Source organism: Arthrobacter sp. GQ119, assembly GCF_059759125.1.
Genome location: NZ_JCAXEA010000009.1, coordinates 57,672 through 115,342, shown reverse-complemented (window position 1 = coordinate 115,342; position 57,671 = coordinate 57,672). Strand labels below are relative to the sequence as shown.

The 57,671-nt window shown below is 65.9% G+C and carries 45 protein-coding genes (2 of these 45 cut by a window edge); 14 read left to right on the top strand and 31 right to left on the bottom strand.

Annotation, left to right across the window (positions count from 1 at the left end; genetic code table 11):
- On the bottom strand, positions 1 to 274 hold the 5' portion of the coding sequence (locus tag AC6CH3_RS10370) for a helix-turn-helix transcriptional regulator (RefSeq protein ID WP_498132359.1). It extends 584 nt beyond the left edge of the window; the window shows 274 of its 858 coding nt (coding positions 1-274); the start codon lies at positions 272 to 274; the stop codon falls past the left edge of the window.
- Between the two features lie 129 nt (positions 275 to 403).
- On the opposite strand from AC6CH3_RS10370, the gene AC6CH3_RS10365 reads away from it, so the two are divergent.
- Genes AC6CH3_RS10365 through AC6CH3_RS10355 form a run of 3 tightly spaced genes read left to right on the top strand, consistent with a single transcriptional unit; the run spans position 404 to position 3,080 of the window.
- Complete coding sequence (locus AC6CH3_RS10365) at positions 404 to 1,372, top strand: ABC transporter ATP-binding protein (RefSeq protein ID WP_498132358.1); 969 nt, start codon at positions 404 to 406, stop codon at positions 1,370 to 1,372.
- Positions 1,369 to 2,127, top strand: a complete 759-nt coding sequence (locus AC6CH3_RS10360) for an ABC transporter permease (protein WP_498132357.1) — start codon at positions 1,369 to 1,371, stop codon at positions 2,125 to 2,127. Before AC6CH3_RS10365 ends, AC6CH3_RS10360 begins: the two co-directional genes overlap by 4 nt.
- A gap of 8 nt (positions 2,128 to 2,135) precedes the next feature.
- Positions 2,136 to 3,080, top strand: coding sequence for a COX15/CtaA family protein (locus AC6CH3_RS10355; protein WP_498132356.1), 945 nt, complete (start codon positions 2,136 to 2,138; stop codon positions 3,078 to 3,080).
- Positions 3,081 to 3,233: 153 nt separating this feature from the next.
- Here AC6CH3_RS10355 and AC6CH3_RS10350 read toward each other — a convergent pair whose 3' ends face one another.
- Positions 3,234 to 4,196, bottom strand: a complete 963-nt coding sequence (locus AC6CH3_RS10350) for a heme o synthase (RefSeq protein WP_494036488.1) — start codon at positions 4,194 to 4,196, stop codon at positions 3,234 to 3,236.
- Positions 4,197 to 4,702: 506 nt separating this feature from the next.
- On the opposite strand from AC6CH3_RS10350, the gene tkt reads away from it, so the two are divergent.
- From tkt to pgl, 6 genes are read left to right on the top strand one after another with little or no spacing between them, the layout of a single operon-like run.
- Positions 4,703 to 6,820 carry a transketolase gene (gene tkt / locus AC6CH3_RS10345; RefSeq protein ID WP_498132419.1) on the top strand — a complete coding sequence of 706 codons (2,118 nt, stop codon included), beginning with the start codon at positions 4,703 to 4,705 and terminating at the stop codon, positions 6,818 to 6,820.
- 29 nt (positions 6,821 to 6,849) lie between these two features.
- Positions 6,850 to 7,968, top strand: coding sequence for a transaldolase (tal, locus tag AC6CH3_RS10340; protein WP_498132355.1), 1,119 nt, complete (start codon positions 6,850 to 6,852; stop codon positions 7,966 to 7,968).
- Between the two features lie 6 nt (positions 7,969 to 7,974).
- Positions 7,975 to 9,609, top strand: coding sequence for a phosphoglucose isomerase-related protein (locus tag AC6CH3_RS10335; protein ID WP_498132354.1), 1,635 nt, complete (start codon positions 7,975 to 7,977; stop codon positions 9,607 to 9,609).
- Between the two features lie 15 nt (positions 9,610 to 9,624).
- Complete coding sequence (gene zwf, locus AC6CH3_RS10330) at positions 9,625 to 11,184, top strand: glucose-6-phosphate dehydrogenase (protein ID WP_498132353.1); 1,560 nt, start codon at positions 9,625 to 9,627, stop codon at positions 11,182 to 11,184.
- Positions 11,181 to 12,122: a glucose-6-phosphate dehydrogenase assembly protein OpcA gene (locus AC6CH3_RS10325; protein WP_498132352.1), complete on the top strand. Its 942-nt coding sequence runs from the start codon at positions 11,181 to 11,183 to the stop codon at positions 12,120 to 12,122. Before zwf ends, AC6CH3_RS10325 begins: the two co-directional genes overlap by 4 nt.
- On the top strand, positions 12,112 to 12,930 hold the full coding sequence (gene pgl / locus AC6CH3_RS10320) for a 6-phosphogluconolactonase (RefSeq protein ID WP_498132351.1): 819 nt from the start codon (positions 12,112 to 12,114) through the stop codon (positions 12,928 to 12,930). The genes AC6CH3_RS10325 and pgl overlap by 11 nt, the downstream gene beginning before the upstream one ends.
- Here pgl and AC6CH3_RS10315 read toward each other — a convergent pair.
- The 17 genes from AC6CH3_RS10315 to AC6CH3_RS10235 form a co-directional block, all read right to left on the bottom strand.
- Positions 12,901 to 13,311 carry an RNA polymerase-binding protein RbpA gene (locus AC6CH3_RS10315; RefSeq protein WP_498132350.1) on the bottom strand — a complete coding sequence of 137 codons (411 nt, stop codon included), beginning with the start codon at positions 13,309 to 13,311 and terminating at the stop codon, positions 12,901 to 12,903. The two genes, pgl and AC6CH3_RS10315, sit on opposite strands and share 30 nt — an antisense overlap.
- Positions 13,312 to 13,410: 99 nt before the next feature.
- A complete protein-coding gene (gene secG / locus AC6CH3_RS10310; protein ID WP_498132349.1) occupies positions 13,411 to 13,668 on the bottom strand; it encodes a preprotein translocase subunit SecG in 258 nt (85 codons plus the stop codon).
- 48 nt (positions 13,669 to 13,716) lie between these two features.
- Positions 13,717 to 14,532, bottom strand: a complete 816-nt coding sequence (gene tpiA / locus AC6CH3_RS10305; RefSeq protein ID WP_494036680.1) for a triose-phosphate isomerase — start codon at positions 14,530 to 14,532, stop codon at positions 13,717 to 13,719.
- A gap of 97 nt (positions 14,533 to 14,629) precedes the next feature.
- Positions 14,630 to 15,856 carry a phosphoglycerate kinase gene (locus AC6CH3_RS10300; RefSeq protein ID WP_498132348.1) on the bottom strand — a complete coding sequence of 409 codons (1,227 nt, stop codon included), beginning with the start codon at positions 15,854 to 15,856 and terminating at the stop codon, positions 14,630 to 14,632.
- A 10-nt stretch (positions 15,857 to 15,866) separates the two neighbouring features.
- Positions 15,867 to 16,877 (bottom strand): type I glyceraldehyde-3-phosphate dehydrogenase, encoded by a 1,011-nt coding sequence (gene gap / locus AC6CH3_RS10295; RefSeq protein WP_494036678.1) that lies wholly within the window; start codon positions 16,875 to 16,877, stop codon positions 15,867 to 15,869.
- Between the two features lie 267 nt (positions 16,878 to 17,144).
- Entirely contained in the window at positions 17,145 to 17,768 is a 624-nt protein-coding gene (locus tag AC6CH3_RS10290; RefSeq protein ID WP_400576524.1) for a superoxide dismutase, read from the bottom strand.
- A gap of 168 nt (positions 17,769 to 17,936) precedes the next feature.
- Positions 17,937 to 18,917 (bottom strand): DNA-binding protein WhiA, encoded by a 981-nt coding sequence (whiA, locus tag AC6CH3_RS10285; RefSeq protein WP_230117204.1) that lies wholly within the window; start codon positions 18,915 to 18,917, stop codon positions 17,937 to 17,939.
- Between the two features lie 9 nt (positions 18,918 to 18,926).
- Complete coding sequence (locus AC6CH3_RS10280) at positions 18,927 to 19,940, bottom strand: gluconeogenesis factor YvcK family protein (RefSeq protein ID WP_498132347.1); 1,014 nt, start codon at positions 19,938 to 19,940, stop codon at positions 18,927 to 18,929.
- Positions 19,940 to 20,863 (bottom strand): RNase adapter RapZ, encoded by a 924-nt coding sequence (gene rapZ / locus AC6CH3_RS10275; protein WP_400576779.1) that lies wholly within the window; start codon positions 20,861 to 20,863, stop codon positions 19,940 to 19,942. The genes AC6CH3_RS10280 and rapZ overlap by 1 nt, the downstream gene beginning before the upstream one ends.
- A 103-nt stretch (positions 20,864 to 20,966) precedes the next feature.
- Positions 20,967 to 22,982 (bottom strand): excinuclease ABC subunit UvrC, encoded by a 2,016-nt coding sequence (uvrC, locus tag AC6CH3_RS10270; protein ID WP_498132346.1) that lies wholly within the window; start codon positions 22,980 to 22,982, stop codon positions 20,967 to 20,969.
- A gap of 40 nt (positions 22,983 to 23,022) precedes the next feature.
- Positions 23,023 to 23,691 (bottom strand): lysophospholipid acyltransferase family protein, encoded by a 669-nt coding sequence (locus AC6CH3_RS10265; RefSeq protein ID WP_498132345.1) that lies wholly within the window; start codon positions 23,689 to 23,691, stop codon positions 23,023 to 23,025.
- Positions 23,678 to 24,394 carry an HAD hydrolase-like protein gene (locus AC6CH3_RS10260; RefSeq protein ID WP_498132344.1) on the bottom strand — a complete coding sequence of 239 codons (717 nt, stop codon included), beginning with the start codon at positions 24,392 to 24,394 and terminating at the stop codon, positions 23,678 to 23,680. Before AC6CH3_RS10260 ends, AC6CH3_RS10265 begins: the two co-directional genes overlap by 14 nt.
- A 142-nt stretch (positions 24,395 to 24,536) precedes the next feature.
- On the bottom strand, positions 24,537 to 27,464 hold the full coding sequence (uvrA, locus tag AC6CH3_RS10255) for an excinuclease ABC subunit UvrA (protein WP_498132343.1): 2,928 nt from the start codon (positions 27,462 to 27,464) through the stop codon (positions 24,537 to 24,539).
- Positions 27,465 to 27,511: 47 nt separating this feature from the next.
- Entirely contained in the window at positions 27,512 to 27,892 is a 381-nt protein-coding gene (locus AC6CH3_RS10250) for a GntR family transcriptional regulator (protein WP_498132342.1), read from the bottom strand.
- On the bottom strand, positions 27,889 to 29,802 hold the full coding sequence (locus AC6CH3_RS10245) for an ABC transporter ATP-binding protein (protein WP_498132341.1): 1,914 nt from the start codon (positions 29,800 to 29,802) through the stop codon (positions 27,889 to 27,891). Before AC6CH3_RS10245 ends, AC6CH3_RS10250 begins: the two co-directional genes overlap by 4 nt.
- Positions 29,803 to 29,815: 13 nt before the next feature.
- On the bottom strand, positions 29,816 to 31,585 hold the full coding sequence (locus AC6CH3_RS10240; RefSeq protein WP_498132340.1) for an ABC transporter ATP-binding protein: 1,770 nt from the start codon (positions 31,583 to 31,585) through the stop codon (positions 29,816 to 29,818).
- 131 nt (positions 31,586 to 31,716) lie between these two features.
- Complete coding sequence (locus AC6CH3_RS10235) at positions 31,717 to 32,493, bottom strand: trans-aconitate 2-methyltransferase (protein WP_498132339.1); 777 nt, start codon at positions 32,491 to 32,493, stop codon at positions 31,717 to 31,719.
- 137 nt (positions 32,494 to 32,630) lie between these two features.
- On the opposite strand from AC6CH3_RS10235, the gene AC6CH3_RS10230 reads away from it, so the two are divergent.
- A complete protein-coding gene (locus AC6CH3_RS10230; protein ID WP_498132338.1) occupies positions 32,631 to 35,174 on the top strand; it encodes a DEAD/DEAH box helicase in 2,544 nt (847 codons plus the stop codon).
- Between the two features lie 72 nt (positions 35,175 to 35,246).
- Here the strand turns inward: AC6CH3_RS10230 and AC6CH3_RS10225 are convergent, their stop codons facing one another.
- The 7 genes from AC6CH3_RS10225 to sbnA form a co-directional block, all read right to left on the bottom strand.
- Positions 35,247 to 36,644 carry an aminotransferase class III-fold pyridoxal phosphate-dependent enzyme gene (locus AC6CH3_RS10225; RefSeq protein WP_498132337.1) on the bottom strand — a complete coding sequence of 466 codons (1,398 nt, stop codon included), beginning with the start codon at positions 36,642 to 36,644 and terminating at the stop codon, positions 35,247 to 35,249.
- A gap of 71 nt (positions 36,645 to 36,715) precedes the next feature.
- Positions 36,716 to 37,855, bottom strand: coding sequence for a LuxE/PaaK family acyltransferase (locus tag AC6CH3_RS10220; RefSeq protein WP_498132336.1), 1,140 nt, complete (start codon positions 37,853 to 37,855; stop codon positions 36,716 to 36,718).
- A 51-nt stretch (positions 37,856 to 37,906) separates the two neighbouring features.
- The gene (gene sbnB, locus AC6CH3_RS10215) at positions 37,907 to 38,974 is read right to left on the bottom strand and encodes a 2,3-diaminopropionate biosynthesis protein SbnB (RefSeq protein WP_498132335.1); all 1,068 of its coding nucleotides are present in this window, start codon (positions 38,972 to 38,974) and stop codon (positions 37,907 to 37,909) included.
- Positions 38,971 to 39,978: a TauD/TfdA family dioxygenase gene (locus AC6CH3_RS10210; RefSeq protein WP_498132334.1), complete on the bottom strand. Its 1,008-nt coding sequence runs from the start codon at positions 39,976 to 39,978 to the stop codon at positions 38,971 to 38,973. Before AC6CH3_RS10210 ends, sbnB begins: the two co-directional genes overlap by 4 nt.
- Positions 39,978 to 42,593 carry a non-ribosomal peptide synthetase gene (locus AC6CH3_RS10205; protein WP_498132333.1) on the bottom strand — a complete coding sequence of 872 codons (2,616 nt, stop codon included), beginning with the start codon at positions 42,591 to 42,593 and terminating at the stop codon, positions 39,978 to 39,980. Before AC6CH3_RS10205 ends, AC6CH3_RS10210 begins: the two co-directional genes overlap by 1 nt.
- Positions 42,590 to 45,715, bottom strand: coding sequence for a Pls/PosA family non-ribosomal peptide synthetase (locus AC6CH3_RS10200; RefSeq protein ID WP_498132418.1), 3,126 nt, complete (start codon positions 45,713 to 45,715; stop codon positions 42,590 to 42,592). The genes AC6CH3_RS10205 and AC6CH3_RS10200 overlap by 4 nt, the downstream gene beginning before the upstream one ends.
- Before the next feature lie 5 nt (positions 45,716 to 45,720).
- Positions 45,721 to 46,791: a 2,3-diaminopropionate biosynthesis protein SbnA gene (gene sbnA, locus AC6CH3_RS10195; RefSeq protein ID WP_498132332.1), complete on the bottom strand. Its 1,071-nt coding sequence runs from the start codon at positions 46,789 to 46,791 to the stop codon at positions 45,721 to 45,723.
- Positions 46,792 to 47,185: 394 nt separating this feature from the next.
- Here sbnA and AC6CH3_RS10190 point away from each other — a divergent pair, with 394 nt between their 5' ends.
- A complete protein-coding gene (locus AC6CH3_RS10190; RefSeq protein ID WP_498132331.1) occupies positions 47,186 to 48,274 on the top strand; it encodes a M20/M25/M40 family metallo-hydrolase in 1,089 nt (362 codons plus the stop codon).
- A gap of 23 nt (positions 48,275 to 48,297) precedes the next feature.
- Here AC6CH3_RS10190 and AC6CH3_RS10185 read toward each other — a convergent pair whose 3' ends face one another.
- Positions 48,298 to 49,110, bottom strand: coding sequence for a 4'-phosphopantetheinyl transferase family protein (locus AC6CH3_RS10185; protein ID WP_498132330.1), 813 nt, complete (start codon positions 49,108 to 49,110; stop codon positions 48,298 to 48,300).
- A gap of 74 nt (positions 49,111 to 49,184) precedes the next feature.
- On the opposite strand from AC6CH3_RS10185, the gene AC6CH3_RS10180 reads away from it, so the two are divergent.
- A complete protein-coding gene (locus tag AC6CH3_RS10180) occupies positions 49,185 to 49,685 on the top strand; it encodes a GNAT family N-acetyltransferase (protein ID WP_498132329.1) in 501 nt (166 codons plus the stop codon).
- A gap of 55 nt (positions 49,686 to 49,740) precedes the next feature.
- Positions 49,741 to 51,024 carry an alpha/beta fold hydrolase gene (locus AC6CH3_RS10175; protein ID WP_498132417.1) on the top strand — a complete coding sequence of 428 codons (1,284 nt, stop codon included), beginning with the start codon at positions 49,741 to 49,743 and terminating at the stop codon, positions 51,022 to 51,024.
- Here AC6CH3_RS10175 and AC6CH3_RS10170 read toward each other — a convergent pair.
- The 4 genes from AC6CH3_RS10170 to coaE all read right to left on the bottom strand — a co-directional run bounded on the left by AC6CH3_RS10170 (position 51,010) and on the right by coaE (position 57,177).
- On the bottom strand, positions 51,010 to 52,359 hold the full coding sequence (locus AC6CH3_RS10170; protein ID WP_498132328.1) for an MFS transporter: 1,350 nt from the start codon (positions 52,357 to 52,359) through the stop codon (positions 51,010 to 51,012). The genes AC6CH3_RS10175 and AC6CH3_RS10170 overlap by 15 nt on opposite strands.
- A gap of 141 nt (positions 52,360 to 52,500) precedes the next feature.
- A complete protein-coding gene (locus AC6CH3_RS10165) occupies positions 52,501 to 53,538 on the bottom strand; it encodes a TerC family protein (RefSeq protein WP_498132327.1) in 1,038 nt (345 codons plus the stop codon).
- 304 nt (positions 53,539 to 53,842) lie between these two features.
- Entirely contained in the window at positions 53,843 to 55,942 is a 2,100-nt protein-coding gene (gene uvrB, locus AC6CH3_RS10160; protein WP_498132326.1) for an excinuclease ABC subunit UvrB, read from the bottom strand.
- The gene (coaE, locus tag AC6CH3_RS10155; protein ID WP_498132325.1) at positions 55,939 to 57,177 is read right to left on the bottom strand and encodes a dephospho-CoA kinase; all 1,239 of its coding nucleotides are present in this window, start codon (positions 57,175 to 57,177) and stop codon (positions 55,939 to 55,941) included. Before coaE ends, uvrB begins: the two co-directional genes overlap by 4 nt.
- Positions 57,178 to 57,363: 186 nt before the next feature.
- Here coaE and AC6CH3_RS10150 point away from each other — a divergent pair, with 186 nt between their 5' ends.
- Positions 57,364 to 57,671: the 5' end (the start) of an IMPACT family protein gene (locus tag AC6CH3_RS10150; protein ID WP_498132324.1), read on the top strand. It continues 385 nt past the right edge of the window; only the first 308 of its 693 coding nucleotides appear in the window; the start codon lies at positions 57,364 to 57,366; the stop codon falls past the right edge of the window.

The following is a 57,671-nucleotide window of genomic DNA, read 5'->3' as shown; positions in this document are numbered from 1 at the left end:
CGACGCGCTTGACTTCGATGACGCCGGCGCGGGACAAATGGTCCAGGTGGCGGCGAACGGCGGCGGGGGTAAAGCCGAGCAGATCGCCGAGTTCCGCCGCGCTGACGGGGCCGTGTTCCAGCACCGCACTGAGGACGCGATCGCGCGTGCGCTCGTCGGTGTCGGCCACCGGCGCTGTTGCACCTTGGGCAGCCGGTTTTCCACCGTGGAGCACGCTGACTCGCGCGCCAGGCCCCGCCTGAGGCAGGGAAGTGGACTTTCTCATGGAATACACAACACAATCATGTCGTAATTTACTCCACCCATCCAGTAAGGCAAGGCTGGCCTGCCCCGGGGATGGTGGGGGTGACCTGCGGCGACGCAGGCACGGGAAAGACAGTACTACTTCACGTAGAATGCTTGGGTGCGATCCCCCAAATCCCCCGTTCTTGCCATCAACGGGCTCATTAAGGACGTAGGTCCGCTGCCCACCCTCGATGGCAGGATGCTGAGGGTGGTGAGCGACGTCTCACTGGTCGCAGGACGCGGCGAGGTCACCGCGCTGCTCGGAGCCAACGGCGCCGGCAAGACCACCACGATTGAATGCGCCCAGGGCCTGCAGAAGCGCTCCGGGGGAACGATTTCCCTGCTCGGCCAGGATCCCGGCAACGCCGGCGCTGACCTGCGGTCCCGCGTAGGTGTCATGCTTCAGGAAGGCGGCCTCCCGCCGTCGGCCCGTCCCCTCCCCCTCCTCCGCCACATCGCCGGAATGTACCGGAATCCGAAGCCGGTGAACGAACTCGTAGAGCGGCTCGGCATTGACATGTTCAGCCGGACCAGCGTCCGGCGGCTCTCCGGCGGCCAGAAGCAGCGGCTTGCCCTCGCGGCCGCCCTCATCGGCAACCCGGAAGTGCTGTTCCTGGACGAGCCCAGCGCGGGCCTGGATCCCCAGTCACGCAAACTAGTGTTCGGGCTGATCTCCGAGCTCCGCGACAGCGGGATGGGAATCATCCTGACCACGCACCTGATGGACGACGCCCAGCGGCTGGCCGACTACGTCTACATCATCGACGCCGGCAGGAACGTGGCGGAGGGCACCGTCGCCCAGCTGCTGCAGCACCAGACGCCCGAGATGACCCACAAGGGACACGTCCGCACCCTGCACTTCGAGGCGTTGCCCGGCCTCGACTTCGCCGGCGTGCTACCTGCCGAGGTGGAAATCCGGGAAACGCGGGCGGGCAGCTACTCGGCGACGGGAGCGCTCACCCCCGACGATCTTGCCGCCCTCACCGCATGGTGGGCGCAACACGGTGTGATGCCCGGATCGATGAGCATGGAGGCGCGCAGCCTCGAAGACGTTTTCCTCGACATATCCGGAAGGGACGTCCGATGACACCCACGCTTGGCAGTCCCGCCGCTCCCCTCCTCCGCCGCATCGTCCTGCAGGGCAAATACGAAGCAGTCACCATGCTCCGAAACGGCGAACAGCTGATTCTGGCCGTCGTGCTGCCGCTCCTGGCCCTGGTCGGCCTCACCGTCACACCGCTGCTGGATGGCATGGGCGACAGCAGGATCAACGCGGCCGTGCCGGGCATCCTCGCACTCTGCGCGATGTCGACCGCGTTCACAGGCCAGGGCATTTCGACCGGCTTTGACCGCCGCTACGGTGTGCTGCGCTTCCTGTCCACCACTCCGCTGGGCCGCGCCGGGCTCATCGCCGGCAAGATCCTCGCCGTCCTGGCCGTGCTCGCATTGCAGATCCTCGTCGTTTCCGCCGTTGCGTTCTCTTTGGGCTGGCGGCCGGATGCATCCGGCTGGGCACCGGGCCTGAGTCTGCTGGTGCTCGGCGCCGCGGCCTTCACGGCGCTGGGGCTGCTGGTTGCCGGCACGGTGCGGCCCGAGGCCACGCTCGCCATCACGAACCTGCTGTGGATCCTCCTGGGAGCCCTCGGCGGCATCGTGATCCCGGCAGAGCGGCTGCCGGGCATGGCCCAGGACGTCGTGCACCTGCTGCCCTCCGGGGCGCTCGGCGAAGGGCTGCGCGATGCGTTCCTGCACGGCGCTGTCAACGGCGATGCCGTCCTTATCCTGCTGCTGTGGCTGGTTCTTGCCGGTGCGGCAGCCATCCGTTGGTTCAAGTGGAATTGAGAAAAACCGTGAGCACGGCTTCGCGCCTCCCCCAGATGGTCAGCCGCATTACGTCCAGGCTGCCTGTAACCGTAGATGCGACGGTCCGCCGGCTCGCGGTGCTTTCCCTGATCGGCCAGACGATCCTGGTGGTCACCGGTGGCGCCGTCCGGCTCACCGCCTCCGGCCTGGGATGCCCCACCTGGCCCCGCTGCACCGAAGCCTCCCTCGTGAACACCCCGGAAATGGGTATCCACGGCTTCATCGAGTTCGGCAACCGGCTCCTAACCTTCGCCCTCGCGGCCGTGGCGGCGCTGATGCTCGTCTACCTGTGGAACCTGCGGAAGGAGCGGAAGGACCTGTTCCTCCTGGCCCTGGGTCTCCTGGCCAGCATCCCGGCCCAGGCGGTCATCGGCGGGATCACGGTCCTCACCAAACTGAACCCCTGGGTGGTGGGACTGCACTTCCTCGTCTCCATGGCCCTCGTGGTTTTTGCCACGCTCCTCGTCAACCGCGCCTACGGACGAACCGGCCGCTACATGAACCACGTGTTGCCTGCACTGCCCGGAGTCGCGCGTCCGGTGATGACCGCCGTCGCCCTGTTCTCCGCCGTGGCCGTCATGCTGGGAGTCGTGGTCACCGGCGCCGGCCCGCACGCCGGAGACGCCGAAGCGCCCCGCAATGGCCTCGACTGGGATCTCTTTTCGCACGTCCATGCCGTCCCCGCGTACCTGATCAGCGCCGGAACGCTGTTCGCCTGCTACCTGGTCTTCCAGCGCGGCATCCGGGGGCCGTTCCGCTCGGCCGTCCTGATGCTGCTGGGCGTCACCCTGCTGCAGGCCGTCATCGGCTTCACGCAGTACTACAACGGCATACCGGCGCTCCTTGTGGGTGCACACATGCTCGGTGCCGCAATGCTCATGAGTGCCGCCACGAATGCATGGGACGTCGCGCGTTACAGCCCGGCGCACTAGCCCCCATCCATCCCAGCGCTCCCTCACCTGCTGACGCTTAAAAGCGAACGCTCCCTCACACTTGGTGTGACGGAGCGTTCGCTGTATCAGCACCAAAAGTGAGGGAGCGTTCCCCGTACCGGAACCAAAAGTGAGGAAGCGTACGGGTTGGGGCTAGCCGGCCATGATGGCCGAGCCCACGAACGGGTCGACGGCCAGGGCGATGAACAACAGCGTCAGGTAGCTGATGGAGCCGTGGAAGACCTTCATGGCGCCCTTGTCCGAGAGGTCCCCGCCCTGCGCCCGGTTGTACAGCGCGTGCGATTCGTACAGGAACCATGCACCGGCCACGACGGCCGTGACCGTGTAGACCCAGCCGGCCCCGCCGGTCGGAACCATCAGCAGGGAACACGCAACCATGGCCCACGCATAGAGGACCACCTGCACGGACACCACCCTGGCGCCCGCGATGGCACCCAGCATGGGCACGTTGGCGTTCCGGTAGTCCTCGCCGTACCGCATGGACAGCGGCCAGTAATGCGGCGGCGTCCACAGGAAAATCACCATGAACAGCACGACGGCGGGCCACTCGACCGTGTTGGTGACAGCGGACCAGGCGATCAGCACCGGGAAGCAGCCGGCTGCGCCGCCCCAGACGATATTCTGCGCCGTGCGACGCTTGAGGATCATGGTGTAGATCACGACGTAGAACAGGATGGCGCCGAGGCCCAGCCAGGCCGACAGCGGGTTGGCGCCGAACCAGAGAATGGCGATGGCGGCCGCGCCCAGGAGCCAGGCAAACACCAGCGCTTCGCGCGGGGTGACTTCGCCGGTGACCAGGGGCCGCTTTTCCGTGCGGTGCATCAGCTTGTCGATGTCACGGTCGATGTAGCAGTTGAAGGCACCCGCGCTGCCGGCCGCGAAGGCCCCTCCCACAAGCGTGGCAAGGATCAGGCCCAGGGACGGAAATCCGCGCTGGGCGTAGATCATGGTGGGCAGCGTGCTCACGAGCAGAAGTTCAATGACCCGCGGTTTGGTGAGAGCAAGGTACGCCTTGGCCTTGCGGGCTAGTCCGGCTCTTCCGTGGACCCTGGCTGAGGTCAGCGGCGTATCTGTTGTGCTCACGTTGGCAGTCACTCTGTTCTGTCTGGCTGTGTGGTCTGACTGATCTGCCCGAATCCTGGGTCCGGAATGATCCCTCAACGGCGGTTGACGGGCTGGAAAGTCCGCTGCGCGGTCCCTGCCTGTACGCCGGTGGCCTTCCGATATCATACCGCGGTCCGGCATGCGTCCGCGGCACCCGCCCGACGCGGCAATTCACTGAAAATGATTCCTCCGAGCCTGCTTCGATCACATTAACGCAGCGGCCAAAAAAAGACGGTTCACAAAACAAAAATTGCGTCCATCTACTGAGATTTCCGCTGCCCGAACTGTGGAATAGAGCTAAGCTGTCAGCAGATCAGCGCGCAGTGGGAGACGGTGAAAAACCGCATTCCCACTCCGTCCAGCGACTGAATGAAGATCAACGTTTCAATGGTGAACGGCTGGTAGACAAAATGCAGCGGGCACCAGACTGTGCCCTCCCGCGACCTGTCCCTACCGCCTGCCATCAGCACAGAGAGGGGCCCGGATTCGTGCCACATTTGGAAGAGCAAGAACTGTCATGGACCGATCTGGACCAGCGCGCCGTTGACACCGTACGTGTCCTGGCCGCCGACGCCGTCGAAAAGGTGGGCAACGGCCACCCCGGCACCGCAATGAGCCTGGCTCCGGCCGCATACCTTCTCTTTCAGAAGATGATGCGCCACGACCCGCAGAACCCTGACTGGATCGGCCGTGACCGCTTCATCCTGTCCCCCGGTCACACCTCCCTGACCCTGTACATCCAGCTGTTCCTCTCCGGGTATGGCCTGGAACTGAAGGACCTGCAGGCCCTTCGCACCTGGGGCTCGCTGACGCCGGGCCACCCCGAGTACAAGCACACGGCCGGCGTGGAAATCACCACCGGTCCGCTGGGCCAGGGCCTGGCGTCCTCTGTGGGCTTCGCCTACTCCCAGCGCCGCCAGCGCGGCCTGTTCGACGCCGACGCCGCCCCCGGCACGTCCCCGTTCGACCACACCATCTGGGTCATCGCTTCCGACGGCGACCTCCAGGAAGGTGTCACTTCCGAGGCCTCGTCCCTCGCCGGCCACCAGGAACTCGGCAACCTCGTCGTTATTTATGATGAGAACCACATCTCGATCGAGGACGACACCGACATCTCCTTCACCGAGGATGTCCTGAAGCGCTACGAAGCCTACGGCTGGCATGTCCAGCGGGTGGACTGGACCAAGACCGGCGAATACAAGGAAGACGTCCAGGAGCTGTACTCGGCGCTGCTGGCCGCCAAGGCCGAGACGTCCAAGCCCTCCATCGTTTCGCTGCGGACCATCATCGGCTACCCGGCCCCCAAGAAGCAGAACACCGGCAAGATCCACGGCTCCGCCCTGGGCTCGGAAGAAGTTGCAGCACTGAAGGAAGTTCTCGGCTTCGACCCCGAGAAGTCCTTCGAGGTGGACGAGGACGTGCTGGCCCACGCCCGCGCCGTCGTGGACCGCGGCGCCCACGCCCGCAAGGAATGGGAAGAGTCCTTCACCGCATGGCAGTCCGCCAACCCGGACGCCGCCGCCCTGCTGGAGCGCGTCGAAGCCCGCAAGCTTCCGTCCGAACTGGACGCGGCCCTGCCGGTCTTCCCGGCCGGCAAGGACGTGTCCACCCGTGCCGCCTCGGGCAAGGTCCTGAACGCCATCGGCCCGGTCATGCCGGAACTGTGGGGCGGCTCGGCCGACCTCGCAGAGTCGAACAACACCACGATCGAGGGTTCGCCGTCGTTCGTTCCGGCCTCCAAGCAGACCGATGCCTGGTCCGGCAACCCCTACGGACGTGTGCTGCACTTCGGCATCCGCGAACACGCCGCGGCCTCGATCGTGAACGGCATCGCCCTGCACGGCAAGACCCGCGCGTTCTCCGGCACGTTCCTGATCTTCAGCGACTACCAGCGCCCGGCCATCCGCCTCGGCGCCCTCATGGGAGTGCCGTCCCTATACGTCTGGACGCACGACTCGATCGGCCTGGGCGAGGACGGCCCCACCCACCAGCCCGTTGAGCAGCTCTCCTCCCTCCGTGCCATCCCGGGCCTGGACGTGGTCCGTCCCGGCGACGCCAACGAAGTCTCGGCAGCGTGGAAGGCCATGCTGGAGAACCACGAGAACCCGGCCGGCATCGTCCTGACCCGCCAGAACATCCCCACCTACGCCCGGGGCGAAGGCGAAGCCCAGGGTGACACCTTCGGTTCCACCGCCGGCGTGGCCAAGGGCGGATATGTCCTGGCCGAAGCCTCCAAGGACGGTCAGAGCGTGGACGCCCAGGTCATCCTGATCGGCACCGGTTCCGAAGTCCAGCTCGCCGTCCAGGCCCGCGAAGCGCTCCAGGCCGAAGGCATCGCCACCCGCGTGGTGTCCATGCCGTGCGTTGAGTGGTTCAACAAGCAGGATGCCGCGTACCGCGAGGCAGTCCTGCCCGCAGCGGTCAAGGCCCGCGTTTCCGTCGAAGCCGGCCTGTCCCTCGGCTGGAAGGAGTTCGTCGGCGACGCCGGACGCTCCATCAGCCTCGAACACTACGGCGCCTCGGCAGACTACAAGCGCCTCTTCCAGGAATTCGGCATCACGGCAGAAGCTGTCGCCGCTGCCGCCAAGGATTCCCTCGCCGGGCTCCAGTCCTGACACCCCCACAGTTTCAAGGAGAAAAGATCATGACTACCACTCCCACCCAGCAGCTTTCCGACGCCGGTGTTTCCATCTGGCTCGATGACCTCTCCCGGGGCCGCCTCAAGACCGGCACCCTGCAGAAGCTGATCGAAGAAAAGAACGTCGTGGGCGTCACCACGAACCCGTCGATCTTCCACGCCGCCATCACCACCGGCCACGACTACGACGCCGTCATCGCCAGGGAAGCCGCGGCGGGCGCGTCCATCGAGGACACCATCTTCGAGATCACGACGACGGACGTCGCCGACGCCTGCGACCTGTTCGCACCGGTCGCCGCGGCAACCAACGGTGTTGACGGCCGCGTGTCCATCGAAGTTGACCCCCGTCTCGCCTGGGACACCGCCGGAACGGTCGCCGAGGCCAAGCACCTCTACAAGAAGGTCAACAAGGACAACGTCCTCATCAAGATCCCCGCCACCCTCGAGGGCCTGGAAGCCATCACGGCCACCCTGGCCGAGGGCATCAGCGTCAACGTGACCCTGATCTTCTCCCTGGAGCGCTACCGCGCCGTCATCAACGCCTTCCAGTCGGGCCTGGAGCAGGCCAAGGACAACGGGCACGACCTCTCCAAGATCCACTCGGTCGCCTCGTTCTTCGTCTCCCGCGTGGACAGCGAAATCGACAAGCGCCTCAACGCCATCGGCACCGAGGAAGCCAAGGCCCTCAAAGGCAAGGCCGGCCTGGCCAACGCCCGCCTGGCCTACCAGGTCTACGAAGAGCAGTTCTCCACGGAGCGCTGGGCCGTACTCGCCGAAGCAGGCGCCCTGCCGCAGCGCCCGCTATGGGCCTCCACCGGCGTGAAGGACCCGGCCTACCCGGACACCCTCTACGTCACGGAACTCGTCGCCCCCGGCGTCGTGAACACCATGCCGGAAAAGACCCTGGACGCCACCTTCGACCACGGCGTGGTCACCGGCGACACCGTCACCGGCACCTACGAAGAAGCAAACAACACGCTCAACGCCCTGGAGGCCCTCGGCGTCTCCTACAACGACGTCGTGGCCCTGCTGGAATCCGAAGGCCTCGACAAGTTCGTTGCCAGCTGGAAGGAACTGCTGGCCGACATCGAGGGCGCCCTCGCCAACGCACGGAAGGCTTCCTAGTCCACGATGAGCACACTCAGCTACGACGCCACCGGCGCCGCCCGGAAGGCCCTTGAGCAGCACCTGCCCGCCCTGGTGGAGGACCGTATTGCCACCCGGATCTTCGCCAAGGACCACACCCTGTGGGGTCCCGACGCCGAATCAGAGTCGTCAATCCGCCTGGGCTGGGTCGAGGCGGCCACCGTCTCACAGCCCCTCGTGGACGGCATCCTGGAGCTTCGCGATGCCCTGAAGGCCGAAGGAGTCACCCGCATTGTCCTTTGCGGCATGGGCGGCTCTTCCCTTGCTCCTGAGGTCATCGCCGGCACCGCCGGCGTCGAGCTGACCGTGCTGGACAGCACCGACCCTGATCAGGTCGGAGCTGCCCTCGCGGACCGGCTCTCCGAGACCGCGATCGTGGTTTCCTCAAAGTCGGGGTCGACCCTCGAAACGGATTCGCAGCGGCGGATCTTCGAGCACGCTTTCAGCGAGGCCGGCATCGATGCCAAGAGCCGGATCATCATCGTCACCGATCCGGGCTCACCGCTGGACAAGGCCTCCCGGGAGGCCGGATACCGGGCCATCTTCAACGCTGACCCCAACGTGGGCGGCCGCTACTCTGCGCTGACCGCCTTCGGGCTGGTTCCGTCCGGCCTGGCGGGCGTGGACATCCGGTCCTTCCTTGAGGAAGCCGAGGAAGCCGCGGAAATCCTCAACGAGGATGCCCCGGAAAACATCGGCCTGGCACTGGGAACAGCCCTTGGAGGCACCAACCCCCTGCGGGACAAGATCGTCATCGCCGAGGACGGCTCCGGCATCGTCGGTTTCGCGGACTGGGCTGAACAGCTCATCGCCGAATCCACCGGCAAACTCGGCACCGGTGTCCTGCCGGTCGTGGCCGGCCCGAACGCCCCGGAGGTCACCTCCGGCGCCGAAGACCTCCTGGTGATCCGCCTCGTGAGCCCGGACGCCGACGTCGAACTCGGTGAAAACGAAGTTGCCATTGCCGGCGGGCTCGCCACCCAGATGATGGTGTGGGAGTTCGCCACCGCCGTGGCCGGGCGCCTCCTGGGCATCAACCCCTTCGACCAGCCCGACGTGGAAGCCGCCAAGGTTGCTGCCCGCGGCCTGCTGGACGCACAGCCCGAGCCGACGCCCGCAGCCTTCACCGACGGTGCCATCGAGGTCCGCGGCGGTGAATGGCTGGGGAACGCCGGCACGGCAGCCGAGGCAGTCTCGGCCCTGCTCTCGCAGCTGGATGCCCACGGGTACCTCAGCGTGCAGGCCTACTTTGACCGTCTGGCGTACTCGCAGCTAGAGGGAATTCGCGACGATCTCGCCCGGGTGAGCCGCCGGCCGGTCACCTTCGGGTGGGGACCCCGCTTCCTCCACTCCACCGGCCAGTTCCACAAGGGCGGCCCCGCGATCGGCGTGTTCCTGCAGGTCACGGCTGCTGCCAGCGATGACCTCGCCATTCCGGAACGCCCGTTCACCTTCGGGGAGCTGATCGCCGCACAGGCCGCCGGCGACGCCCAGGTGCTGAGCGAACATGGCCGCCCGGTCCTCCGCCTCCACCTCACGGAGCGCGCAGCGGGCGTGGCCCAGCTCCAGGAGATTGTTTCGTCGTTTGCCGGCCAGGCAGCGTCCGCCACTGAAAGCTAAGGCACTTAACTAACCATGCCAGATACTTTGAACGGCAGAAGGACTGCGTCCCGGGGCGGGAACCCGTTGCGGGATCCGCGGGACCGCCGTCTGAACCGTATTGCCGGTCCGTCCTCGCTCGTGCTTTTCGGAGTCACGGGCGACCTTGCCCGCAAGAAGCTCATGCCCGCCGTGTATGACCTCGCCAATCGTGGTTTGTTGCCGCCGAGTTTTGCCCTGGTGGGCTTTGGCCGGCGGGAGTGGGACAACGCGGAGTTCGCCGCGGAGGTCAGGGATGCCGTGACCTCGTATTCCCGGACGCCGTTTGATGAGGCGGTGTGGAACCAGTTGGCGGAGGGCATCCGTTTCGTGCAGGGCGAGTTCGACGACGACGCCGCCTTTGAGCGGCTCGGTGAGACGATCGTTGAGCTGGATGAGCAGCGCGGCACGCGCGGCAACCATGCGTTCTACCTCTCGATCCCGCCGAAGGCGTTCGAGCAGGTCTGCCGGCAGCTCTCCAAGCACGGCCTGGCGCAGGCCGAGGGTGAGAAATGGCGCCGCGTGGTGATCGAGAAACCGTTCGGGCATGACCTGGAATCGGCGCGGCAGCTGAACGACATTGTGGAGTCGGTGTTCCCGGCCGATGCGGTGTTCCGGATCGATCATTACCTGGGCAAGGAGACGGTGCAGAACATCCTGGCGCTGCGGTTCGCGAACCAGTTGTTCGAGCCGTTGTGGAACGCCAATTACGTGGACCATGTCCAGATCACGATGGCCGAGGACATCGGTACCGGTGGCCGGGCGGGGTATTACGACGGTGTGGGCGCGGCGCGGGACGTGATCCAGAACCACCTGCTGCAGCTGCTGGCTTTGACCGCCATGGAAGAGCCGATTTCCTTTAACGCCGATGACCTGCGCACGGAGAAGGAAAAGGTCCTCGCCGCCGTGCGGTTGCCGGAGGACCTGTCCACGCATTCGGCCCGGGGGCAGTTCGCCGGCGGCTGGCAGGGCGGGGAGCAGGTCCAGGGCTACCTGGAGGAGGAGGGCATCCCGGCGGATTCGATGACCGAGACGTATGCGGCGATCCGGGTGGATATCAACACCAGGCGCTGGTCCGGGGTGCCGTTTTACCTGCGTGCGGGCAAGCGGCTGGGCCGGCGTGTGACGGAGATCGCGGTGGTCTTCAAGCGGGCACCGAACCTGCTCTTCCGTGACCACAGTGATGATGACTTCGGGCAGAACGCGGTGGTGATCCGGGTCCAGCCCGATGAGGGCGCGACGATCCGGTTCGGGTCCAAGGTCCCGGGCACGCAGATGGAGGTCCGGGACGTGACGATGGACTTCGGGTACGGGCACTCGTTTACCGAGTCCAGCCCGGAGGCGTATGAGCGGCTGATCCTGGACGTGCTGCTGGGCGAGCCGCCTTTGTTCCCGCGGCACGAGGAAGTGGAGCTGTCCTGGAAGATCCTGGACCCCTTCGAAGAGTACTGGGCCGGGCTGGGCGAACAGCCCGAGCCCTACGCCCCGGGCAGCTGGGGCCCGGCCTCGGCTGATGAGCTGCTAGCCCGCGACGGACGCACCTGGAGAAGGCCATGATTGTAGATCTTCCGAACACCACCACCTCCAAGATCTCCAAGAAGATCATGTCCCTGCGCGAGCAGGGCGGGGTGATCGCGCTGGGCCGGGTGCTCACCCTCGTGGTCGTCACCAAGTCCGGGCTGGAAGAGGAAGCGATCGAGGCCGCGAACGAGGCCAGCCGGGAACACCCCTGCCGGATCATCGTGCTCGCCGACGCCGGCTCGGCCGCCCCGAACCGGCTCGACGCCCAGATCCGGGTCGGCGGGGACGCCGGGGCCTCGGAGGTGATCGTGCTGCGCGGCTTCGGGGAACTCGCCGAGGAAAGCGAGTCCCTGGTCGCGGCGCTGCTGCTGCCCGACGCCCCGATCGTGGCCTGGTGGCCGCACGGCGCGCCGAAGAACGCCTCCGAAACCTCCATCGGACGGATCGCGCACCGGCGCATCACCGACTCCGCCAACGAGGCCGAACCCCAGGTCGCGCTGGAAAACATCCGCAACACCTACAAGGCCGGCGACACCGACCTGGCCTGGACCCGCCTGACGAACTGGCGCATCCAGCTCGCCGCCGTGCTGGACCAGGTCGACTCCTCCCCGGTCACCGCCGTCGCCGTCGAAGGCGCCTCGGACTCCCCGTCCACGATCCTCCTCGCGGCCTGGCTCACCCTGTCCCTGGACGCGCCCGTCACCATCGTCGCGGACCCCGCAGGCACCGGCATCCGCCGCGTCCGCCTCACCCGCGCCACCGGCGACATCCAGCTCTTCCGCCCCGGACTTTCCGTCGCCGAACTCACCCAACCCGGCCAGCCCGTCCAACGGATCTCCCTGCCCCGGCGCAGCCTCCGCGACTGCCTCGCCGAAGAACTCCGCCGCCTCGACCCCGACGAAGTCTTCGGTGAAGTGATTACTATTGGACTGCCACGTACCAATCTAAGGAGTGTCCGTCCCAGTGAGCGCTGACCCTAGAGTAAGCATCCATCCAGACTCTTCCGTCCTCATGGCCGCGATCGCGGCTCGCCTGATCACCAAGCTCGTTGATGTCCAGGACAGATTTGGTGAAGCAACGGTGGTGCTTACCGGAGGCACGGTGGGTATCGGAACCCTCAAGGCGGTGGCGGATTCACCGGCAGCGCCTGCGGTCGACTGGACCAAAGTGAACTTCTGGTGGGGCGACGAGCGCTTCGTCGGCGCCCAGGATCCGGACCGCAACACAATCCAGGCCCACCAGGCGCTGCTGCAGCACATCGACGTTGACCCGTCGCGTGTCCACGAGCCGGGCTCCAGGGACGACTTCGACACGCCGGAACTGGCTGCAGAGGATTACGCCCGCCGCCTCGGCGAGGCGGCTGCGGCCGAACACGCCGCCGACATGTCGGATAACAGGCCCGAGAACCCTGGAACGCTTCCCCGCTTCGACGTCGTCCTGCTGGGTGTGGGGCCTGATGCCCACATCGCGTCCCTCTTTCCCGAACAGGCGGGCATCCGCGAGAAGCAGCTCACGGTTGTGGGAGTGCGCAACTCCCCCAAGCCGCCTCCGGAACGGATCTCCCTGACCCTTCCTGCGATCAATACAGCATCAGAAGTGTGGATGGTGGTGGCTGGCGAGGACAAGGCAGGCGCGGTGGGCCTGGCCCTTGCGGGCGCCAACCCTGTCCAGGTCCCGGCGTCTGGCCCTGCCGGCCGTTCCCGCACGCTGTGGCTGATTGACGAGAACGCGGCCTCCCGGGTGCCATCGCAGCTAGTCCGCAAGGCCCCTGCCGGCTCGTAGCCTTCGCAGCGCTCCAGCCAGGACGTCTTCCGCGTCCTGGCTGGAGCGTCTTTCTTTAACGTAGTCCAGATGGCTCTTGTAGCCGTCTGCGTCATCAGCAGGCACCGGATCCAAGGCCGCGCCGGGATTCCGGGAGGCGGGCTTCCCGCACCTGCGGCAGTCCCACGCTTCGGGGATCTGGTCCTCGGGCAGCTTAACAAAAACAGGCCGCGTCTCGTGTCCCTGGATGCACCAGTAGGAAACACAAATACGCGGCAGTTGCTCACCGGGCGGACCATCGCCCTGATTCTTCAGGCCCGTTCCCTGGGTGACACCCACACGGGTGCCCCGGAAATTGGAAGACGAATGCGCCACCGGGAACTCCTCACTACTAAGGACCATGGCTGTTAAGGGTCAACAGCCACAGTTTAGTGCGGAGTCCCCGGTGGCGTCAGTGGTGCCAGGGGCGTGACCGGAACTACCGGCCAGGCAAGGGGCGGGCTAGGAGTCGGCGACGCCCGTGAACCGCATCAGCAGGCCGAGCGCTATGATCACGGCGCCCCAGGTGATGCCCAGGATGACGGTGAACCTGTTCAGGTTCTTTTCCGCGACACCCGATGAGCTCAGCCCGGAACTCATTCCGCCGCCGAACATGTCCGACAGACCGCCGCCACGTCCCTTATGGAGCAGGATGAGGAAAGTCAGCAGGAGGCTGGTGACGCCCAGGAGGATCTGCAGAATGACATGAAGAACGTCCACGACGGCCTTTCAGAAGATTGGAAATGCGGGAGTTGACCGGTGTCCGGACTAGTCCGTCACCAGGTGACTCTCGAACCTGACAATATTAGCAAACTCGGCCGGGTCGAGGCTGGCGCCGCCGACCAACACGCCATCAACGTCGCGCTCGTTGAGGATGGCCGCGGCGTTGTTGGCCTTCACGGAGCCGCCGTACAGCAGCCGCACCTTGGCCGCGACGTCGGCGCCGAACAGCTGGGTCAGCTCGGCCCGGATGGCTGCACACATTTCCTGGGCGTCTTCGGGTCCGGCAACTTCTCCCGTGCCGATGGCCCAGACAGGCTCGTAGGCGACCACGAGCTCGGCCGCCTGTTCTGCCGCGAGCCCCGCAACGTCAGCACGGAGCTGGTCCAGCGTGTGCTGGACGTGGGTGCCGGCCTGGCGGATTTCCAGGCCTTCGCCGACGCACAGCACGGGAGTGACGCCGTGGCGGTAGGCGGCCTTGACCTTGGCGTTCAGCACGTCATCAGACTCATTGTGGATGGTGCGGCGTTCGCTGTGCCCCACCAGTACATACTTGCACCCGAGCTTGTTCAGGAACTGTCCCGAGATGTCGCCGGTGTAGGCGCCGGAGTCGAACTGGGACAGGTCCTGCGCGCCGTAGGCGACGTCGAGTTCGTCACCCTGGACGAGCGTCTGGACGCCGCGAAGGTCAGTAAAAGGCGGGAAGACGGCTACTTCCACCCGGCTGTAGTCATGCTTGGCGTCGGACAGGGTCCAGGCCAGCTTCTGCAGGAGTGTGATGCCCTGGACGTGGTCCATGTTCATCTTCCAGTTGCCCGCAATCAGGGGGGTGCGGTCAAAGCTGCCGTTAGTTGACGTTGTCACGTGTTCTCCAAAAGTGCGGCTCAAATGTGCTGATCAGGGAAGCAGCCGGCAGGGCGCCCGAAACCTGCGGCTCGGGCGCCCTGCCGGCTGGGAGTGCTTAGCGGTCCAGAACGCTCAGGCCGGGGAGTTCCTTGCCTTCAAGGTATTCCAGGCTGGCGCCGCCTCCAGTGGAAATATGACCGAACTGGTCGTCGGCGAAGCCGAGGGTCCGGACTGCAGCGGCGGAGTCGCCGCCGCCCACCACGGTGAAGGCCTCCGTCTCCGTCAACGCCTGCGCAATGGCGCGCGTGCCACCGGAGAACGCTTCAAATTCGAAGACGCCCATGGGGCCGTTCCAGAACACCGTCTTGGCAGCCTGGATCCGCTCCGCGAATGCCTTCGCGGAATCCGGCCCGATGTCGAGGCCGATGCCCTGGGCGCCGAAGCTGCTGCTTTCGATGGCGTCGGCACTGACCGTCTCATGGTCTGCGTCCGCGGCGAATTTCGCGGCAACCACGACGTCGGTGGGCACCACAAACTCCGTGCCGGCATCGGCAGCGCGCTTGAGGTAGTCCTGCACAACGGGAATCTGGTCCTCTTCCAGGAGGCTTCCGGCCACCTTGTGGCCTTCTGCTGCGAGGAAGGTGAACAGCATGCCGCCGCCGACGAGGATCGTGTCAGCCTTGCCGATCAGGTTGTCGATGACAGCGAGCTTGTCGGAAACCTTCGAGCCGCCGAGTACCACCACGTAGGGGCGCTGGGTGTCTGCCGTGAGCTTGCGCAGCACTTCCACTTCCGTGTGGACCAGGTCGCCCTGGTACGACGGAAGCCGCGTGGCGACGTCGTACACGCTGGCGTGCTTGCGGTGCACCGCACCGAAAGCGTCATCCACGAAGGCGCCGTTCCCGCCGGTCAGTGCTACCAGCTCATCCGCAAAGGCGCCCCGCTCGGAGTCGTCCTTGCTGGTTTCGCGGGCGTCGAAGCGGACGTTCTCGAGGACCAGGACCTGGCCGTCTTCCAGCGAGGAGGCGAGCTCCTTCGCCGAACGTCCAACCGTGTCCTCGGCAAGCGAGACGGGGAACGACGCAAGCTCGGCCAGCCGCGCCGCGGCGGGCTTGAGCGAGTACTTGTCATCCGGGGCGCCCTTGGGGCGGCCCAGGTGGGCTGTTACCAGCACGCGGGCACCGGCGTCCGTCAGCTTTCCCAGCACTGGCAGTGAGGCCTTAATGCGGCCGTCGTCAGTCACTGTAGAGCCGTCGAGCGGCACATTCAGGTCACTTCTGACGAGAATGTACCGCCCGCGGACACCTTCAGCGATCAGTTCGTTGAGGGTGTGAAATGTCATGTAGCTAACCCTAGCCCAGCTTTGCGGCAACAAGCTCCGTGAGGTCCACCAGGCGGTTCGAGTAGCCCCATTCGTTGTCATACCACGAAACAACCTTGACCTGGTTGCCGATGACCTTGGTCAGTCCGGAGTCGAAGATCGACGACGCGGGGTCGCCCACGATGTCGGAGGAGACGATGGGGGCATCGGTGTAGGTCAGGATTCCCTGGAGTTCGTCCGACTCCGCTGCCTTCCGCAGGGCGGCGTTGACTTCTTCGACCGTGGTTTCGCGGGCGACGGTGACGGTGAGGTCCGTGGCGGAGCCGGTGGGGACCGGAACGCGGATGGCGTAGCCGTCCAGCTTGCCCTTGAGTTCCGGCAGGACCAGGCCGATGGCCTTGGCAGCACCGGTGGAGGTCGGAACCATGTTAATGGCGGCGGCGCGGGCGCGGCGGAGATCGTTGTGCGGACCGTCCTGCAGGTTCTGGTCAGCCGTGTAGGCGTGGACCGTGGTCATCAGGCCGCGCTCGATGCCGAAGGCGTCGTTGATGACCTTGGCCAGCGGGCCGAGGCAGTTGGTGGTGCAGGAGGCGTTGGAAATGATGTGGTGTGCTGCGGGGTCGTACAGTTCATGGTTGACGCCCATGACGATCGTGATGTCTTCGTCGGAAGCCGGTGCGGAGATCAGGACCTTCTTGGCACCTGCGTCAATGTGCTTCTTGGCGGCTGCTGCCTTGGTGAAGAAGCCCGTGGATTCGATGACGATGTCGACACCGAGCTCGCCCCAGGGCAGGTTGGCCGGATCACGCTCGGCCAGGACCTTGATGGCGTTGCCGTTCACGACCAGGTTGCCCTCTTTGACCTCAACGGTTTCGGTCAGGCGGCCGCCGACGGAGTCGTACTTCAGCAGGTGGGCCAGTGCCTCGGGGCTGGTGAGGTCATTGACGGCGACGATCTCGAGGTCGGCACCCTGTGCAAGTGCTGCGCGGAAGTAGTTGCGGCCGATGCGGCCAAAGCCGTTGATACCAATACGGGTGGTCACTTTTTCAGTCTCCTTGGTGCTCTGTGAAGCACAACTAGTTGAGCGGGCGTTCAAGCCAACTAACAGATCCCGCACGCCATTGGGCAGAGATGATTACCAGATCGGAGGGCGACCAGCCACATTGCTGAAGGCTAACCGCCTTCCGTGATCCATCTTACGTTTAAGAAGGTCCGCCCCCGCAAGTGCGGGGGCGGACCGTCCACATTTCGGCCCTAAACGGACTGAATGTGAAGTTTGTTACCAGTGCTTGTTGCGCTGGTCACATGGCTAGAGGGTGATCAGGCCCGTGGCGTTGGCACGTGCTGCGGCGAAGCGCTGCGCGACGTCGGCCCAGTTCACGATGTTCCAGAATGCCTTGACGTAGTCAGCCTTGACGTTGACGTAGTCGAGGTAGAAGGCGTGCTCCCACATGTCCAGCATGAGCAGCGGCGTGGTGCCGAGTGCCACGTTGCCCTGCTGGTCATACAGCTGCTCGATGACCAGGTTGCCGCCGATGGGTTCGTAGGCAAGGAAGCCCCAGCCGGAGCCCTGCAGGCCGAGTGCCGCAGCGGAGAACTGGGCGCGGAAAGCGTCGAACGAGCCGAAGGCGTCATCGATGGCTGCCGCCAGCTCGCCTTCCGGCTTGTCGCCGCCGTCCGGGGAAAGGTTGTTCCAGAACACGGAGTGGTTGACGTGGCCGCCCGTGTGGAAGGCCAGGTCCTTCGAGAGCCGGTTGATGTTGGCGAAGTCGCCCTTGTCGCGGGCCTCGGCGAGCTGGGCCAGCGCGTTGTTGGCGCCCGTGACGTAGGCTGCGTGGTGCTTGCTGTGGTGCAGCTCCATGATCTTCGCGGAGATGTGGGGCTCCAGCGCTGCGTAGTCGTACTTGAGTTCGGGCAGAACGTACTCGGTCACAAAATCCTCCAATGTCGTGGACAGTTTGTCCGGTTTGGTAACTCTCGGATTGTGCATCCGGACGACGGGTCATCCGGAAATCTCAATGGCGGGAACTGGCTGACTTGGGCCCGGAAGTCGCGGCCCGTCAGGTTAGTCCACCATCTGGTCTTGATTCTAGGGGCGCCGTTACTCGTCCAGCATTTCCGGCGTCACATTGGCATCCGTCCCCGGAATGCCAAGATCGGAGGCGCGTTTGTCCGCCATCGCTAGCAGGCGCCGGATCCGGCCGGCGATTGCGTCCTTGGTCATGGGCGGGTCCGCAAGCCGGCCAAGCTCGTCGAGGCTGGCCTGCTTGTGCGCCACGCGGAGCTCCCCCGCGTACTTCAGGTGTTCAGGGACGTCGTCGCCCAGGATCTCCAGGGCGCGGTCAACCCGTGCGCCTGCAGCCACGGCGGCCTGCGCCGAGCGGCGGAGGTTGGCGTCGTCGAAGTTGGCCAGACGGTTGGCGGTAGCGCGCACTTCCTTTCGCATCCGCCGTTCTTCCCAGACCATGAGCGCGTCGTGCGCGCCCATCCTGGTGAGCAGGGCGGCGATGGTATCGCCGTCGCGGATCACCACGCGGTCCACTCCCCTGACTTCGCGCGCCTTGGCCTGGATTCCCAGCCGGCGGGCTGCTCCGACGAGGGCCAGGGCGGACTCGGGGCCGGGGCAGGTGACTTCCATGGAGGACGACCGGCCCGGCTCGGTGAGGGAGCCGTGGGCCAGGAAGGCGCCGCGCCACACGGCCTCGGCATCCGCGGCGGACCCGTTGACCACCACCGACGGAAGACCCCGCACCGGGCGTCCCCGGGTGTCCAGGAGGCCGGTCTGGCGTGCCAGTGCCTCGCCGTCACGGACTACACGCACCACGTAGCGGCTGCCTCGCCGCAGGCCGCTGCCGGAAACCACGATGATTTCACTCTGGTGCCCGTACACTTCCGCGATGGCCGCCCGCAGGCGCCGGGCGGTCGAAGCCAGGTCCACCTCGGCTTCGATGACGATCCGGCCGGAGATGATGTGGAGCCCTCCGGCGAAGCGGAGCATGGCCGACACTTCGGCCTTGCGTACCGATGACTTCTTAATGTCCAGGCGGGACAGTTCTTCCTTGACTGATGCTGTCAGTGCCATGGCACCTTCCTAACTGTTCCCGAAAATATCCTGGTAGGCCGTTGCCAGCCGCAGGGGGTCGTGGACGGGACGCTGACCCGAAGCCCCTACTTTACCCAAGACAACCTCGGCTCCGATCATCCCCGCGGCCCGCTCAAATTCCTTCACATCCGATACGGATGCGGGGTCGGCCAGCACGACGTCGGCCGTGAAGTCCGGTGCATAACTGCGCAGGACGCGCAGGTGGTCGGCGGCGGACATCCCTGAGGTTTCCTTCGTGTCCATGGCCAGGTTCATGGTGAGGCAGCGCTTGGCCGGCGTGTCGCACAGCGCCTGCCGCATCTCAGGCAACAGCAGGTGCGGAAGGACCGAGGTGTACCAGGACCCCGGGCCAAGGATCACCCAGTCGGCAAGTTCAATCGCGGAAAGGGCTTCAACGCATGCCGGCGCCTCCTCCGGCATGAGCCGAACGCTTTCCAGCGAACCGGCGACGGCGCAGCGCGCCTGGCCCCGGATGGTGGTCAGCGTGCTGCTGCCGTCCGGTGCGGTAACCCGCACGTCGCCCTCGATGGTGAGTGGCACCGTGGACATCGGCAGGACCTGGCCACGGGCCCCAAGCAGCGCTCCGGCCCATTTCAGCCCGGCCACGGCGTCGCCGAGCAGCTCCCAGAGGGTGACGATCAGCAGATTGCCCATGGCGTGGTCGTCCAGGGAACCGCCGCCGGGCCCGGACCGGAAGCGGTGCTGCATGACGTCGCGCCACGTGCGGCCCCAGTCGGTGTCATCACACAGCGCCGACAGGGCCATGCGCAAATCGCCGGGCGGCAGGACGCCGTACTCTTGGCGGAGGCGGCCGGAGGATCCGCCGTCGTCCGCCACGGTGACGATCGCCGTCAGTTCGGAGGTCAGCAGCCGCAGCGCCGAGAGGGATGCCGCGAGGCCGTGGCCTCCGCCAAGGGCAACGACAGATGGGCCCTTGGCCTGCTGCGAGCCCGCCAGCCCTGACGGCGGAACGAGGGGCAGCGGGCCGGTCAGCACGCCCATTATTCGCGGCCCAGGTCCCGGTGGGTGGTGGTCACCGTGACGCGCGGATATTGCGCCAGTTTCTTGGAAAGCTCGACGGCGACCGCCACCGATCGGTGTTTCCCGCCGGTGCAGCCCACTGCGATGGTGGCGTAGTGCTTGTTTTCCCGGCGGTATCCGTCGAGGACCGGTTCCAACGCCATGACGTAGCGTTCCACGAAAGTCGGGACGCCCTCGGCTTCGAGGACGTAGTCGCTGACGTCCTGGTCAAGGCCGGTGTGCGGCCTCAGCTTGGGTACCCAGTGCGGATTGGGTATGAACCGGACGTCGGCCACGTAGTTTGCGTCAACGGGCAGGCCGTATTTGAAGCCGAAGCTCATGATGTTCAGGCGCAGGGCCACCGGGCCGGTCTCCGAGAAGAGTTCGGTGATGGCGGTGGCCAGGCCGTGGACGTTGAACGTGGATGTGTCCAGGACGAGGTCGGAGGAATCCCGCAGCTCTTTCAGGAGCTCGCGTTCCGCGGCGATGCCGTCCAGGATCCTGCCGCCGCCCTGCAGCGGGTGCGGGCGCCTGCCCTGCTCGAACCGGCGGACCAGGACGTCGTCGCTTGCGTCCAAAAACAGCACCCGGAAGGTGACCCCGCTGGCCGCCAGGGCATGGAGGGCCGCGCGGATGTCGGCGAACAGCGCCTTGCTCCGGACATCCACCACGACCGCCAGCCTGGGGATCGTCTGGGGGGCGTGCGACACGAGCTCTGCCAAGGTACCCAGCATCTGCGGCGGCAGGTTTTCGACGACGTACCAGCCGTGGTCCTCCAGCGCATCGGATGCCGTGCTGCGGCCGGCTCCGGACATGCCCGTCACCACGAGCAGTTCGGCCTCGACCGGCTTCACGGGCGTGAGGCCGTCCTCATCCACGCCGGTTCCTGCCGTCGGCTCTGCCATCAATTCCAGCCCCATTTCTGCTCTTGCCTGCCGTGTGCGTGCGCACACTACTTGCGCGCCGCAAGATGTCCGTACTTACCCTAGCTAAGAATCAGGACGCGGGCTAAGTTTCCAGCACTTCGCCGGTGGTCATGTTGATGGCCGGAACGGTGTCCAAGGACTCGGCTCCCGCACCGTTGGCACTGAAGTGGGTGACAATGGCAGCCGCGAGGGCAGGCCCAATGCCTTTGGCAGCCGTAAGCTCCTCTGCGGTGGCCGCCTTTATTTTCTTCACGGACCCGAAGTGGGCCAGCAGAGCCCTGCGCTTGGAATCGCCGAGACCCGGGACACCGTCAAGGGCAGAAACCGTCATCGCCTTGCCGCGCTTCTGCCGGTGGAATGAGATGGCGAAACGGTGCGCCTCGTCGCGGATGCGCTGCAGCATGTACAGCCCCTGGGATGAGCGGGGCAGGATCACCGGGAAGTCACTGTCCGGCAGCCACACTTCCTCCAGCCGCTTGGCCAGCCCCACCACGTAGACGTCGTCCACGCCGAGACCGGCCAGGGCACGGGCGGCCGCGTTGACCTGCGGTTTTCCGCCGTCGACCACCACCAGATTGGGTGGGTAGGCAAACTTGGCCTTTGGCGCGGGGGTGGTGGTGTCCGCCACAGCAATTCCCGAGCCGCCGGCGGTCTCCGGCGGTGCCATCCCGGCGTCGGACGCCTCCACCTGCGCCGTCTTGTCCACGAGGTAGTGCCGGAAGCGCCGGGTCAGGACGTCGTGCATGGCGGCTGTGTCATCGGTTGCCGCCGCCCCGGTGATGGAGAACTTGCGGTAATCGGACTTCTTGGGCAGCCCGTCCTCCACCACCACCATGGAGGCCACCACGTTGGTTCCCTGGACATGCGAGACGTCGTAGCACTCGATCCTCAGCAGCGGTACGGGCAGCTCGAGGGCCTCCTGGAGTTCCTGCAGTGCCTGCGACCGCACGGTGAGATCACCCGCGCGCCGGGTCTTGTGCAGGCGGAGGGCGTGTTCCGCATTATCCCTGACGGTGGACATCAGGGCAGCCTTGTCGCCGCGCTGCGGCACCCGGACGTCCACCTTTGCGCCCCGAAGGCCGCCCAGCCATACCGCCAGCTCGGCGGCATTGCTCGGCTCCACGGGAACCAGCACTTCGCGGGGCAGCCTGCCCTGGACTTCCGCGTCCTCGCCGTAGACCTGCTGCAGCAGGTGTTCGACGAGGTCCGGCGTGGTGAAGTCTTCCACCTTCTCGACCACCCAGCCGCGCTGGCCCCGGACCCTGCCGCCGCGGACGTGGAATACCTGGACTGCGGCTTCGAGTTCGTCCTCATGCAGTGCGAAAATGTCGGCGTCCGTGTCCTCCGCCAGCACCACGGCGTTCCGCTCAAAGACTTTGCGGAGGGCCGCGATATCGTCGCGGATCCGGGCGGCCCGCTCGTAGTCGAGCTCAGCGACGGCGGCAGCCATGTCCTTTTCCAGCCGCGCGATGAAGCGCTTGGCCTCGCCGCCCATGAAGGCGCAGAAGTCCTCGGCCAGGGCCCGGTGTTCCTCGGGGGTAACACGGCCGACGCAGGGCGCCGAGCACTTGTCGATGTAGCCGAGCAGGCAGGGCCGGCCACTGGCCTGGGCGCGCTTGAGGACACCGGCGCTGCAGCTGCGCACCGGGAACACACGCAGCAGGGTGTCCATGGTTTCCCTGATTGCGCCGGCAGTGTACGGACCGAAGTAGCGGGTGCCCTTTCTCCGCTCCCCGCGCATCACCTGCACGCGTGGCAGTTTCTCCCCCATCGTGACGGCGAGGTACGGGTAGGTCTTGTCGTCCCGGAATACCACGTTGAACCGCGGCTTGAATTCCTTGATCCAAGTGTATTCGAGCTGCAGGGATTCCAGTTCGCTTCCGACGACAGTCCACTCGACGCTGCTGGCGGCGTGGACCATCGCGTGCGTCTTCGGCAGGAGGCCCGCGGGGTTGGCGAAGTACGAGTTCAGGCGAGAGCGGAGGTTCTTGGCCTTGCCGACGTAGATGACCCTGCCGTGGGGATCCCGGAACCTGTATACGCCCGGATTGGTAGGAATTTCACCCGTCTGGGGTCGGTAACTTGCTGGATCTGCCACGCTTCCAGTCTACTGAGCCGGCGAGGCCCGCTGTCCGTCCCTACTCGATGACCTTGCTCTGGTTATAGCCTGTGGAGCGCTCCTGCCCGCTGAGCTCTGCGATGGCGTCCATGATGCGGTCGGTGACCTGCCGGCGCGCCGGCAGGGAGTGGTCCGGCCCGGTCTTCTCGAAATACAGCGGCTCGCCGACCTTCATGGTGAAGTGCTGGGGCTTCACGGCGTTGCGCCCCGCGGGCTGCAGCTTCTCCGTGCCTATGAGGCCCACAGGGATGACGGGGGCTCCTGTGGTGAGGGCAAGCCAGCCCACCCCGGTCCGGCCGCGGTAGAGGATCCCGTCGCGTGAACGGGTGCCCTCGGGATAGATGCCGATCCCCCTTCCGTCTTCCAGGATGTCCAGGAGCGTCTTGAGCGCCTGCACGCTCGCGGCCTGTTCACCGCGCTCCACGGGAATGGAACCGACCGCCTCGAAGAAGGACTTCATGAGGCGCCCCTTGACGCCCTTCGTCGTGAAGTACTCAGCCTTGGCGAAAAAGGCCACAGGACGCGGCATCAGCGCCTGCACGATCACGCTGTCCAGGAAGGAGAGATGGTTGGGAGCCACAATGAACGGGCCGTCCTTCGGCACGTTCTCCAGGCCAATCACCGTTGGCCGGCACGTGCCCGAAATCAGCCCGCGGGTGGTCCACCTGATGCCGTCAAAGAGCTCCATCGTTGCGCACCTCACTCAAAGCCACGGCCCGGACCGATTCCAGTTCTTCGATCGCATTGCGCAGGCCCGGCGCGTCGTGGACCACAGCCACGGCACCCGCGTCCTCAAGTTCGCCGTCGGGGGCGAAGCCCCAGCTGACACCGATGCAGTCAATACCGTTGGCAATTGCACCCGCCACGTCCTGCGCACGGTCACCGACCATGATGGCGTGCTGGGTGCGGAGGTCTGCCATGGCGGCGGCAATGATGCCGGTCTTGCCGACGGGTCCTGCGGCTGCGGCGGATTCGTCCACAGAGGAGCCCCTGATCGCCGCGAAGCGGCGCGCTATCTTGTGATGTTCCAGGACGATATGTGCGAGGTGCTCCGGCTTTTGTGTCGCCACTGCCACAGGCCGTCCTGCTGCGGCGTAGCTGTCCAGGAGTTCTGCGGTGCCCGGGTAGAGACGGCTTTGCGAGATGCCTGTGTCCAGGTAGCGCATCCGGTAGCTGCGGATGACGTTCTTAAGCATGGCCGGCGGAACGCCTGCGACGGTCAGCAGTGAGTCGCTCAGCTTTGGCCCCACCATCGCGTCCAGGAGATCCTGGCTTGGGACGGGAATACCGAATTCCGCGAGAGCCGCGGCAATTCCGTCTGTTATTCCGCCGGCCGGATCGACAAGAGTGCCGTCCAGGTCGAAGATCACGGGCACTATTGTTGAAGTCACCGGCTTAGTTTCTCACGAGAGCACCTCTGCACAAATTCACATGCCGTACGGGGAATACTTCCCCGTACGGCATGGGCGGATTCGGTGGTGCGGTTCGCCGCCGTGCGCGGCGGCGCCGGTCTCCCGCCGCCGGAGTGGGTTCCTAGCCGAGAATCTCGGCCAGGAACGTCGCGGTGTGGCTATCCTTCGATTTGGCCAGCTGCTCGGGCGTCCCCGATGCCACGATCCGGCCGCCGCCCGAGCCGCCGTCCGGTCCGAGGTCAACGATCCAGTCCGCACTCTTGATGACGTCGAGGTTGTGCTCGATGGTGATAACGGTGTTGCCCTTGTCCACCAGACTCTGGAGCACGAGCAGCAGCTTGCGGATGTCCTCGAAGTGCAGGCCCGTGGTGGGCTCGTCCAGAACGTAAATGCTGCGGCCGTTTGAACGCTTCTGGAGTTCGGCGGCCAGCTTGACGCGCTGGGCCTCGCCGCCGGAGAGCGTGGTGGCGGGCTGGCCCAGGCGCACGTAGCCGAGTCCGACGTCCACCAGGGTGTTGAGGTGGCGGGCGATCGGTGAGAAGGCCGCGAAGAACTCGGCGCCCTCCTCGATGGGCATGTTCAGCACGTCAGCGATGGTCTTGCCCTTGTAGTGCACTTCGAGCGTCTCGCGGTTGTACCGGGCACCGTGGCAGACCTCGCACGGCACGTATACGTCCGGCAGGAAGTTCATCTCGATCTTCAGGGTGCCGTCACCGGAACATGCCTCGCACCTGCCGCCCTTGACGTTGAAGGAGAACCGTCCGGGCATGTAGCCCCGGACCTTGGCTTCGGTGGTCTCGGCGAACAGCTTGCGGATATTGTCGAAGACGCCTGTGTAGGTGGCCGGGTTGGAGCGGGGGGTGCGGCCGATCGGGCTCTGGTCAACGTGGACCACCTTGTCGAGGTGCTCCAGCCCCTGCACCGTGCGGTGGCGTCCGGCAACCTGCTTGGCGCCGTTGAGCTTGTTGGCCAGCACCTTGTAGAGGATCTCGTTGACGAGGGTCGATTTCCCGGAGCCGCTGACCCCGGTTACGGCAGTAAAGAGACCCAGCGGGAAGGCGGCGTCGACGTTGACGAGGTTGTTTTCCCTGGCGCCGACGACCTTGATTTCGCGTTTTTTGTCGTACTTTCGCCGCTTCTTGGGGATGCCGATCTTCTTGCGGCCCGAGAGGTACTCACCCGTGAGGGATGCACTGTTCGTCAGCAGGGATTCGTAGGAGCCCGAATGGACCACCTGCCCGCCGTGCTCCCCCGCCCCGGGGCCGATGTCCACAATCCAGTCGGCTTCATGGATCGTGTCTTCATCATGCTCCACAACGATGAGCGTGTTGCCCATGTCCCGGAGCCTGGTGAGCGTTTCGATCAGCCGGCGGTTGTCCCGCTGGTGCAGGCCAATGGAGGGCTCGTCCAGCACATACAGCACGCCGACGAGGCCTGAGCCGATCTGCGTGGCAAGACGGATCCGCTGGGCTTCGCCGCCGGACAGTGTAGCGGACGGGCGCTCGAGGTTCAGGTACTCCAGGCCGACATCCAGCAGGAAGGTCAGCCGGGCCTGGATTTCCTTCAGGACCTGGTGGGCGATCTGCGCTTCACGTCCTGTCAGCACCAGGTTGTTGAGGAATGCGGCGCACTCGCGCATGGGCAGCGCAGCGACCTCGGCAATCGACTTGCCGTTGATCAGGACCGACAGCGACGCCGGGTTGAGCCTGGCGCCGTTGCAGGCAGGGCAGGGAACCTGCCGCATGTATTCCTCGTAGCGGTCCCGGGCCCAGTCCGAATCCGTCTCGCCGTGCTTGCGGTGCACATACTGGATTGCACCTTCGAAGCCGGTGCTGTACTTGCGCTCCCGGCCGAACCTGTTGCGGTACTGGACCACAACCTTGTGGTCCTTGCCGTGGAGGACGGTCTGGCGGACGTCGTTGGGCAGCTTCTCCCACGGGGTATCCATGGAGAAGCCCACCTCCTTGGCAAGCCCGTCCAGGAGCCGGTTCCAGTATTCAGTGGTGGCGGTGCCCAGCGACCAGGGCGCGATGGCGCCTTCTGCGAGGGAGAGCTCGGGGTTGGGGACGATCAGCTCCTCGTCGACTTCGAGCCGCGTTCCGATGCCGCTGCACGCCGAGCAGGCGCCGAAGGGGTTGTTAAACGAGAACGACCGCGGCTCGATTTCATCGATCGCCAGCGGGTGCTCATTGGGGCAGGCAAGGTTCTCGGAGAACGCCCGCAGCCGGTCGGGCGCATCGGCATCGACGTCCACGAACTCGGCCAGCACGCGGCCTTCGGCCAGCCCGAGGGCCGTTTCGATGGAATCGGTCAGCCGCTGGCTGATGCCCTCTTTGACCACGAGTCGGTCCACCACCACTTCGATGGTGTGCTTGAACTGCTTGCCGAGCTTGGGCGGATCGCTGAGCTGGATGAGTTCGCCGTCCACCCGGGCACGCGAATAGCCTTTAGCGGTCAGCTCCTTGAAGAGGTCGACGAATTCGCCCTTGCGGCCGCGGACCACGGGTGCGAGCACCTGGAACCGGGTGCCCGATTCGAGCTCCAGCAGCTGGTCCACGATCTGCTGCGGCGTCTGCTTGATGACAGGCTCCCCGCAGACCGGACAGTACGGCCGGCCGACTCGCGCCCACAGGAGGCGCATGTAGTCGTAGATCTCGGTGATGGTGCCGACGGTGGAGCGGGGGTTCTTGCTCGTCGACTTCTGGTCGATGGACACGGCCGGAGACAGACCCTCAATGAAGTCGACGTCCGGCTTGTCCACCTGACCCAGGAACTGCCGGGCGTAGGCCGACAGTGATTCGACGTAGCGGCGCTGGCCCTCGGCAAAGATCGTGTCGAAGGCGAGGGACGACTTTCCCGATCCGGAGAGTCCGGTGAAGACGATCATGGCGTCGCGAGGAAGATCGAGGTCCACGTTGCGCAGGTTATGCTCCCGGGCGCCCTTGACGATCAGACGGGACAGGTCCGGACGCGCGGGCTTCGCAGAGGTCAGGGGCACGACGGCGGAGGGGGCATCTACGGCTGTTTCTTCGGCTACGGCTTTAGGCACCATCCAATGCTAATCGAAAACTTCTTCGAATATCCACGCGGGCACCGCTATTCGGCGTCGTACGCCGCCGCCAGCAGGTGAACAGCCTCCGCGAAGGTGGCGCCCTGCGACTTTGCCGCCGCGGCGAATTCGGCAGCGGCTGCCGAAAGCGCTCCCCAGCGTTCATCCCTTGCGCACACGACGGTCCCGTTCCGGCCCTTCGTGGCCACGACACCGGCAGCTTCAAGTTCCTTGTAGGCCCGCGCGACGGTATGGGGCGCTACACCGAGAGCCTCGGCAAGGCTTCTGACGGCGGGCAGCCGGGTCCCCGGGGCAATCTTTCCCTGGTCGGCCTGCTCGATAACGTGAAGCCGGAGCTGCTCGTAGAGGGCCACGGAACTGCTGTGGTTGGGTTTCCACTTTCCGGGGAAGGGCTGGCCGGTACTCACAGGGCCCGCTCTCCGGCGGCGCCGGTTCCCGGTCCCGGAATGTCCTGGAGCATGTCTGCGGCCACGCCCTGTGCCCGGGCTGCCTGCATTGCTGCGGCCTCCGTGACCTCCGTGCCGTCCGCGGCGGCCCGGTCGAGTCCGCGGAACTGGGCGTTGTACAGCCGTGTGTAGTATCCATCCCCGGACAGCAGGCTCCGGTGGGTTCCCTGTTCAACGATGCGTCCGTGGTCCATGACCAAGATTAGATCAGCGTCGCGGATGGTGGACAACCTGTGGGCAATGACGAAGCTGGTCCTGCCGCTCCGCAGCCTCTTCATCGCCAGCCGGATCTGCACCTCCGTGCGCGTGTCCACGGAGCTGGTGGCCTCGTCCAGAATCAGGACGCTGCGTCCAGCCAGTTCCGCCCTGGCGATGGTGATCAGCTGCCGCTGGCCTTGGCTCAGCGAATCGCCGTCGTTGCCGAGCTCGGTGGAGTAACCGGCCGGCAGCGCGCGGAGGAAGGGTGCTACGTGGGTGGCCTCGGCCGCGGCAGCGATGTCCGTGTCGCTGGCCCCCGGCCGTCCGTACTCGACGTTGTCCCGGATGGTGCCGCTGAATAGCCAGACATCCTGCGGGACCACGCCGAAATGTGAGCGCAGCGAGTCGAGCGGCACGTCAGCGATGTCGGTGCCCCCGAACGTGATGCGGCCGGAGTCAAGCTCATAGAAGCGCATCAGCAGGTTGACCACGGTGGTTTTCCCGGCGCCCGTGTGGCCCGCGATTGCCACCGTCTGCCCGGGCTGGACGGAGAAGGTCAATCCGCTGACGGCGGGAGCCCCCGGGACGTAGCCGAACGTCACGTCCTCGAACTCGATGGGCCCGCTGAGGCTTTGCTTCCCGGCCGCAGCGGGACGTTCCACGATCTCCTCCGAGTCCAGGAGGGAGAAGACCCGTTCAGCGGACGCGGCGCACGACTGCATCAGCGTGAGCATTCCGCCGATCTGGCCCATGGGCTGGGTAAAGAGCCTGCTGAACTGGATGAACGCCTGGACGCCGCCGATGGTCATGGCCCCGGCAGCGACCTGCAGGGCCCCGACGACGGCGACGGCCACGTAATTGAGGTTGGCGATGAACACCATCAGGGGCTGCACGGCGCCCGACAGGTACTGCGCACTGGCGGAGGTGCGGGCGAGGCGATCGTTTCCGCTCGCGAAAATCTGCGAGACGGCTTCCTGTTGTCCAAACGCCTTGATGACCTCGTGGCCTGTCACGAACTCCTCGATGTGGGCATTCAGCGCCCCTGTCGAAGCCCATTGCTCAGCGAAGTGGGCCTGGGACTTCCGGGCAATCAGGACGGTGATGAGGGTGGAAATTGGAACCGAGACAAGCGCGATGGCTGCCAGCAGCGGCGAGATCCACAGCATCATGGCCAGTGACCCGCAGAGCATGAGGACAGCCATGATCACCTGCGTGAGCAACTGGTTGAGGGACTGGGAAATGTTGTCGACGTCGTTGGTTGCCCGGCTGAGCACGTCACCGCGCGTCTGCTCCTGGAAATGCGATGACGGGAGCCGGTGCAGCTTGTCTTCGACTGCGGCCCGCAGCTCGAAGACGAGGCGTTGTACTGCGGTGGCAGTGAGCACGCCCTGCAGCCAGTTGAACAGCGAAGTCCCTATGTACATGAGGGCCACCAACACGAGCAGTTCCGCCAGCCTGCCCTCGTCAAAATCACCGCCGACGAACGCCTCCACCACCACATCCGTGGCATCCCCGAGGAGTTTCGGCGCTGTGATGTTGAGTGCAGCAAACCCGCACGTCGCCGCTATGGCGATGACCATCCGGCCCCTGACAGGGGCCAGGAGCCCGATGAGCCGCGCTGCGGCCGCCAGGAAAGTGCCGCCCGGCCGTGCCGCGGCGTGCGCGCCCCTCATCGCAGCCCGCCCGTCACGGCAGCTCGTTCAGGGCGAGCTGGGACTCGGCCATCTCGCGGTATGTCCGGGAGGTCCGGAGGAGCTCGGCGTGGGTCCCCTGCCCCTCGAGGCGGCCGTCGTTGAGCACGAGGATCTGTTCGGCATCCATGATGCTGGCAATCCGCTCGGCGACGATGATCACGGTGGCGGCCTCCAGGACCGGAACGAGCGCCCGCCGGACACGCGCCTCCGTGGCGTAATCCAGGGCTGAAAAACTGTCGTCGAACAGGAAGACCTGTGCCTCACGGAGAATGGCACGCGCAATGCAGAGCCGCTGCCGCTGGCCTCCCGAAAGTCCCGCACCACCCTGCCCCACCGCGGCGTTCAGGCCGTTCGGCAGGTTGCGGACGAAGTCCTCGGCCTGCGCGCGGCGGAGGGCCTGCCACAAATCGCCGTCCGTGGCCGCGGGCGCGGCCATTCGCAGGTTTCCGGCCACGGTGCCGGCGAAAAGGTACGCCTGCTGCGGGACCACCGCCATCCTGCTCCGGAGGTCATTCAGCCCGAACGTGCGGATGTTCCGCCCGTCCATGCCGATCTCGCCGCCGACGGCGTCCAGGAAACGCGGCAGCAGGTTCAGCAGCGTGGATTTTCCGCTTCCGGTGGAGCCGACGATGGCTGTGGTGGATCCCGGATGGGCGGTGAAGGAGATGCCGGCAAGAACCGGGGTTTCCGCCCCCGGATAGGCGAAAACCACGTCCCGGAACTCCACCGTTGCTCCGGCGGCAGGGGCACCGGCGATAGGCGTGCCGCCCGCTGACCCGGCATCGCCGTCGGGAGTTTCGACGCCGGCAATGGCCGGCACCACATCCAGGATTTCCTGAATGCGCTCCGCACAGACGGCGGCCCGGGGAGCCGTCATGAACACGTACATGGCCATCATGATGGCCAGCAGGATCTGCAGGATGTAGGCGATGAAGGCGGTCAGTGCCCCCACCTGCATGCTGCCTGCCTGGATGAGGTGCCCGCCGAACCAGACCACGGCCACAGAGGACAGGTTCACCACGATCATGATCAGTGGCAGCATGGCGGCAACGAGCAGGGCTGACTGCAGGTTGTTGCCCGTCAGGCTCCGGTTCGCCTCGGCAAAGCGCGACGCCTCGTGGTCCTGCCGCACGAAGGCACGGATCACGCTGGCGCCGATGATCTGTTCCCGAAGGATCCGTGTCACGCCGTCTATGAGCGTCTGCCCCTGCCGGTACAGCGGAATCAGGCGCCGCACGATGAGTGCCATGATGAGGACCAGCAGCGGAACGATGGCAATCACGACGACGGACAGGACCGCGTCCTGCTGGACCGCCAGGATGACGCCTCCGATGCCCATGACGGGTGCGGCGGCCAGCATCGTAAACACCAGGACGGCGAAAGTCTGGATCTGCTGGACATCGTTCGTGGCCCGGGTCACGAGGCTGGGCGCGCCGAAGCCGCTGACTTCCTGGGAGGACATGGCCTGGACCTTGCCAAACAGGTCTCGCCGGAGCCGGTGGCCGATCTTCATGGCCACCCCGGCCCCGAGGTATCCGGCCCCCAGGGCGGCACCGACCTGGACGACGGAGATCGCTGCCATCCAGCCGCCAAGCTGCAGGATCACCTCGTGTTCGCCGCGCAGGATGCCGTCGTCGATGATGCTTGCATTCAGGGTCGGCAGCAGCAGATTGCCGGCGGTTTGGAGCATCTGCAGCATGATGAGGAACCACACCGCGGCGCGGTGTTCCGACAGAAGGCGGCGCATGTGGCCAAAAAGCACCGGGCCTCCTCCACAACTAGGACAAACAGGAGCCTCGCTGGCCGGCCCCACAATGGCTTCGTCTTTGTAAGCTACATCACGGATCCCCCTGCCTGCTGCATGGGACGCGCCTGAAACGTGTAGCGTCCTGCCTACAGTTTCCGGGCCACCACGAATATCCGGCGGAACGGAAAGACTGTGCCGTACTCGGTGGCCGGGTAGGCCTCCGCCAGCCGCTGCCCGTAGCCCCGTTCGAATTCGGCCGCGTCCTCGGGTGACAAGGCGGCGAGAACAGGCCGCAGGCCCGTTCCCCGCACCCATTCCAGGACCGCGTTCTCCCCGGGCAGCACCTGCAGATACGTGGTTTCCCAGGCGTCCGCCGCGCAGCCGGCGCGCAGCATGATGTCAAGGTAACCTGCCGGTTCGGCGACGGCGTCATCATGGCGGAGCACGCCGTCGAGCCTTGCCCGCCACGCCGGGGACTCGGCGAGTTCCCGCAAAAGGGTGTGGGAAGGGGAACTGAAGTTGCCGGGCACCTGAAAGGCGAACCACGCCCCCGGGCGAAGTGCCGCCAGCCAGGCCGGGAGCAGCTCACGGTGTTCCGGGACCCACTGCAGCGCAGCGTTGCTCACCACCACATCCGTTTCCGGCGCCGGTATCCACGCCGCGATGTCCCCGAGCCGGAACTCCAGGTTGGCCGCCTGTTCTGCATGGGCCTCAGCTTTGGACAGCATCTCCGGCGAGGAATCGACCCCCACCACCCGGGCCTCAGGCCAGCGCCCCGCGAGCGTGGCCGTGAGGTTGCCCGGGCCACACCCCAGGTCGACCACCTCACGCGGCGCGGCCGCGTCGATCCGGCCGGTCAGGTCAAAGAACGGCCGCTGCCGGTGGTCGCCGAACTGCGCGTACTTTGCCGGTTCCCAGTGCACATCGCCTCCAGTGGCTTGGAACAGCGCGGGCAGGTCGTGCTGACCCGCGGCCGCCTCAAACGTGCAGCCAACGCGAGCCTAGTGCCGGTCCCGGGAGAAAGCACGCGCGGCAGGGACACGCACTAAGCTGGAAAGCAATGAAACTCGTTGAACAGCTCCCCGCCCCTGCCGCACGGACAACGGCGGCGGAGGCAGACCCGGATTCGCTCTACATGCGTTTTCTGGAATGGACCGAAAGCCGGGGACTGGAGCTCTATGCCGCCCAGGACGAGGCCATTATGGAGCTTGCCTCCGGTGCCAACGTGATCCTGGCGACTCCCACCGGGTCTGGCAAATCCCTCGTTGCCATCGCAGCGCACTTCCAGGCGATGGCCCGCGGTGAACGCAGCTACTACACGGCTCCCATCAAGGCGCTGGTCTCGGAAAAGTTCTTCGCCCTGTGCGACATATTTGGCGCAGAGAACGTGGGCATGATCACGGGTGACTCCGGCGTCAACCAGGATGCACCGATCATCTGCTGCACGGCGGAGATCCTGGCCAACATCGCCCTGCGCGAGGGGGCGGCCGCCGACCTTGGCTCCGTGATCATGGATGAGTTCCACTTCTACTCCGATCCGCAGCGCGGCTGGGCCTGGCAGGTGCCCTTGCTGGAACTGCCGCAGGCCCAGTTCCTCCTGATGTCCGCGACCCTGGGCGACGTCAGCCGCTTCGAGGACGGCCTGACCGCCCTCACCGGGCGGCCCACCACCACGGTCAGTTCCGCTGAGCGTCCGATTCCGTTGCATTACTACTACCACCAGACGCCCGTGCACGAGACGCTCGAGGAGCTGCTGTCCACCCGGCAGGTTCCGGTCTACGTCGTCCACTTCAGCCAGGCCGAAGCGATTGAACGCGCCCAGACGCTGATGAGCATCAATGTCTGCAGCCGCGAAGAAAAGGACCGGATTGCGGAGCTGATCGCCAACTTCCGCTTCGCAGCAGGGTTCGGCAAGACGCTCAACCGCCTGGTCCGGCACGGCATCGGCGTCCACCACGCAGGCATGCTCCCCAAGTACCGCCGCCTCGTAGAGCAGCTCGCCCAGGCCGGCCTCCTGAAGGTCATCTGCGGAACCGACACGTTGGGCGTCGGCATCAATGTTCCTATCCGGACCGTGCTACTCACCGCACTCAGTAAGTACGACGGCGTCCGCACCCGCCTGCTCAACTCCCGGGAATTCCACCAGGTCGCCGGCCGCGCCGGGCGGGCGGGCTATGACACCGCCGGCACCGTGGTGGTCCAGGCGCCGGAACATGTGGTGGAGAACGTCAAGGCCATGGCCAAGGCCACCGCCAAGTTCGGCGACGACCAAAAGAAGCTCCGCCAGGTTGTGAAGAAGAAGCCGCCGGAGGGCTTCGTCTCGTGGGGCGAGCCCACCTACAACCGTCTGGTGGTGTCCGTTCCGGAGCCCCTGAGTTCAAGCTTCACCGTGACCCACGCGATGCTGATGAATCTGATGGAGCGTCCCGGGGACCCGTTCGCCGCGGCACGCCGGCTGCTCACCGAGAACCACGAACCCCGGTCAGCCCAGCTCCGGCTGATGAAAAAGGCCCTGGCCATTTACCGTGAACTGCTCGCGGCGGAGGTGGTGGAACGCATCCCGCCGGCTGACCAGGGCCCCGACGGCCGCACCGTCCGCCTGACAGTCCATCTGCAGGCGAACTTCGCGCTGAACCAGCCGCTCTCCCCGTTTGCCCTGGCCGCGCTGGAGCTGCTGGATCCGGAGTCGCCGTCGTATGCCCTGGACGTTGTCTCGGTCATCGAGGCCACTTTGGAGAAGCCGCGGCAGATCCTCTCCGCGCAGCAGAAGAAAGCCCGGGGCGAGGCGATCGCCGCGATGAAGGCGGACGGCATTGAATACGAGCAGCGCATGGCGATGCTCGACGACGTCACCTACCCGCAGCCGCTCGCTGAGATCCTCGGTGAGGCCTTCGAGGTCTACCGCAAGGCAGCGCCATGGGTGGGCGACTTCGAACTGGCGCCCAAGTCCGTCATCAGGGACATGTACGAACGCGCCATGAACTTCGGCGAGTTCGTCCAGTTCTACGGGTTGGCGCGCTCCGAAGGCATCGTGCTGCGCTACCTGGCCGACGGCTTCAAGGCCCTGCGCCAGACCGTCCCCCAGGACGCCCTCCGGGAGGACCTGGAGGATCTCATTGCGTGGCTCGGCGAACTGGTCCGCCAGGTTGACTCCAGTCTCCTCGACGAATGGGAGGAGTTGACCTCCGGCGCGGCACCGACTCCGCACGACGCGCCGCCCCCGCCGCCGCCGTCACTGACGTCGAACACACGCGCCTTCCGTGTCATGGTCAGGAACGAGATGTTCCGGCGCGTGGAGCTCTTCGCGGACGAGGATGCGGCCGCCCTGGGCGAGCTCGACGGCGATGCCGGCTGGGATGCGGACCGCTGGGAAGACGTCCTGGACGATTACTTCGACGAGCATGACGACATCGGCACCGGCCCTGACGCACGCGGTCCCGGGCTGCTCATCATCACCGAGGAGCCCGGCGTCTGGAAGGTCCGGCAGATCTTCGATGATCCGGCGGGCAACCATGACTGGGGGATCTCCGCCGAAGTGGATCTGGCCGCCTCGGACGAGACGGGCACCGCGGTGGTCCGGGTTACCGCGGTCAACCGCCTTTGAGCCTGGAAGCCGGCGCGTCAGCCAATGGCACTATTTTGCAAAACTGAAACCTCCGTGTGAACGAGCAGTGTATTACCAAGCAACGGCCTTCCGCGGAGCGTATCTCAGGAGCCTCAGGACCATGCTGGCTCCGTCGGAGGAGAAACGCTCCCCTGTATCGGGATCGAGCCACGGTGCAGGGTCCTCATGGTCATCCGTCAGCTCAAGGACCGGCAGGGGCAGAGTGGGTGCCTCACCGTTCCCGCTGAACAACAGATCCGGCTTGGTGTCAGGATCGTAGTAGACCCGTCGCTTGCGGTCCCTCGTTAGTTCGTCGGGACTATGGCAGGTGTAACCGGCCCAGTGGACAGGACCAGGCCATGCATCCGGGCCCGGCCGGGCATTTTGGCTTGTATCCGTGTGAGGAATTGGCTGGGTCAGGGGTTCTTGCGCTACCGGCTTCTGGTCCTCAGACGGCGGGGCGGACTTGACGTATTCCACCCACTGCCCGTTGACCTCAACGTAGAGCAGGTTCTGCTCGCCGCCGAGAAAATAGACTGTAACGCCGGCCCGCACATTCGCAGCCGGATCCGTCTGCACTGCGGGCGGCATGCTGCTGCCCGTCGTCACTTCATGCATCTGACTGACCACCGTCGGTACCGGTTCCTGCTGGGCGGTGGCCGTACTCAGGAACGGGCGGGTTCCGGCGATGGATGACGGCGCTTCCATGGGCCTGTCCCTTCTATCACCGTGACACGGCCCTGCGGTGCCGGTGGGTGTGCGCATGTGACCTCCGGTGCGCATCTTCGCGTGAGGATGCCAGACTCGCGAGGATGCCAGACTCTCGCTCCGCTCGTTTGCCGCTGCGCGGTGGCGGGGATGGGAGGATGCCACAGCGTCGAGTAGCACGCGGGTCCCGTCCGTTCCTGCGCTGAGCGCTTTGGTGCTGTCCGCTTGGACGCCCGTGACAAATGCCAGGTTATGACCGCGGAAGGTTCCGTTGTGCTCCCCCGGCTTCCAGACATCGAGTTCCCGGTTGAACAACGTGAGGGCCAGCGGCAAGCCGAATCCTGAAATCGATTTGGCGAGGCACACAATGTCCATGGTGATGCCTGAATCCTCGAAACTGAAGAACGTCCATGTCCGCCCGCATCCGGCCTGAAAACCGAGAACATGGGGACGTCCAGTCACCTTTCTGGCCAGCTTCAGCGCGGCCTCCACGCAGTTCGTCTCCAGGAACCGATGCTTCGCGGCAGTCTTCATGTCAAGGGAGTGGACCGCTGCGCCTGACAGAACATATTCCACCAGCGGACGAAGTAGTGCAGGGTGGTTGTGTCCATAGCTCAAGGCGCTGGCACCGGAAAAGAAAGCGACGTACTCGCGCCCGTCCTCACTGTAAATCATGCTGCTGGCCGTGCGCTGGAAAACAGTGTCCAAATTACGGCAATAGCAATGGACTTCGGACTCCAGTGATTCAAAAATATCCATCATGGGGATGTTCCTGCCAGCTTGTGTGTGAAGGGTCGCGGACATCTGCGTCCGGACCAGTTCACGCCGCGAAATCAGGCCTTCACGAGAGCCGGCGCCTCAGCGTCGGGGGTGCCCAAACCGAGGTAGCGCTCGATGCTGACGGGGCAGTGGCCGAGCCCGCCGCCCTGGCCCCGGCGGCGGAAGTTGATGACTTGGCCGGTTCTGCCGCACCCGCAGGTGCCGGTCTCGACGTCGCCCATGTCGTCGGTGAGGAGGAAACCTGGGTAGCTGGTGCTGAGGGCGTCCAGTACGGCGATGGTGCCGGTCTCCCCCGGGGCGAGCTCCTTGCCGTTCTGGCCAGGGCTCCGGATGGAGATGTAGCACCACGGCGGAACGTGCTTGCGATGCAGCTGGCATTCGACAGCGAGCATGTTCGACTCGATCATCCCGTACATGTCGCGCACGTTCTCCGTGCGCACGCCGAGCAAGTCGTGGCACAGCTCCCGAAAGCCTTCGTCAGGGATGGCCTCGGCCGTGTGCCGCTTCCAGCCGCCGAGAGTGATGATCATGCTGTACGGGTCCAAGCGCACATCTATCTCCTCCCGCTCGAGGAACCGGAGGAGCCGGCCGATGAGGAACGGCGGACCGACGATGTGGCGTGTCATATGGCCCTTCCACCGGCGCAGGTGCTCCAGGGCCTCCCTGGCGTTGAACGCCTGGTCGGCAACGAGATATGCGTGGTGGTCGAAGACGCTGTTCAGGATGTTCAAGTCCTTGAGCAGTCCCAACTCCGAAGCTTCGGGGTCCGACGGGTTCAAGAAAAGCCCCGCGCCCCCGGACAGGCTGAAGAACTCCCGGTAGGTCCCCATCATGCCGACCAGCGCCAGGGTCAAGGTCTCGCTGTTGCGGGGGGCGACGGACGGGAGACCGCGGGTTCCGCTGGAACGGGTTTCGGTCTCGACGTCGGCCAGGGAGCAGGTGAGCAGCACCTGGGCGTCGGGACGCTTGAACATGCCGACCGGCAATAGTGGCAGGTCTTGCAGGTCGTTGATGTCGTTGATCGCGGCGGGATCGACTCCCAACGCTTCACACTGGGCATGGTAGAAGCCGTTACCGGCTTGGTGGTAGACCGCGGCGTCCCGCAGGACGTGGGTGACCGACCGTGCCCAATTGTCAGGGGATTGCAGGTATGCCTCGGACACATTTCCCAGCATCTGCGCTAACGAGAGCATGGTGTCACTCCTCGGTGGGTGCGAATCGATGAACGTGGTTGGGCCGCCGGGTCAGCCGTACCGTCGCAGTTCGGAAAAGAAACCCTCGACCACTTGGAGCTGGCCGCTGCTCGCAAGTTCGTCGTAGACGTACTTGCCCACTGCCAAGTCGAGCACGCCAAGGCCGAAGGGCGAAAACACCACGGGGCGGTCGTCCGCCGGCGAGACCCTGCCTTCCATGACGTCGGCCAAGGTGCCGTCCACGAAGTCCCGGTGGCCGACCATCTGCTCCACGAGGTGGGCCGACGTCCCGGCTTTCAAGCAGTGGTCGACGTCGTCAAGGATGTTGGTCGACGCCAACAGGATCTCCGGGGCCAGGTCGCGCAGGGACACGTGCAGCACCAGCGGGTTGTGCTCGAACCACGTCGTGTCGTGCACGTGCGGCTGGTCCGCCACCGTGGCGAACACGACGAGGTCGCTGCTTCTGATCAGCTGCTCGGGGCCGTCGTGCACGGTCACCCGGGCTCGGGCGCCGCTGCGTTCAAGATAGCCCTTGAAGCCCTCCGCGCTCTCGTCCGAGAGGTCGAACACTCCGATCTCGTCGAAGGACCAGCCGGCGGCGTTCAGGAAGGTGTGGATGTAACGGGCAATGAGGCCAACGCCGAAGAACCCGATACGCCGGGGACGCCCGCGTTCCCGGCTGAGCCAGTCCGCAGCCGCGGCGGCCGATGCAGCCGTCCTGGAGGCGCTGATGATGGAGCCCTCCAAGCAAGCCAAGGGGTACCCCGTTGCCTGGTCGTTGAGGATCAACACCGCTGAGGCGCGCGGAATCCCCGATGCCACGTTGTCCGGGAAGCTGGAGACCCATTTGATGCCGTCAACCTCTACCTGTCCGCCGACCGAGGCCGGCAGGGCGATGATGCGCGAGGTGGGCCGGTCCGGGAAGCGCAGGAAATAGGACGGCGGGTTCACCGAGTCTCCGGCTGCATGCACACGGTAGGTCTGCTCGACCAGTTCGATGACCTCCTTTTCCCGTCCCTGGAGCACCTGCTGCACCTGGGTCCCTGAAATGACCGCGAAGGGCGGAACCGTCTTCGGCTCTACGGCCGCTGCGACTGGGGAAGTAGCGAATTCTGTCATCGTGAACCGTCCTGGGTGTGCGTATCGAGATCGAAAATGTTGCGTGGCTCGGCCATGCCGACAAGAATCTCCCGAGGCCCCTCATATGCCTCGCGGCTGTGCGCCATGCGGACGTTGTCGACCAGCATGAGGTCCCCCGTCTCCCAGGGGGTTCGAAGAGTGTGGGCCTCGTAGACCTCGTTCAGGAGGGCGACGATGTCCTCGCCGATCGGCTCGCCGTTGCCGAAGCGGGTGTTGAACGGCAGTCCGTCGGGACCGTAGACGTCAACCAGGTATTCCCGCACCTCGGGCGCAATCGTCCATTCGCTGAGGAACGCCACCTGGTTGAACCAGCAGCGCCGGCCGGTCACCGGGTGCCGGACCACGGCGGGGCGCCGTTGCCGGGTGCGCAGCTCCCCGTCGCTCTGCCATTCGAAATCGATTTCGTGCGCGCGGCAATAGCTCTCGACGTCGGCGCGGTTCGAAACCCCGAACGCTTCCTCATAGGTGGCACCGATGTCCTCGTTGTAGCTGCGGGCGAGCAGCCACCCCTCGTTTTCGAACCGCCGGACGATGTCAGGGGGTATGGCATCGAGCACGGCCTGGGCGTCCGCCACACCGGTCACCCCACCGACGCCGGGTGCCCGGAGACAGGCGAAGAGCATCAATCCGGGGAACTCGAGCGCGTAGCTGAGCTCATGGTGCATGCACATGGGCTGGTTCGCGGGCCAAGTGAGGGATGAGTACACGCCGTCCAAGTAGTGCTGCCTGGTGGCGAACGCCTCCCGGTCCGGCATGAGGCCACCAGAAACCAGCCGTTGGAAGGCGTCGGCCACTTCGGCTGGATCTCGGAGGCCCAGACCCCGGACCAGGACGGCGCCGTGCTCATCCACGGCCGCACGCAGCGCCTCACGGTTCTGTTCGGCCCACCGCACGGGGTCGTGGCCATCCTCGACGGTGAGCATCGGCGCCTGGCCGGCTTGGCGTTCCACGTCGAACTGGGTCCTGGGTGTAGGAGACGACATCAGAGGTCCTTTCGTTTCATGGATAGCTGGTGGGAGTGGCCAGCCGGTCCGCCCACCGGGGCCATGGAGCCGGGCTCCGCGACGGCTCCCGCCGGCCGCGGCGCCGGCGGAACGGCAGCGTCCGCCAGGGACGAGGCTTCGAGCAGGGCCGCCAGGTCCGCCAGGATGGGTGTCTGCATGATGTCCTTGATCGACACTGCGCGCTTGAGCAGGACGGCGAGCTTCACCGCGGACAGCGAAGTCCCGCCTAGCGCAAAGAACGAGTCCTGCCCGCCGATCCGTCCCACCGGCAGGCCGAGCACCGTCGCCCATGCCTCGGCGAGCCGCTGCTCGGTCGGGGAGATGGCTTCCCGGGCGATTCCGGCCTCGGGGACGACCTCGAGCGCCATTCGGGTCAAGGCCTTCCGGTCGATCTTTCCGTTGCCGGTCAGGGGCAGGCTCTCCTGCCACCTGTACGCCGACGGAACCATGTAGCCCGGTACCCGCGCGGCCACCTCGCTGCGGATTTCGTCAACCTCGAGCGGCAGATTGCCGGAATAGAACGCCACGAGGAATTTGGACTGCCCGGCGCCCTCGCCTACGACGACGGCGCCGTCGCGGACGCCGGGAACCCGCAGCAGCGCGTTCTCGATGTCGCCAATCTCGATGCGGAATCCGGAGATTTTGACTTGGTTGTCCCGCCGGCCCAGGTACTCCAGCTTGCCGTCCGGGGACCAGCGGCCGTAGTCGCCGGCCCGGTAGAGCCGCGCGCCGTCCACATAGGGATCGGTGGAGTAGGCCTGTGCAGTGCGCTCAGGGTCGTTGATGTAGCCGCGGCCCACGCACACCCCGGAGAAGGCGATCTCACCCGGCGCTCCAAGCGGCACAAGCCGCTGCCGCTCGTCGATGATGTGAATCCGGACGTTCGGGATTGGCGGGCCCAGTGGCACGGAGCCGCCCGCGGGCGCTGCACTCATCACTTCATGGTTCGTGTCATCGGAGGTTTCCGTCAGCCCGTAGGCGTTGACCAGCTTGACGTTCGGCATCACATCGAACCAGCGGCGGACCAGCTCACGCTTTAGAGCCTCCCCTGTCGCCGAGACGCAGCGGAGGTGCGGTAAGGCGCGAGGCTTGCCGCCCAGGTACGCCACCACGGCGTCCAGATATGACGGGACGACCTGGAAGACCGCCACCGCGCCCCGTTCCACCGTGTCGATGAACCGCTCGACGTCGAGGATGCGGTCCTGCCCGACGATGAGTGTGCGGCCGCCGACGAGCAGCGCCGAGACCAGTTGCCATAGTGAGATGTCGAAGCATTGTGGGGCCGTCTGGGCGACGACGTCCCCAGGGCGAATCCCCAGGTCCTCGATCTTGGCGTACAGGTGGTTCACCATGCCGTCTTGCTCGCACATCGCGCCTTTCGGCTCGCCAGTGGACCCGGAGGTGAAATAGACGTAAGCGAGCTGATCGGGACGAATCTCCATGCCGAGGTCGTCGGCAGGGTGCCCCTCGGCCTCGATGTCCTCGAACGGAAGCTTCGTCACTGCAGGCATTCCTTCCAGTGCCTCGTCGAGGGTGGTGGTGCTGCCGCCTTCGGTGAGCACTACCCGGGCCCCGGCCCGCGTGAGCGTTCTGGCGATTCGGTCGGCCGGGAAGTGCGGCTCGATCGGCAGGTATGCGCCCCCGGCTTTGAGGATGCCGATCACAGCGGCCATCCACTCCAGATCCCGTTCGGCGACGACCGCCACGATGTCCTCCGCGCGCAGCCCGCGCGCGAGCAGGGCACGGGCGTTCCGGTTGGCGCGGGCGTTCAGCTCTGAGTACGTCCACTCCCGCGCGTCCTGAACGGCCGCGATACGTTCGGGATGCTGGCGGACCCGCTCCTCGAACAGCTCGTGGAAACGGCGTTGCGGCCGGGGCCGCTCGGGCCCGGCCAGCTGCTCGAGCTGGAAGCGCCGCTCCTCGGGACCGACGAGATCGACGTCGTCGGGGTCCGACTCGGGGTCGGCGACCAGATGGCGGACTGCGCTCAGGTGATAGCCGGCGATCCGGAGGGCTGCGTCCTCGTCGAGGACGTCGCGGCGGTAGCGCAGGCTCAACGCTTCGGCACCTGCGGCGCCGCGGAGGGACACTGCCAGGACGAGGCCTTCCGCGAGCTCGGAATCTTCGTCATGGTCGGCGCTGAATACCACCTCGAACGTCCCGGAAGCCGGCGGCTGCCCCGCCTGCGGCCCCCCGGCCCGCTCGGCGTGGGCCTGGACCTGCCGGGTGCGCGCCGAGGAGACCAGCGCATGCCATGAGCCCAGTCGCAGATCGAGTTCGCAGGGCCAGGTCCCCGACGCGTCCTTGCAGCCGGTCGTGACCTCTGTTTCTCCGGACAGCGCCTGGAGCACCCTTGCATGAGCTGCCATCCAGATCGATGCAGGGGTCGCGTCCAACATGCGGGACAGTGTCCGCACGGCCTGACGCAGGTCCTCGGGCACAGCCACTTCAATCCGCCCCTGACCCGGCCGGCGCTCCTGCGTCCACCTGGGAATCGCCGTTGGCGCGGCACCCGCGGGGGCGGTCCGATCTTTGCCCGGGCCCGACAAGCTGCCGGCGGCGGTGCGGCAGGTCAACGCAGAGGTGGTGGTCATGACACGGGCCTTTCCAGCGCGACGGGGGACGTGGCGGCGGCCCGGGCCTCGTCGGCCGGGTTGCCGGCCCACAGGGATCCCCCGGTGAGGATCGTCCCCTTCATGACGAAGGAGTCCGCGGCAACGACGACGCCGTCTTCGACGGTCACGCCGTAGTGGACAAAGGCGCCTACGCCGAGCGTGACGTCGTCGCCAATGACGATGTGGTCGGACTTGAACATTCCGTCCTCTTGGGAATGGGGCTGAACCGTGGTGCCGGCGTTCAGCGTGCAGCGGGAGCCGACCGTCACCAGGGTCCGCTCGATGATCCCGCAGCCGTCGTCGAAGACCCGGGTCCCGATCCGCACGCCCAGCAGACGCCAGACCAGTGGCTTGAACGGCGTGCCGTTGAGGATGGTCATGTACCGGCTCTCGGCCATCAGCTTCCAGTACCGCTCGTGCCACCAGAAGTACGGGTTGTAGATGGAGCACAACCGGGGCTGAAGCGGTTTCAGTCCCCTCGCGAGACGCTCGATGCCGATGGGGACCAACAAGCCAACCACGAGCATCACGGCGAACGAAACGCTGAGGGCAAGGAAACCTAACTGGTCGGACAATTCGAGGGCGGCGAACATGATGATCACGGCCAGCGAGACGTTGAGCCACCGCACCAGCATCAGGAGGGCCATGGTGCGCCGGTTGTGCCTGTTCTTCGCCGAGAGGTCCCGGCGGAAGGCGGCAGGGCTCGCATGTTTTTCGGGAAGGGCGTCCCGCAGTACCGAGCGGGGGATCTCGAACGCCGGTGATCCGAGCAGGCCCACGTCATGGCGCACTGGTCCGTCGATGGGAACCATGACCTTGGTCGCGAGCAGGCAGTTGTCCCCGGTCCTGGCCCCGGCCGGAAAGAGAACGGCGTTGCCCAGGAAGTTGTGCGCGCCGATAGCCGCCCGACTGACCTTGAACGACGTCGCCGAGAAGTCGTTGTTCATGAAGGAAACCGCGTCGGCGATCATAGTGCCGGTGCCTATCGTCGAAAGGAACGGATTGTCGTGCTTGAACACGGTGCCCATGTTCGAGCCGGTCTGCTGGACCTTTCCCAACTTGTACCCGATGGCCCGCACGTAGTTCACGACGTACGAGCTGTCCCCGAACAACTGTCCCAGCATGCGATTGTTGGTCAACCTCGCCACCCCCCGCGCCGCCGCGTCCCGCAGTCCGAACAGGGGATACACCGTATCGGGCTTCAGAGCGAGGTTGAGCACCCGTGGCAGGGTCGTGACGGTCACCAATGCGAGGACCGTTCCCCCGAAGATGCGCAGGCCGGCCAGGGCAATGGCTTCGGCGTAGAAGGTCCACTGGGTAAAGGCATGCGGCTGCGCCTCGAGCAACGCCGCCACGCTCGGAATCGTCAGGACGGCCAGCGCGATGGACAGGCTCAACATGGTGCGGCCCAACCCGAGCGTGCTCAAAAATTGGGAGAAGGCGAACCATCCCCGGCGCCAGGGCCGATAGGCCATGGCGTCGACCGTGCGGTAGTCCACATTCGTGCGCCTGCCCGGCGAACCGTGCCAACGCTCACCCCCGGGCACGACCTGGCCGGTGTACAGAGTGGATCGGTGCCCCAACTGCGAGCCGTCTCCCATCGTCGTGTCGATGTCGAGGACGCTGCCCTCGCCGACGATTACGTCCCGGCCCAGCGTCAGCGCGCCGAGCTGGATGACGCCACCGTGGGCGCGGTAGCCGTTCAGGACCGCGTCTTTGCGGATGACCGTCCCTTCCCCGATCGTGAGGAGGTCGGTGCAGACCGGCAGGCGGTTGGTCATGATCGTCACGTTGCGTCCCACCTTCGCGCCCATGGCCCGCAGGTAGAAGGTGGTCAGCGGGGAACCCGTTATCAGTAAGAGTGGCGAGGTTTTCATCAGGGCCTTGACCAGCCAAAACCGGAAGTAGGTGAGGCTCCAGATCCGGATCTCCCGGGGCCGGAAGCGCCCGATGATGATCCACTTCGCGGCCACCGGCAGGATGCACAGCAGCACGAACACCGCCGCGGAGAAGACAACGGACCGCAGGTAGATCTCCCCGAGGCTCATTCCGTGGCCCAGCCATTGGTGGTTCCCCGGCCCCGCGGCCGGGAAGATCCACTGGTACCCCACGACCGCGAGCCAGCCGGCGAGGAGGCAGTAGCCGAGGAAGACGAGCACCTGCAGGGCGCCGCACGTGACGTACTCCCATGTCCGCGCGTCCATGGGCCGCGGCGTCTCCGGCACGGACCCCAGGGCCGGTGAGGGCTTTTGCCGCTGGTCTTGCTGCAAGGGGCCTTGCAGGGCCGCGGCGAGGGCGGAGACGCTTGGGTTGCCGTAGACGTCTTTCATGGACACCGCCGGTAGGTCCGGCTGCTTCCGCACGCGGGCGCAGAACCGTGCCATGACCAGCGAGTCCGCGCCCAGGTCGTGGAAGAAGTCGGCGTCTACCCGCACGTGCTCGACGCCGAGCACGCCGGACAGCACCTCCGCGAACCGGTCCTGCACCGATGCCGGCACCGGCTCTGCCGGTGCCAGGGCCGCGGCCAGCGCAGAGATCGTTGGGTTCTGGTAAATGTCCTTGATGGACACCGCTGGCAGGTCCGGCTGCTTGCGCACGCGGGCGCAGAACCGCGCCATGACCAGCGAGTCCGCGCCCAGGTCCTGGAAGAAATCGGCCTCCACTGGCACATGTTCAATGCCCAGCACGCCGGACAGCACCTCCGCCAACCGTTCCTGGACCTCCGCCTGCGCCTGCGCCTTCGAGGAAGCCTCTTCCGCGGGCGCCAGGGCCGCGGCCAGTGCAGAGATCGTCGGGTACTGGTAGATGTCCTTGATCGACACGGCAGGCAAGTCCGGCTGCTTGCGCACGCGGGCGCAGAACTGCGCCATCACCAGCGAGTCCGCGCCCAGTTCGTAGAAGAAGTTGGCGTCCACGGGGACGTCGTCCTTCTTCACCACCGATGCGAGAAGATCCGCCAGCCGGCGGTCCAAGGCAACGGCCGTACCCGGGGCCGGAGTTGCTGGAGAGCCGTTCCCGGCCGGAGCCGCGGTTGTCTCAGGAATAGGGGGATTGATGGGAGATGTGGAACGCGCGGCGCCCTGCAGGTCGTCCAGACTCATGTCCACTACAGGAATTTCCCTAGTGCGGCGGTGGCGAGATAACCGGCCACGGTTACGGGTGCTGGATGGTGTGGCTCCGACACCGGGTCGTATCGTCGGCCCGGAGCCCCTGCCAAATCGGCGGTTGCCAGCGCTTCGGCGCCGAAATGATCGTGCACCCAGTCAGGATTGTAGACAGTGTCCAGGTAGGGACGGCCCATGTCCGGGGAGATGGCCACCGCCGTCAGATCCTGGGCGTCGTGGTCGGCGAGCCAAGACATGCCGCCGTGGACCACGGTCCCGGTGGAGCCACCGAGCGTGAAGCCGGCAGCCGCGAGGCGGTGGCAGGCGCGCACCGTGTCCAGTTCTTCGACCATCACCACGTCATCGATCAAGGACTCGTCGAGCTGCGGCGGCCGCACGCTCATGCCTAGTCCCGGGATCAGGCGGGTGGCCGGCTGGCCGCCGAACGAGACCGATCCTGCGGCATCGACCGCGACAATCCGGACATCGGGCCGGTGCTCGCGGAAGTACCGCGCGCAACCCATCAAGGTCCCCGTTGTCCCGGCTCCCACGAATAGCACGTCCAGTTCGGGGAACTGATTGGAGATCTCGGGGGCAGTCCAGCGGTAGTGCGCTCCCCAGTTGCCGGGATTGGTGTACTGGTTGAGCCAGATGTACCGCTCGTTGGACGCGCACAGGTCCCGCACGTGGTTGAGCCGGGCCCCGAGGAAGCCGTCGACGGGATCCGGATCGGTGACCAGGTCCACCTGTGCCCCGAGCGACTCCATGAATTGGCGGGTTGCCGGGTTGCAGCGCGGATCGATCACACACACGAAGCGGTATCCCTTGCTGGCGGCGATCATGCTGAGCGCGACTCCGAGGTTGCCCGAGGAGGACTCCACGAGAATGGAGCCGGGGCCGATAAGCCCCTCCCGCTCGGCGCGCTCGACCATCTCCCGCGCGGGCTTGAGCTTGATTGAGCCGGCGAAATTAAATCCCTCGATCTTCAGATAGAGGCGGCAGCCCAGCACCCCTTCCAGGTCAACGAACAGGCTCTGTTCGTTGAACAGGTGGGGATCCTTGATAATCGGCATGTTCTTCCTCGTTCCCTGCCATGAGCTTGGTCAGGGTTGGGGGATCCTGACAGCTTGTTTGTGAAGGGTCCCGGACATCTGCGTCCGGATCAGTTCACTATTCAAGAAGAGCCGCGCAGAGCGGCACGAACGGAATACTGCGGCCACCGCTATTTCCCCCAGCAGTGAATACCTGGCTTCCCCACCGCTAGTACTCCGAGATGCAGTTGAGGCTTCGAACCTGTGGTTCGACAGTAGGCAGGCTTCGTGGCCAACCACAACCACTTCGAGTACCTGTATCCAAGCCCCTGTGAGTACCTACCTACTCGCACTCGCACCCCCCCCGCGCCGCGTCATACCCGACTCTTGTCAAAGACCTTCCGGACCCCTCAGAGCAAGCAGTAGCGTTCTCCTCATGGACGCGTTCCGATCGACGCCCGAATCTCGAATTACCATGACAGGAGCCGTCATCGCTGCTGCCGCATTGCTGCTGGCGTCGTGTTCGTCGCCGGCCGGGAGGGTGCCGCTTGAGGCGCCGCCGGCCGTGACAATCCCGGCACAGGCGTCTCCCCCTGTGGGTCCGGAAGCAAAAGCCACCCAAGTGCACGCGGCCTTCGCCAAGCGAAACCTGATGAAGCACCTTGAGGCACTGCAGAAGGTCGCGGACGAATCGGGCGGAAACCGCGCTTCGGGCACCCCGGGCTACGAGGCCTCCGCCAAGTACGTTGAGGAACAGCTGCGTGCTGCCGGGTACAGGCCTGTGCGGCAGGTCTTCACCTATTGGGATGAGGACCTCGAGACGGACGTCGAGACCTTCAACATCCTCGCGGACACGGCGGGCAACGCCAAGCACACCATCGTGGTGGGCGGGCACCTCGACTCCGTGCGCCGCGGCCCCGGGATCAACGACAACGGCAGCGGCGTGGCCGCCATGATCGAAACGGCCCGCTGGATGGCCGAAACAGGCATCCAGCCGAAGAACCGGGTGCGTTTTGCTTTCTGGGGCGCCGAAGAGGTGGACCTGCTGGGTTCCCAGCACTACGTGGACTCCCTCAGCAGCAGCGAAATCGCGCAGACCATGCTGAACCTGAACCTGGATATGGTCGCATCGCCCAACGGCGGACGGTTTGTCCACGATGGTGATGGCTCAAGCTTCGGAGATGCCGGTCCGGCCGGCTCGGACGTAATCGAGCGCACCTTCCTGGACTATTTCGCACAGAACGGACTTGCGGCCGAGCCCACGGAATTTGAGGATAGCGATTCCGACTACTGGCCCTTTCTGAAAGCCGGCATCCCCACGGGCGGTCTGTTCACCGGAGACGAAGACGAGAAGACGGCAGAACAGGTCGAGAAGTTCGGCGGCCGTGAGAACGGCGAGCACGATCCCTGCTATCACAGGGCTTGCGACGACATCTCGAACATCGACCGGCAGTTGCTGCACGACCTGGCGGGTGCCTTGGGTTACGCGACGGTCGCCTTCGCGATGCTGCCCCGCCCCGCCTAATGGTAGGGAGTGCGGGGCTGCAGCTAATTACGAGGCTTCAAAACAAGTGCTATTGCTGCAGTGAATGAAAGAGGCAGCCCCACTGAACCCGGATCCACAGCGTCGATCACCCAGCGATTGCGGCCATCCTTCCGGCGCCCCGCCGGAGGCTCAGCCGTCATCAGAGCCCCATCCGTTCCCGCCACATGGCCTGGCAGCAGGGGAACGGAACCGGCAACATCCACGAGAGCCGGGTCGACGACGGCCAATCCCCTGCCGAAGGCTTTCAGTACTGCCTCCTTGCGCGTCCACAGGCGTGTCTGGAAAGCAGGCTGCAGCACCGGCTCCACCTTCTGCAGTTCTTCCTGTTCCCGCGCCGAAAGTGCAACCTGTCCAAATCCCGCAAAACCTGCGGCTCCGCCGCTCTCCAGGTCGACGCCGACCCCCAGCACCTGCCCGTCCGTGGACGCGGCCAGCAGGCACCAGTCCCCCGCCCGGCTCAGGCTGGCCAGGACGGTCACCTTCCGTGGGCCAGTTTGATACCGCGGCATCCCGTGCACGTGGTCGTCCCTGATGCACTCCCGGCAGACGTAGTCGGCCTGCAGGTCCCGTACGTCAACTCCTGCGGCCTCGGCGGCATGGCGCCGTAACGCTATGCGCCCGGCCAGGAACCTCTCCCGCTGCACCTGCGAAGCGAACGTCCGTGCCAGCCGCCGCTCGGCATCGTCCAGGAACCCGGCCTGGCGAAGGTCGACGCGGGACAGCCTCACGGCTGCCAGACGGATCCGCTGCAGGTCTGGCTGGGCTGGCCTGTTTACACCGGCCCCGGAAGGGTTGCTGGAATCTTGACGGGTCATTGGACTCAATAGCCTATACGCCAGCGGCATCCTTCGGGCGTGCCGCCTCCCCGGAACGCAGTAAGCTCGGATCCATGAGCGTAATCCGTCCCGCAACCCCTGCCGATGTCCCCGCTATCCTGCAGATGATCCATGACCTGGCCATCTATGAAAAGGAACCGGACGCCGTCCGCAACACCCCGGAAATGCTGACCGAGGTGCTGTTCGGCGAGCACCCCCGGGTGTTCGCCCACATGGCAGAAAACGACGCCGGAGACGTCCAGGGATTCGCCCTGTGGTTCCTGAACTACTCGACCTGGGAAGGTGTCCACGGCATCTACCTTGAGGATCTCTACGTCACTCCGGAGGCGCGCGGCGAGGGCCACGGCAGGGCGCTCCTGCAGCATCTGGCGGCCACCGCCGTCGAACGCGGGTACGCACGCGTTGAGTGGAGCGTCCTGGACTGGAACGAACCCTCCATCAATTTCTACCGGAAGCTCGGGGCCAACCCGATGGAGGAGTGGTCCACCTTCCGCCTCACCGGCGACGCCCTGGCGGCGTTCGGAGCCCGCAGCGGGGCGGGCGCCCGTGGCTGAGGCTGCTGTGGATGCCGCCGTCCACACCGTCCGTGCCCGCCATGAGTTCCGCGGGATGCGCACCGCGGAGCACCACTTCACCGTCCCGCTGGACCATTTCGACCCGACCGCCGGCAAGGACGCCGCGGCCGAGAACATCACCGTCTTCGCCCGCGAATACGTGTCCGCGGACCACAGCGAGGCAGCGGCGGAAGCGTTGCCGTGGCTCCTGTACCTGCAGGGCGGACCGGGCGGCCGCGGCAACCGGCTCATGTCGCTCGGCGGCTGGAGCAAGGCGGCTGCAAAGGATTTCCGGATCCTCATGCTTGACCAGCGCGGCACCGGCTTGTCCTCCCCCATCGATCGCAACACGCTGCCCGCAAGGGGTGACGCCCAGGCACAGGCCCGCTACCTCGAACATTTCCGGGCTGATTCGATCGTGGCCGACGCGGAGCTGATCCGCCGGGCCCTGGGCTCGGAGCCCTGGAGCATTTACGGCCAAAGCTACGGCGGATTCTGCGCATTGACGTACCTTTCGTTCGCGCCCGAGGGGCTGCGGGAGGTCCTCATCACCGGCGGCCTGGCTCCGCTGTCCGGATCGGCAGAGCGCGTGTATCGGGAGACCTACAAGCGCGTGGCCGCCCGCAACGCGGAGTACTTTGGCTGGTATCCCGAAGACCGCGATACCGTGGACCGGATCGCCCGCCACCTCCGGAGCACGGATGAATTCCTGCCCGGAGGTGAACGCCTGACCGTGGAGCGGTTCCAGATGGTGGGCGCCTTCCTGGGCGGAAACACCAGGGTGGACGCGCTCCACAACCTCTTGGAGGACGCCTTCGTGGACACGCCACGCGGTGTCCGGCTGTCCGATTCCTTCCTCGAGCAGCTCCGGCCTCTGGTCTCACGCGCCGGCAATCCCCTCTACGCGCTGATGCATGAATCCATTTACGGCCAGGGCTCGGCCACCGATTGGGCCGCGTGGCGGATCCTCCGGGAGTTCCCGGAGTTCAGCCCGGACGCACCGGAACTCCTGTTGACCGGCGAGATGGTCTACCCGTGGTACTTCGAGCAGGACCAGGCGCTGCGCCCGCTGAAGGACGTGGCTGACCTGCTGGCCGCCAAGCCGGACTGGAAGCCGCTTTATGACCTGCCTCAGCTGGCAGCCAACACCGTGCCGGCAGCAGCCGCCGTGTACACAGACGATATCTACGTGGAGCGCGGCCTGTCCCTGGAGACCGCCGCCGCTGTCCGGGGACTGCAGGTTTGGGAAACTGCTGATTTCCACCACGACGGCATCGCCGACGACGGCGAAGCGATCTTCGGCCGCCTGCTGGGCATGGTGCGCTCAGTCCGGCACTGATCCGACCGGTTTCGACCGCCCTGCCAGAAGGGCAACGACGGCGACAGCCAGGACCGCGGCACCGAGCACGCCGCCGGCCAGGTTGAGGCCCAGGTATCCGACCCAGCTCAGGACGAGGCCCGAGACAGCACCGCCGACGGCACCGGCCGCACCCATCAGCATGTCCGAGACGCCCTGGACCGCCACCCGGTCCTGCTGGCTGACGCTTTCCGCAAGGAGTGTGGATCCGGCGATGGTGGAGGCCGACCACCCCACGCCCAGGAGCACGAGGCCCACTGCGACCGCCGTCGTCGACCCTTGGCCGAAGCCGGCCACCAGAACAGCGGCCAGGAGAATGGCGAGGCCCAGCGCGATGGTCTGGGTCCTCCCAAGCTTGTCGGTCAGCCAGCCCATGACCGGGGAGAGTGCGAACATCCCGGCGATGTGCAGCGAGATGGTAAAGCCGATGATGACCAGCGCATCGCTTCCGGCGGCATGGCTGCCATGGACACTGTTGGGCCCTGCAACGAGTGCCTGCAGGTGGAGCGGGGTCATGGACATGACGCCCACCATCATGGCGTGGGCACCGACGACGGCGGCCAGAGCCAGGATCGCGGCCGGTGCATGACGGACCGCCCGGAGGCCCCTCGCGAGTGAGCCTCCGGCCAGCGCCGGAACCGGCGCACCGCCCGTGGCAGCCCCGGCGGGCTGGCCCCGTGCGGCAAGTTGCCGCGCCAGGATGAGAGGGTCGGGGCGCAGGCCGGCCAGGAGCAAGCCGCAGGCGAGCAACAGCCCGGCGGCGGAGATGACGAACGGTCCCGCAATGGGCGGCAGCCCCAGGCTCTGGCCCACCACCGCGCCGGGCTGGACCAGGTTGGGCCCGGCCACGGCTCCGACGGTGATGGCCCAGACGACGGCGGACAGGGAACGTCCGCGGTGTTCGGCGTCTGCCAAATCGACGGCGGCGAAACGCGCCTGCAGGTTGGCGGCCGTGCCCACCCCGACGCCGGCCGCGCCAATCGCCAGAAACACGAAAATGCCGGTGACCACGGACACCACGATGAGGAGCGCACCGGCCAGGGCGGCCGCCAGGCCGGTGGCCAGGCTGATCCTTCGTCCACGGCGCTCGGCCAGTGAGGCCAGCGGCAGTGCCGCCAGCGCGGCGGCGAGAGTCATCATCGTGGCGACTGATCCTGCCCACGCCTCGGAACCGGACAGGTCGACGGCGAGCAGGGAGCCGATGGATACGGTGGCCCCTGTAACAATGGCGCTGAGCAACTGCGCGGATCCCAAAAGCAGCACGGTGCGACGCTGCACCTGGCGCACATCCGGCTCCGCCCGGGAAGTGGTTGCCATCCTCCGAGCATAGTCCGGGCCCGGCTGTGCGAGGAGGATCCATAGCAAAGTTTCTTAAAGGGAGAACCCCGGCCACACAGTGACCGGGGTTCCCCGTGGGCAGTTCCCAGGAGGGCTGCCTAAGGCCTGTTGGCAGTACGCCTACTCGACGTCCGCGTCCACCTCGCCCCGGCTCTTCCGGGCGTCCTCCTCGAGGCGGGCGTCCAGATGAGCCTGCTTTGCCTTGGAGCTGACCAGGCTGGCTATCACGGCCACGATGATGGTGCCCACGATGACCGCCAAGGAAACGTAGGTGGGGATTTCGGGTGCCCACTCGATGTGGTGGCCGCCGTTGATGAACGGCAGTTCGTTGACGTGCATGGCGTGCAGGATCAGCTTCACGCCGATGAACGCCAGGATGAAGGAGAGCGCGTGCTTCAGGTAGATGAGGCGGTTCATCAGGCCGCCGAGCAGGAAGTAGAGCTGGCGCAGGCCCATGAGCGCAAAGATGTTCGCCGTGAAGACGATGAACGCGCTCTGGGTGAGGCCGAAGATCGCGGGGATGGAGTCCACGGCGAACAGCAGGTCCGTCATGCCGATGGTCACGAAGACGATCAGCATGGGGGTGAAGACCTTCTTGCCGTTGACCACGGTGCGGAGCTTGCCGCCGTCGAACTTCTCCGACATGGGGATCACGGTGCGGATCTTGGCGATGATCGGGTTTTCGCGGTCCTCTTCATCTTCGCCTTCGTCCTGTGCCTGCTTCCACGCCGTCCACAGCAGGAAGGCACCGAAGATGTAGAAGACCCAGCTGAACTGCTCGATGACGATCGCTCCGAGCATGATGAAGATGCCGCGCAGGATGAGGGCGATGACGATACCCACCATCAGCACTTCCTGCTGGTACTTCCGGGGCACGGAGAAGCGGGCCATGATGATGATGAAAACGAAGAGATTGTCGATGCTCAGGCTGTATTCGGTCACCCAGCCGGCGACGAACTGCCCGCCGTACTCCGGACCCGCAAACATGAACATGGCACCGGCGAAGACCAGGGCAAGAGCCACATAGAAAGCGACCCAGAGGCCGGCTTCCTTCATGGAGGGTTCGTGCGGGCGCCGCACCACCAGGAGCAGGTCAAGCAGGAGAATGATGCCGAGGGCGACGAACGAGCCGACCTCAAACCAGACGGGAAGCTGCACAGAGATACCTTTCGCAGGGTACAAAAAACTGGTGTAAGTCTCTCCGGCGAACCCGTGCACTTTGTGCTGATGTGGCTGCCCGCTACGCCCGGCAAGGCATCTGTGCCCTGCGTGTTGACGGCCGTAGCGCTTGGGATACTCCCCTACGTGACCTCAACTTTACATGACGCCGGCGCCTCCCCGCGCCTCAACGTGCCGCAGCAGGGCAACGTTCCATCCTCGGACACCATCCGGATACCGCCCGGACCCCCTCCGGCCAGGCGTCGGTCCAGGCTTGCGGTCAGGCTTCCGGTCAGGCTTCGGGTCAGGCGTGGCCGGCGGCCTGCATCTGGCGGAGTTCCTTTTTCAGCTCCGAGACTTCGTCGCGGATCCGGGCGGCCACCTCGAACTGGAGTTCGGCCGCCGCGCCATGCATCTGCTCGGTCAGCTGCTCGATCAGGCCCACCAGGTCCTCGGCGGGGGCGGCGGCGAGGCCGTCCGCCCGCACGGTGGCCGCACCCTTCGCCGCGGACTTTCCCCGCTTGGCGCCCTTCGCGAGGCGGTTGTTGTTCAGCAGTTCCTGGGTGTCCGCGTCCTCCCGGGCCAGCTGGTCCGTGATGTCCGCGATCTTCTTCCGCAGTGGCTGCGGGTCAACCCCGTTTTTCTCGTTGAAGGCGACTTGGATGGCGCGGCGGCGGTTGGTCTCCTCGATGGCATGCGCCATGGAGTCGGTGATCCGGTCAGCGTACATGTGCACCTGGCCGGACACGTTCCTCGCCGCACGGCCGATGGTCTGGATCAGCGACGTGGAGGAACGCAGGAAGCCCTCCTTGTCCGCGTCGAGGATGCTCACCAGCGACACCTCGGGAAGGTCGAGGCCCTCACGGAGGAGGTTGATGCCCACGAGCACGTCGAAGCTGCCCATGCGGAGCTCACGGAGCAGCTCCACGCGGCGCAGCGTGTCAACATCCGAGTGGAGGTACTCCACCTTGATGCCGTGGCCCAGGAGGTAGTCCGTGAGGTCTTCGGCCATGCGCTTGGTGAGGGTGGTGACCAGGACGCGCTCGTCCTTCTCCACGCGCGTACGGATTTCGCCCAGGAGGTCGTCGATCTGGCCCTTGGTGGGCTTGACGACGACTTCGGGGTCCACCAGGCCGGTGGGACGGATGATCTGCTGCACATAGCCGTCGGCCTTGCCGAGCTCATACTTTCCGGGCGTCGCGGACAGGTAGACCGTCTGGCCCACCCGCTCCAGGAACTCGTCCCATTTCAGCGGACGGTTGTCCATGGCGGACGGGAGGCGGAAGCCGTGGTCCACGAGCGTGCGTTTGCGCGACATGTCACCCTCGTACATGGCGCCGATCTGCGGCACGGTGACGTGGGATTCGTCGATGACCAGCAGAAAATCGTCCGGGAAGTAGTCGATGAGGCAGTGCGGGGCGGAGCCGCCCGCCCGCCCGTCAATGTGCCGCGAGTAGTTCTCGATGCCGTTGCAGAAGCCCATCTGCTGCATCATTTCGAGGTCGTAGTTGGTGCGCAGCTGCAGGCGCTGGGCCTCGACGAGCTTGTTCTGGCCTTGCAGGACGCTGAGCCGCTCCGCCAGCTCATTCTCGATGGCGGTGATGGCGCGGGACATGCGTTCGGGCCCGGCGACGTAGTGGGACGCCGGAAAGACGTACATCTCGGTTTCCTCGCGGATGACATCGCCGGTGACCGGATGCAGCGTGTAGATGTTCTCCACCTCGTCGCCGAAGAATTCGATTCTGAGCGCGAGTTCCTCGTACATGGGGATGATCTCGACGGTGTCGCCGCGGACGCGGAAGGTTCCCCGGTGGAAGTCCATGTCATTGCGGGTGTACTGCATGGACACGAACTTCCGCAGGAGGTCATCGCGGTTCATCTCCTGGCCCCTGCGGAGGGTCACCATGCCGGCGATGTACTCCTCCGGGGTGCCGAGACCGTAGATGCAGGACACCGTGGCCACGACGATCACGTCCCGGCGGGTCAGCAGCGCATTCGTGGCGGAGTGCCGGAGCCGTTCCACCTCTTCGTTGACGGAGGAGTCCTTCTCGATGAAGGTGTCCGTCTGCGGAACGTAGGCTTCCGGCTGGTAGTAGTCGTAGTACGAGACGAAGTATTCCACCGCATTGTTGGGCAGCAGTTCCCGGAACTCGTTGGCCAGCTGGGCGGCCAGGGTCTTGTTCTGGACCATCACCAGCGTGGGGCGCTGCACCTGCTCGATGAGCCACGCCGTGGTGGCGCTCTTTCCTGTACCGGTGGCGCCCAGGAGCACCACGTCTTTTTCACCGTTCCTGATCCGTTCGGTGAGCTCGGCGATGGCGGCCGGCTGGTCGCCCGCGGGCTTGAACTCGCTGATGACCTCAAAGGGCGCGACGACGCGGTTGATCTCCTGCGCAAGACTCATGTATCTAATCTACCGCTGCCCGCAGAAGCGTACGACGGCGGCTGCCAGCCGCTGCTTGCTGCCCACCGCTCCATGCCAGGCCCGGCGGTTTCCATGAACCAGGCTTCCTTGCCCTGGGAGTACCTGGACGTGGACGTGTCCGATGCGTGGAGCGCCGCGACCCGGTGCTTTTCCGCCGCGTAGGCGTCCCGGGCGGCCGGATCCGCGGTGAGCCAGTCGCGGAAGCCCAGCGCGAAGCGCCATCCCGGGGAGCCGGCAACGCGGACGTGGAGGTTCACGGGCCGCCCGGGATCTGCATTGCCGTGGAGCCGCTTGGACCAGGCTGCGGGATCGGGGCGTCCGGCCGCGGGGCTGTCGAGCAGGATGCCCGGCCACACAGGGAACCCGGCGGCAGTGAGCAGCGGCGCAATGCGATCGGCCGTCTCCAGATCCGCCACGGCCATCTGGAGGTCTATGACGTTCTTGGCGTCGAGTCCGGGGACCGCCGTGGATCCGATGTGATCGACGGACAGGACATCATGGGGAGCAGCGGACCGCAGCCTGTCCAGGAGCAGGGACGCCTGGCGCCGCCAGTCCGGATCGTGCGGAACCAGCACCGGGCCGCCGTTCCGGGCGGCGACGGTGGCTTCGCTGATGTTCCCGGCGTACGGCACGAGCCGGTCCTCCCACAGCCGGTCCACCTCACACCGCAGATCCTCCGGAGTCCCGGAATTGTCCAGGACAACATCCGCCGCCGCCAGCCGGACGTCCCGGGCGGCCTGGGCGGCCATCCGGGAGCGGGCCTCCTCCTCCGTCATGCCGCGGTGTTTGACCATCCGCTGGACGCGGACCTCGGCTGCCGCGTCCACCACCACGACGAGGTGGAAGTTGCTTTGTTGGCCGGTTTCGACGAGGAGCGGGATGTCCTGGACCACGACGGCGTCCGTGGGGGCGGCGGCGATCACCGCGGCGGCGTGCCGGCGGACCAGGGGGTGGACTATGCCGTTAAGCTGGGCGCGCCGCTCCGGATCCCGGAACACGACGGCGCCGAGGCGCGCCCGGTCCAGCCGGCCCTCCGCGCCGAGGATGTCCTCCCCAAACGCCTGCACTACGGCGGCGAGGCCGGGCGTGCCCGGTTCCACGACGTCGCGGGCGATGGCGTCGGCGTCCACGAGCACCGCCCCCAGCTCTTTGAGGCGCGCGGCCACCATGGACTTCCCTGAGGCGATGCCGCCCGTCAACCCGATCTTCAGCACAACCCCAGACTAGTCCCCACCGCTCCCCTGACCTCGCTCCGCTCGCCCAGGGAACCCTCGCGGCGTGGGCCCATCCACCGCTCCCCTGACCTCGCTCCGCTCGCCCAGGGAACCCTCGCGGCGTGGGCCCATCCACCGCTCCCCTGACCTCGCGGCGTGGGCCCATGCCCGGACTAGACTAGGGCGGTGCACGAGCAAGAGAGCAGGACGTCGTCCTTCACCACCCTGGCCGCCGGGCCGGACTTCCGCCATGAGCTGGAGGTCAAGCGGTCCCGGTTCATCACTGTGCTGCGGCGCACGGACAGCGAAGACGCCGCACGGGCGCTCGTGGCGGACCTGCGGCGCGAATTCCATGACGCACGGCACCACTGTTCAGCGTTCGTGCTGGGCCCGGACCGCAGCGTCCAGCGTTCCAGCGACGACGGCGAGCCCTCCGGAACGGCAGGGATCCCCATGCTGGAGGCCCTGGTCCGGCGGGAAACCGCCTCCGGGGT

What these genes read in the sequence shown, in the direction of transcription:
- sbnA (WP_498132332.1), bottom strand. Translation starts at nt 46,791, where the DNA reads ATGCCGATTATCAAGGATCCCCACCTGTTCAACGAACAGAGCCTGTTC.
- AC6CH3_RS10360 (WP_498132357.1), top strand. Translation starts at nt 1,369, where the DNA reads ATGACACCCACGCTTGGCAGTCCCGCCGCTCCCCTCCTCCGCCGCATC.
- rapZ (WP_400576779.1), bottom strand. Translation starts at nt 20,863, where the DNA reads ATGGCAGAGCCGACGGCAGGAACCGGCGTGGATGAGGACGGCCTCACG.
- whiA (WP_230117204.1), bottom strand. Translation starts at nt 18,917, where the DNA reads ATGGCACTGACAGCATCAGTCAAGGAAGAACTGTCCCGCCTGGACATT.
- AC6CH3_RS10200 (WP_498132418.1), bottom strand. Translation starts at nt 45,715, where the DNA reads ATGAGTCTGGACGACCTGCAGGGCGCCGCGCGTTCCACATCTCCCATC.
- AC6CH3_RS10245 (WP_498132341.1), bottom strand. Translation starts at nt 29,802, where the DNA reads ATGAGGGGCGCGCACGCCGCGGCACGGCCGGGCGGCACTTTCCTGGCG.
- AC6CH3_RS10205 (WP_498132333.1), bottom strand. Translation starts at nt 42,593, where the DNA reads ATGACCACCACCTCTGCGTTGACCTGCCGCACCGCCGCCGGCAGCTTG.
- AC6CH3_RS10230 (WP_498132338.1), top strand. Translation starts at nt 32,631, where the DNA reads ATGAAACTCGTTGAACAGCTCCCCGCCCCTGCCGCACGGACAACGGCG.
- AC6CH3_RS10300 (WP_498132348.1), bottom strand. Translation starts at nt 15,856, where the DNA reads ATGACATTTCACACCCTCAACGAACTGATCGCTGAAGGTGTCCGCGGG.
- AC6CH3_RS10280 (WP_498132347.1), bottom strand. Translation starts at nt 19,940, where the DNA reads ATGGGCGTGCTGACCGGCCCGCTGCCCCTCGTTCCGCCGTCAGGGCTG.
- tal (WP_498132355.1), top strand. Translation starts at nt 6,850, where the DNA reads ATGACTACCACTCCCACCCAGCAGCTTTCCGACGCCGGTGTTTCCATC.
- AC6CH3_RS10170 (WP_498132328.1), bottom strand. Translation starts at nt 52,359, where the DNA reads ATGGCAACCACTTCCCGGGCGGAGCCGGATGTGCGCCAGGTGCAGCGT.
- AC6CH3_RS10185 (WP_498132330.1), bottom strand. Translation starts at nt 49,110, where the DNA reads ATGACCCGTCAAGATTCCAGCAACCCTTCCGGGGCCGGTGTAAACAGG.
- AC6CH3_RS10220 (WP_498132336.1), bottom strand. Translation starts at nt 37,855, where the DNA reads ATGCTCTCGTTAGCGCAGATGCTGGGAAATGTGTCCGAGGCATACCTG.
- AC6CH3_RS10335 (WP_498132354.1), top strand. Translation starts at nt 7,975, where the DNA reads ATGAGCACACTCAGCTACGACGCCACCGGCGCCGCCCGGAAGGCCCTT.
- AC6CH3_RS10225 (WP_498132337.1), bottom strand. Translation starts at nt 36,644, where the DNA reads ATGATGGATATTTTTGAATCACTGGAGTCCGAAGTCCATTGCTATTGC.
- AC6CH3_RS10325 (WP_498132352.1), top strand. Translation starts at nt 11,181, where the DNA reads ATGATTGTAGATCTTCCGAACACCACCACCTCCAAGATCTCCAAGAAG.
- AC6CH3_RS10315 (WP_498132350.1), bottom strand. Translation starts at nt 13,311, where the DNA reads ATGGTCCTTAGTAGTGAGGAGTTCCCGGTGGCGCATTCGTCTTCCAAT.
- AC6CH3_RS10175 (WP_498132417.1), top strand. Translation starts at nt 49,741, where the DNA reads ATGCGCACCGCGGAGCACCACTTCACCGTCCCGCTGGACCATTTCGAC.
- zwf (WP_498132353.1), top strand. Translation starts at nt 9,625, where the DNA reads ATGCCAGATACTTTGAACGGCAGAAGGACTGCGTCCCGGGGCGGGAAC.
- sbnB (WP_498132335.1), bottom strand. Translation starts at nt 38,974, where the DNA reads ATGACAGAATTCGCTACTTCCCCAGTCGCAGCGGCCGTAGAGCCGAAG.
- AC6CH3_RS10180 (WP_498132329.1), top strand. Translation starts at nt 49,185, where the DNA reads ATGAGCGTAATCCGTCCCGCAACCCCTGCCGATGTCCCCGCTATCCTG.
- AC6CH3_RS10210 (WP_498132334.1), bottom strand. Translation starts at nt 39,978, where the DNA reads ATGTCGTCTCCTACACCCAGGACCCAGTTCGACGTGGAACGCCAAGCC.
- AC6CH3_RS10190 (WP_498132331.1), top strand. Translation starts at nt 47,186, where the DNA reads ATGGACGCGTTCCGATCGACGCCCGAATCTCGAATTACCATGACAGGA.
- AC6CH3_RS10265 (WP_498132345.1), bottom strand. Translation starts at nt 23,691, where the DNA reads ATGGAGCTCTTTGACGGCATCAGGTGGACCACCCGCGGGCTGATTTCG.
- uvrB (WP_498132326.1), bottom strand. Translation starts at nt 55,942, where the DNA reads ATGAGTCTTGCGCAGGAGATCAACCGCGTCGTCGCGCCCTTTGAGGTC.